This window comes from Mycobacterium sp. E2479, from assembly GCF_001667925.1.
Lineage (GTDB): Bacteria > Actinomycetota > Actinomycetes > Mycobacteriales > Mycobacteriaceae > Mycobacterium.
Map to the genome: position 1 here is coordinate 1 of NZ_LZJR01000072.1, position 57,671 is coordinate 57,671.

Below are 57,671 nucleotides of genomic sequence, written 5' to 3' on the forward strand. Positions count from 1 at the left end.
TGGCCCGCCACCTCGTTGACCGTTACCGAGTGGCCCACGTGGTGCTGGTCAGCCGAACCGGCCATACCGGTGCCACCGGTGATCACCACGCTGCCCCCCGCCAGCCCGCCACCGCAGCCACTGAGCACCTCACCGGGACCCGACCCGACCGTCAGCGCGACCTTGCCGATGTGGCGAGCCTGACTGACATACCGATAGGCAGCCGAGGCGCAGCGAACGTCAAAGGTCTTCAGCGGCAACGGTTTCAAGGCGCCATCGGCCAACAGTGCCACGATCTCTGCCAGCATGGCCGCGGTGCGATCCGGACCGGCCTCCATCAGGTCGAACGCTTGATACGCCGCGCCCCGATATCGGTCGGCGACGACCCGCGGATCGCGCACATCGGTCTTGCCCATTTCGATGAATCGCCCGCCCGGTGCCAATAAACGCAACGACGCGTCGGTGAACTCGCCGGCCAGGGAATTGAGCACGACGTCGAACCCGGGTCGGTCGGTGGCCGCCATGAACTTCGCGAATTTAGCCTCGAATTCCGTCGTGCGCGAGTCGCCGATGTGATCGTCATCGAAACCCATGGCGCGCAGGGTGTCCCACTTACCACGGCTGGCGGTGACGAACACCTCGGCGCCCCAGTGCCGCGCGAGCTGCACCGCGGCCATGCCCACCCCCCCGGTGGCGGTGTGCACCAAAACCCGCTCGCCGGCGCGCAACCCGCCCAGCACGGACAGCCCGTACAGCGCGGTCAGGAAGACCACCGGCACGCCGGCGGCCGAGATCAGCGACAGTCCCGACGGCACCGGTGTCAGGACGCGCTGATCCACCACTGCCTCGGAACCGACGACGCCCAGCAAGCCCATCACGGCATCACCGACGGCCAGACCGGTTACGCCGGGCCCCACCTCGACGACCACGCCGGAGCCCTCGGCGCCCAGCCGGCCACCGCCCGGATACATCCCGAGGGCCACCAAGACGTCGCGGAAGTTCACCCCGACGGCGGCCACCGCCACCCGGACCTGGCCACCGGTCAATTCGGTCCGCGGACAGGGGCTTACGACAATGTCTTCCAGTGTTCCCTCGCCGCCGGCATCCAGGCGCCAGCCCGCCGAAGGCAGTCCGATCGCAGGGCGCACGGGCCGTAACCGCGCCGCATACGCCACACCCTGACGGACCACCACCTGCGGCTCGCCACAATCGATCACCGCGCCGGCGTCCACGGAGCCGTCCGAGTCGATCAGCACCATCCTGCCCGGGTGCTCGGCTTGCGCCGACCGCACCAGGCCCCACACCGCGGCGCCGGCCAGGTCCGAAACGTCTTCCCCGGCAAGGGCGACCGCACCCCGGGTCTGCACGGCCAGCAGCGCGCTGCTTTCGTCGCCCAGGCGAGATTGCAGCGTCGCCAATATCTCGGTGGCCGCGGCGTGCACCGCCTTGACCACGTCACCGCCATGATCGCCCAGCTCCCACACCGTCACCTCGGCGCCACCCGCGCCGCCGCCGCCCAACGCGATCGGCGACCACGTCACGTCGAGCAATCCCCCGGTGCGCTGTGCGGGAGCAGCGGCCGTCAACTGCTCGGCCGAGACTGGGCGCATGGCCAACGATCGCACCGTGAGCACCGGAAGTCCCGTCCCGTCGGCCAGTTCCACGGAGACCGAGCCGGCGCCGGCCGGCGCAATCCGGACCCGCGCCCGCGTCGCACCCGACGCGTGCAACGACACGCCCTGCCACGAGAACGGCAACACGGTCTGGGCTTGCTCGGCGGCGACAACGATCGCCTGCAACGCGGCATCCAGGAGCACAGGGTGTACTCCGAAGCCGCCGTCCTGGGCGCCGGCCTCGGGCACGCCGACCTCGGCGAAGATCTCGTCCCCGCGCTGCCACACGGCCCGCAGACCCTGGAAGGCGCCGCCGTATTGGTAGCCCCGCTGCGCCAGCCGCGCGTAGGCGCCGGTGATGTCCACCGCGGTCGCGCCGGCGGGCGGCCAGACCGACAAGTCGGCGGCCGCCGTGACGGTGCCGGGCCGCAACGCGCCCTCGGCATGCAGCATCCAATCCGAATCCGGCTGGGCGTCGGCGGAATACACCGACACCCGCCGCATGCCCGACTCGTCGGGTGCGCCGACCACCAGCTGTACACGTACGCCCTCGGCCCGGGACAACAGCAGCGGAGCCGACAAGGTCAACTCGTCGAGCACCCCACAACCGACCTCATCGCCCGCGCGGATGGCCAGTTCGACGAATCCGGCCCCTGGAAACAACACGGTCTCGCCCACCGCGTGATCGGCCAGCCACTGGTGGTCCGCCGTCGACAACCGGCCCGTCAGCACCACACCACCGGAATCGGGCCGTGGTACCACGGCACCGAGCAACCCGTGCCCGGCGGCGACCAGGCCCAGGGTGCCGACATCTTGCGACCCCGCCGACCCACCGGGAAGCCAAAAGTGTTGCCGGACAAACCCGTATGTCGGCAAGTCAACGGTCCGGCCACCCAGGCCGGCCATCGCGGCGCGCCAGTCTACGGTCACGCCCGCAACGTGGGCCTGCGCGACCGAGAGCCAGAAGCGGTCCAGGCCGCCGTCGTCGCGGCCGAGCGACGGGATGGCGCAGGCCCGCTCGCTGTCTGGCATGGTTTCTTCGATGGCCGCCATCAGTACGGGATGTGGGCTGGATTCGATGAACACCTGATAGCCCGCTTCGCACGCGCTGCGCACCGCCCGCTCGAATTGCACGGTGCGCCGGATGCTTTGGAACCAGTAGTCGGCGTTCAGTCCCGCAGTGTCCATCGGCTCGCCGGTGACCGTCGAGAAGAAGGCGACCGCGGAGGACCGCGGCTCGAGGCCGCGCAGCGCGTCGGCGAGCGGCTCGCGGATCGCGTCGACCTGTGCGGAATGCGATGCGTAGTCGACGTCGATCCGGCGGGCGCGGACGTTGTCGGCCTCGCTACGTTGTATCAGTTCGGCCAGCGCATCCACCTCGCCGGACACCACCACCGCCGCAACACCGTTGACGGTTGCAATGTTCAGTCGCTCGCCCCAGCCGGCGATCAGCCGCTCGACGCGCGGCAGACTGCACGCCAACGAGACCATGCCGCCCCGGCCCGACAGCCGCACGAGCAGCCGACTGCGCTGCGCGACGACCCGGGCGGCGTCTTCCAATGACAACGCCCCCGCCACGTAGGCCGCCGCGATTTCGCCCTGCGAATGGCCGATCACCGCATCGGGAACCACGCCGACCGAGCGCCACAGTTCGGCCAGCGACACCATCACCGCCCACAACGCCGGTTGCACCACGTCCACCCGGTCCAATCCCGGGGCGTCCGGTGCGCCGCGGATCACGTCGATCAGCGACCAGTCGACGTATTCGGCGAGCGCGTCAGCGCAGCGCTGTAGGTGCTCGGCGAACACCGTTGAACTGTCCAGTAATTGGGCGCCCATGCCGGCCCATTGCGAACCTTGGCCGGGGAACACCAACACGGTCTTGCCCACCGGCTGCGCCCGGCCCGTCACCAGGCCCGCACCCTGCTCACCGGCAGCCAATGCCGTCAGTCCACGCAGCAATTGCGCCCCGTCTGCGCCTACGACGACCGCCCGATGCTCGAAGCTCGACCGCGTCGCGACGAGCGACCAGCCCACGTCCAACACCCGCACCCCGGGATCGGCTTTCACGCGGGCCAGCAGCCGTGCCGCCTGGTTGGCCAGCGCCTCACTCGAGCGGGCCGAGAGCACCCACGGGACCACCACGTCATCGCCTGCCCGCGTGACGCTTTCGGGCTCCGGGACATACTGCTCCACGATGACGTGCGCATTGGTGCCGCTGATGCCGAAGGAGGAGACGCCCGCGCGACGCGGCCGGTCGACCGCCGGCCAGGGCCGCTGCTCGGTCAGCAGCGACACCGCCCCGGCCGTCCAATCCACGTGCGGCGTAGGCTCATTCACGTGCAGCGTCTTGGGCATCACCCCGTGCCGGATCGCCTGTACCATCTTGATCACCCCGCCGGCACCGGCGGCCGCCGAGGTATGGCCCATGTTCGATTTGATCGAGCCCAGCCACAGCGGCTGATCGGCCGGACGGTCCTGCCCGTAGGTCGCCAGAACCGCTTGGGCTTCAATGGGATCCCCGAGGGTGGTGCCGGTGCCGTGACCCTCGACCAGATCGACATCGGCCGCGCCCAGCCGCGCATTGGCCAGCGCCGCCCGGATCACCCGTTGCTGCGACGGCCCGTTGGGCGTCGCAAGGCCATTGGACGCGCCGTCCTGATTCACTGCGGACCCGCGCACCAGGGCCAGCACCGGATGCCCGTGTCGCCGGGCATCCGCTAGGCGCTCCAGCGCCAGCACACCGACACCTTCGGAAAACCCGGTGCCGTCGGCGGCACCCGCGTATGCCTTGCATCGACCGTCTGCGGCCAGGGCGCGTTGCCGGCTGAACTCGATGAACATGGCGGGTGTGGCCATCACCGTCACTCCACCGGCCAATGCCAGGTCGCACTCGCCGGAACGCAACGACTGCGCCGCCAGGTGCAGGGCCACCAACGACGACGAACAGGCCGTGTCCACCGAGACCGCCGGGCCCTCCAGCCCCAGCGAATAGGCCACCCGGCCCGAGGCCACGCTGAGCGTGGATCCGCGCAGACCATATCGCTCCAGGTGCCCGGGGACCCGACCCTGACCCCCGTAGGAGCCGTGGAATATCCCGGCGAACACACCGGTCGCCGAGCCGCGCAGGGTGACGGGGTCAATCCCGGCCCGCTCCAACGCCTCCCAGGACACCTCGAGCAACAGGCGCTGTTGCGGGTCCATGGCGAGCGCCTCGCTGGGGGCGATCCCGAAGAATGCGGCATCGAAATCGGCCATATCCGAGAGGAAACCACCGCAGCGCGCGTAGGACTTGCCTACGGCGTCGGGATCCGCGTCGAACAGACCGGCCAAGTTCCAACCTCGGTCGGTGGGAAACTCCGAGACCACATCCCGGCCGTCAACCACCATCTGCCACAACGCCTCTGGAGAATTCACCCCGCCGGGGTACCGGCAGCCCATGCCGACCACCGCTACCGGTTCGGTCGCTTTTTCCGCTAACAGGGCCAGGTACTGGCGGTTCTCGCGCTTGAGCCGTTCGGTTTCTTTCAGCGATTGGCGAAGAGCCTTGATCAGCTCTTCGTTGTTGCCGTTCATCGAAGGCGGCCTCTCGTGTCACTCACAGCGATACTTCGCGACGGGTCTGTCCCACAACAACAACGGTCCCATCGCCACAAACTCTCAAAGTCCAAAAAGCGACGCCTTGCGGTGGAAGTGCACGGGCGAAAAATCAATGCCAACGCAACAACACCAATTCGGAACAGAATCCCGGGCCCATCGCGAGCATCAGACCGGGGCTTTCGCTCGGCGGCGGCTTGGCCATGGTGTCGCGCAGCACGTGCAACACCGACGCCGACGAGAGGTTGCCGATCTCCCCGAGTGAACGCCAGGTGAGTTCGAGTGCCTCCGGCGGCAGGCCGAGCGCCGCGTTGATCGCCTCGATGACCTTGGGCCCGCCGGGGTGGCTCACGAAGGCCCCGATGTCGGCCGTGGTCAGGCCGTGTGCCCCCAGGAACTCGGTGACATCGGCTTCGATGTATTGCTCGACGACGGCCGCGACGTCCTTGGACAGCACCAGCTCGAAGCCGGTGGCGCCCACGTCGAAGCCCATGGTGCGCAGCGAATCGGGATACAGGTGGCTGCGCGAGTCAAGGATGGTTGGCCCGCTGGGGTCCAGTCGTTGGGCGCGCCGCTCGCCGACGGCCACCGCCGCCGCGGCCCCGTCGGCGAACAGCGCACTGCCGACCAGGCCGGCCAGCGACGGCGTGTATCCGGGATAGGTCAGCGAGCAGAGTTCGACGGAGATCAGGGCGGCCACGGCGTCCGGCGCACCGCGCAGGTAGTCGTTCACGCGGGCCACACCCGCGGCGCCGGCGACGCAGCCCAGGCCGAACAGCGGCACCCGGCGCACATCGTCGCGCAGGCCTAGCTGCGCGGCGATCCGGGCGTCCACGGAGGGCACGCTGAGGCCGGTGACGGTGGTGGTGATGAGCACGTCGACGTCCCGCGGCCGCAGTCCCGCCTCGTCGAGGGCCCCGGACAGCGCTTCGCAGCCCAGCTTCACCGCGTGCTCGGTGAAGATCCGGTTCGCCATGCCGAAGTCGGTCAGCGCGGGATACTGCTCCAGCGGCAGCACCAGGTGGCGGCCGCCGACCTTGGCGCTGGCGTGCAGCTGCCGGACGATGTCCTCGTAACCCTCGAACTCCGGGATGCTGACGAAAAAATCGGTGAGTTCACGCTGCGAGTAGCGGTGCGGTGGTAACGCACCGAAGACACCCGCGATGACGCTCATTGTTCTCCCACGCTTTTGGCAACGAGGACCCGCCCCGAAACGTTCAACCGGATCGCTCTGAGCCCGAAGTCTATTCTGCATGTCGCGGTTAGTCAGGGAAACCAAAGCCATCTCAAGCGTCGTCGCGCAGCTGGTTTTTGAGCCTATCAGCACTGGCCAGGACGGTTTCGATCTGCTCGGCGACGCGAACCGGCGCGGTGCCACCCCGCGCGTCGCGTGAGGCCACCGAGCCTTCGATCGTCAAAACCTCCCGTACCTGTGGCGTGAGATCGGGGCTGATGGCGGCCAATTCGTCGTCGGTCAGCTCGTCGAGTCCGACGGCCCGTTGCTCGGCGGCGCGCACCGCGGCGCCGGCGGCCTCGTGCGCGGACCGGAACGGCACCCCCTGGCGCACCAGCCATTCGGCGATATCGGTGGCCAGCGTGTAGCCGGCCGGGGCCAGGGCGGCCATCCGCTCGACATCGAAGGTCAGGCTGCGCAGGAGCCCGGCCATCGCCGGGAGCACCAACTCCAGCTGGGCAACCGAATCGAACACCGGTTCCTTGTCTTCCTGCAGGTCACGGTTGTAGGCGAGCGGCTGGGCCTTCAGCGTGGCCAGCAGGCCGGTCAGGTTGCCGATCAGCCGGCCGGACTTGCCCCTGGCCAGCTCGGCGATGTCGGGGTTCTTCTTCTGCGGCATGATCGAGCTGCCGGTCGACCACGAATCGTGCAGGGTGACGTAGCCGAATTCCGTCGAGCTCCACAGGATGATGTCCTCGGCCAGCCGGGACAAATCGACACCGATCATGGCGAAAACGAAGGCCGCCTCCGCGGCGAAATCCCGGGCGGCTGTCGCGTCGATGGAGTTGTCGGCCGCAGTGGTGAAACCGAGCTCCGCGGCAATCGCGTCGGGGTCCAGGCCCAGCGAGGAACCGGCCAGGGCGCCCGAGCCGTACGGGGACACCCCGGCCCGCCGGTCGAAGTCGACGATCCGGTCGACGTCGCGCAGCAACGGGTGGGCGTGCGCCAGCAGGTGGTGGGCGAGCAGCACCGGCTGTGCGGACTGCATATGCGTCTTGCCCGGCATGATTGCGCCGGGGTGGGCCCCGGCCTGTGCGGCCAGCGCGCCGACGACCTCCAGCGCCGCGGTGGCGACCCGGCGCACCGCGTCGCGCAGCCACATCCGGAACAGGGTGGCCACCTGGTCGTTGCGCGACCGGCCGGCCCGCAGCCGCCCGCCCAGGTCGGGTCCTACCCGGTCGATCAGCCCGCGCTCCAGCGCCCCGTGCACGTCCTCATCGGTGACCAGAGGCGCGAAGCTGCCGTCGGCGACGTCCTCGGCGAGCTGGTCGAGGCCCGCCAGCAGTCCGTCGCGCTGCTCTTCGTTCAGCAGCCCGGCCCGGAACAGGATCACGGTGTGGGCCCGCGAGGCGATGATGTCGTAGGGGGCCAGCACCCAGTCGAAGTGGGTGGACTTGCTCAGCGCGGCCAGCGCATCCGACGGGCCGTCGGCGAACCGCCCGCCCCACAGTGACCCCTCGCGCGTGCTCACGCTTCGGCCGGGCCCTTTGACGTCTGGTCCCGGCGGGACGCGATCTTCGAGGACAGCCCGTGTACGTAGACGAAACCCTTGGCCGCCGACTGATCGAAGCTGTCGCCTTCGTCGTAGGTGGCCAGATTGAAGTCGTAGAGTGACTCCGCGCTGCGCCGGCCGTTGACCGCAATGTGGCCCCCGTGCAACACCATTCGCACTTCACCCGACACGTGCTCCTGGGTCCTGGCGACGAAGCTCTCCAGAGCGTCCTTGAGCGGTGAATACCACAGCCCGTCGTAAACCAGCTCGGCCCAACGCTGATCGGTGTGCCGCTTGAACCGGCCCAGTTCCCGTTCCAGGGTGACGTGTTCGAGCTCGGTGTGCGCGGTGATGAGCACCATGGCGCCGGGCGCCTCGTAGATCTCGCGGCTCTTGATGCCCACCAGCCGGTCCTCGACCACGTCGAGCCGGCCCACGCCCTGGGCGCCCGCACGGGTGTTGAGTTCCTCGATGGCACCCAGCACCGACACGGGCTTGCCGTCGATCGCCACCGGCACGCCGCGTTCGAACCCGACGATCACCTCGTCCGGCGTGCTCCAGTTCAGCGTGGGGTCCTCGGTGTAGGCGTACACGTCCTTGGTGGGCGCGTTCCAAAGATGTTCCAGGAAACCCGTTTCCACCGCGCGGCCCCACACGTTCTGATCGATGGAGAACGGCGAGCGCTTGGTCACGTTGATCGGGATGGCGTTCTCTTCGGCGAACGCGATCGCCTTCTCCCGCGTCCACGCGTAATCACGAACCGGCGCCAGCACCTCGAGATCGGGTGCCAGCGAACCGAATCCGACCTCGAATCGGACCTGGTCGTTACCCTTGCCGGTGCAGCCGTGTGCGACGATGTTGCCGCCGTGCTCGCGCGCCGCCGCCACCAGGTGCTTGACGATCAGCGGCCGGCTGATCGCCGACACCAGCGGGTAGCGGTCCATGTAGAGCGCATTGGACAGGATCGTGGGCAGGCAGTAGTCGTCGGCGAATTCGTCTCGGGCATCGACGACGACGGCTTCCACCGCGCCGCAGTCCAGAGCCCGCTGGCGAATGACCTCCATGTCTTCGCCGCCCTGGCCGAGGTCGATCGCCACCGCTACGACCTCACGGCCGGTCTCCTTGCCGATCCAGCTGATGGCCACCGAGGTGTCCAGACCGCCGGAATACGCCAGGATGACGCGTTCTGACATGAACCAATCTCCTTAGGTTGAAACGCTCAAGTGAGTTTTTCCAGGGTGGTGGCCAGCTCGGCGCCGGTCATCGGCTCTCGAGCGGCCACGAAGACGGTGTCATCACCGGCGATGGTGCCGACGACGTACGGTAGCGCCGCGCGGTCGATCGCGCTGGCCAGATAGTCGGCGGCGCCGGGCGGCGTGCGCAGCACCGCGAGGTTGGCGCTGGAATCGGCCGACACCAGCAGTTCGCTCAGCAGCCGCGACAGCCTGGCGGTGCCGCCCGATACCCCCCGCACCGGGTTGCCGTCCTCGGGAACCATGTAGACCCCGACGCCGCCGTCGGCCCCGCGCAGCTTCACCGCACCCAGCTCTTCCAGGTCTCGCGACAGGGTCGCCTGGGTGACATCGATGCCGTCGTCTGCCAGCAGCGCGGCCAGTTCGCTCTGGCTGCGCACCTCGGCCGACGACAGGATGGCCACGATGCGCGCCTGCCGGCCGGCCCGGGTGGTTTCGGGTGTGGTCTTCGACCTAGTCATGAGCGCCGCTCCAGCAGCCACGCCAGTAGCGCTTTTTGCGCGTGCAACCGGTTTTCGGCCTCGTCCCAGACCACGCTGGCCGACCCGTCCATCACCTCGTCGGTGATCTCGTCGCCGCGGTGAGCCGGAAGGCAGTGCAACACAATGGCTTCCGGGTCGGCCAGGGACAGCAGGCGGGCGTTGATCTGATAGGGCCGAAACGGTGTGAGGCGGTCCAGCCCGTCGTCCTCCTGCCCCATCGAGGTCCAGGTGTCGGTGACCAGGACGTCGGCGCCGCGCGCGGCCGCCTGGGCGTCGGTGGTGACAATGACCGTGGCGCCGGTGGCTTCGGCGCGTCGTTGGGCCGCGGTCACGAACACCGGGTCGGGGGCGAAGCCGTCCGGGGCCGCGACGGTGACGTGAATGCCGGCCGTGACGCCACCGAGCATCAGCGAGTGGGCCATGTTGTTGGCCCCATCACCGAAATAGGTCATCCGCAAACCGGTTAGCGCACCCTTGTGCTCGGCGATGGTCTGCAGATCGGCAAGCACCTGGCAGGGATGGAATTCATCGGAGAGCGCGTTGACCACCGGCACCGTCGCGGTCGCGGCCATGGCCTCCAGGCGCTCCTGGCCGAACGTCCGCCAGACGATGGCCTCGACGTACCGCGACAGCACCCGTGCGGTGTCCGCCAGGGTTTCATCGCGGCCCAGCTGGGTGCTGCGGGCATCGACGACGACGGCGTGCCCGCCGAGTTGGGCGATGCCCATCTCGAACGAGAATCGGGTGCGGGTGGAATTCTTGTCGAACAGGACCGCGACCCCGCGCGGGCCGTCCAGCGGTCGGCTACCGAACGGATCCTTCTTCAGTTCGGCGGCAAGCTGCAGCACCTCGGCCTGCTCAGTGGGCGACAGGTCGTCGTCGCGGAGGAAGTGTCGAATCATGCTGCGGCTCCGGCAGATTCATCGAGGATTCCCGGCAGCGCGGCGATGAAGCCGTCGATTTGCGCATCGGTGATGATCAGCGGCGGCGCCAGCCGCAGGACGTCCGGCGCGGCGGCGTTGACGAGGAATCCGGCCCGTCGTGCGGCGTTTTCGGCGTCCTTGGCGCGCGGCGCGGTCAGCACCATGCCCTGCAGCAACCCGCGGCCGCGCACGTGATCGATCAGAGGATGGCACAAAGCCTCGATGTTGTGGCGCAACGACTTGCCCAGCACCTCGGCGTGCCGGACCAGGTTCTCGTCGGCCAGCACCCGCAGCACCGCGAGCGCCGCCGCCGCGCAGATCGGGTTGCCGCCGAAGGTGCTTCCGTGCAGGCCGGGGGTCATCAGGTCGGCCGCCGGGCCGATGGCCAGGCAGGCGCCGATGGGCAGGCCGCCGCCGAGCCCCTTGGCCAGCGTCACCACGTCCGGAGTGATGCCGTCATGCTGGTGGGCGAAAAACGTTCCGGTGCGGCCCATCCCGGTTTGCACCTCGTCGAGCACCAGCAGCGCACCGTGCCGCGCCGTGATGTCACGCGCTTCCACGAGGTAGCCCTCGGGCGGCACGACGACGCCGCTCTCCCCCATGATCGGCTCCAAAAACACGGCGGCGGTGGCGTCGTCGACCGCGGCGGCGAGGGCGTCCACGTCACCGTAGGGCACATGGGTGACGTCGCCGGGCAGCGGCGCGAACGGCGCCTGCTTGCTCGGCTGACCGGTCAGCGCCAGCGAACCCATGGTTCGCCCATGAAAGGCGTCTTGTGCGGCAACCAGTTTGGTGCGTCCGGTGAGCCGAGACAGCTTGAACGCCACCTCGTTGGCCTCGGTTCCGGAGTTGCAGAAGAACACCCGCGCCGGGGCCCCGGTGTCGTTGCCCGCACCCAGCAGGGCGACGAGCTCTTCGGCCAGGGCGAGACTCGGTTCGGTCGCGTACAGATTGGAGGTGTGGCCCAGCGTCGACATCTGCCGGGTGACCGCCTCGATGATCGCCGGGTGGCGGTGGCCCAGCACGTTGACCGCGATGCCGCCGAGCAGGTCGAGATAGGTATTCCCGTCCACATCGGTGACCAGGGCGCCCTCGCCGCTCGCCAAAGCCATCGGCGGGGTGCCGTAATTGTTCATCATCACGGCTTCCCACCGCTGCTTGATGGCGTCAGTGCGGGTCTCAGCCAATGGTGACGCTCCTCTTCATCGCTGCGCTCTGCATCGTCGCCGTCACGCGCTCACCACCTTGGTGCCGGTGCCGTCGTTGGTGAAAAGTTCCACCAGCACACAGTGTTCGACCCGCCCGTCGATGACGTGCGCGCTCGGCACACCCCCGGTCACCGCCCGCAGGCAGGCCTCGACTTTGGGAATCATGCCCGCCTCTAGCGTGGGTAGTAGTTGCGACAATGTGGCAGTGTCGATTTCGCTGACCAGCGATCCGCGGTCCGGCCAGCTCGTGTACAGGCCTTCGACATCGGTGAGCATCAACAGCTTCTCGGCGTGCAGCGCTTCGGCCAGGGCCGCCGCGGCGGTGTCGGCGTTGATGTTGTGCACCACGCCCTCGGCATCCGGGGCCAGCGTGGACACCACCGGAATACGCCGTGCGGCAATCAGATCCAGCACCGCTGCGGTGTTCACCCGTTCGACGTCTCCGACCAGGCCGATGTCGGTGGCCACGCCGTCCACGGTGACGCTGCGCCGCACGGCCGTGAACAGCTGGGCGTCTTCACCGGTGATGCCGACGGCATACGGTCCATGGGCGTTGATCAGGTTGACCAGTTCGCGGCCGACTTGGCCGAACAACACCATCCGCGCCACGTCGAGCACTTCCGGTGTGGTGACCCGGAATCCGCCCTTGAAGTCCCCGGGGATGCCGAGCCGGCGCAGCATCGTGCTGATCTGGGGGCCGCCGCCGTGCACCACCACGGGATGAATGCCGCAGTTGCGCAGGAAGGCCATGTCGGCGGCGAAGGCGTGCCGCAGTGTGTCGTCGGTCATGGCGTTGCCGCCGTACTTGATGACGACGATCTTTCCGTGTAGCTGCTTGAGCCAGGGCAGGGCTTCGGCCAGCACCTGCGCCTTGACCGCGGTGGTCAACGCTTCGGTGGCGGAGCTCATGAGCGCCGCTCCTTCTCATCACGTCGTCCTGCATCGTCACCGGCGCGGCTCATGAGCTGTAGGCCGAATTCTCTTCGACGTAGCCGTGCGACAGGTCGGTGGTCCGGATGGTGACCCGACCGTCACCGAGGCCCAGATCGACCGCGATGTCGATGTCGGCTCCCGACAGGTCCACCGCACGCGCACCCGGCGCCCCGGCACCGTCGGCGAAGACGGCAAAGCCATTGAATGACACCGTGATCCGTTCGGGGTCCAATGCGATGGGCGCCATGCCGACGGCGGCGAGCACCCGGCCCCAGTTGGGGTCCGAACCGAACACCGCCGTCTTGACCAGGGAGTCGCGGGCGATCGTCCGCGCGGCAACCAGAGCGTCGTCCTCGGAGGCTGCGCCCTGCACGGTGACGTTGACCCGCTTGGTGACGCCCTCAGCGTCGGCCTGCAACTGGGCGCACAGGTCGTCGCAGACCTGCTCCACGGCCTGGTCGAGGTCGGCTTGGCTGGGCGCGATTCCGCTGGCCCCCGAAGTGAGCAGCAGCACCGTGTCGTTGGTCGAGCAGGCGCCGTCGATGTCGAGCCGGTCGAAAGTGCGGGCGCTGGCGTGGCGCAGTGCGGAGTCCAGCGCCGCGGCGCCGACGGCGGCGTCGGTGGTGAGGACGCAGAGCATCGTTGCCAACGACGGCGCGAGCATGCCGGCGCCCTTGGCCATTGCGCCGACGGTCCAGTTGTCCGGATGGTGCAGCGCAACCTGTTTGGGCACGGTGTCGGTGGTCATGATCGCCTGCGCCGCCTCGACGCCCCCGGACAGGCCCCCGGCCATCTCCTGCACGATCGTGCGCACCCCGGCGAGCACCTTGTCCATCGGCAGCCGGTCACCGATCAACCCGGTCGAGCACACCGCGACCTCGATGGCGCCGGTCTCGGTTCCCCAGTCCGACAACGCGGCCGCGACGGCTTCCGCGGTGGCGTGCGTGTCCTGGAACCCGCCCGGTCCGGTGCAGGCGTTGGCGCCGCCGGAGTTGAGGATCACCGCGCGCAATGCGCCGGTGGTCAGCACCTGCTGGCTCCACAGCACCGGCGCGGCTTTGATCTTGTTGCGGGTGAACACCCCGGCCGCCGCGTAGTCGGGTCCTTCGTTGAAGATCAGGGCAAGGTCGCGATTGCCAGAGGCCTTGATCCCGGCGGCGATGCCGGCGGCCCGAAACCCGGCCGGCGCGGTGACGCCTTGTTCGCGCAGCAACCGCGTTTCGGCGGCGGCGTGTGTCATGGCGCCACTCCTTCGATCCCGGCTACGCCGGCACCATCGTCACCGGCGCGCGTCATGGCGCCACTCCTTCGATCCCGGCTACGCCGGCACCATCGTCACCGGCGCGCGTCATGGCGCCACCCCTTCGATCCCGGCTACGCCGGCACCATCGTCACCGGCGCGCGTCATGGCGCCACCCCGATCACCGAAAGGCCTTCCGTCTCCGGCCAACCCAGCGCCACGTTCATCGACTGCACGGCGGCACCGGCCGTTCCCTTGACCAGATTGTCGATTGCGGCGATCGCCACGAACGTGCTCGCCGCCTCGTCGACCGCGACGGCGATGTGCGCCGCGTTGCTGCCGATCACGGCCCCGGTTCGGGGCAGTTGTCCTTCTGGCATCAGGTATACGAAAGGTTCTGTGTGATAGACCTTTTCGTAGGCTTCACGCAGCTGGGACAGCGGCGCGCGCGTGCGCGCGGTGCACGTCGCCAGGATGCCACGCGATGTTGGGATGAGCACCGGCGTGAATGACACGGTCACGTCGCGGCCGGTGACGGCGCCCAGGCCCTGGGCGATCTCGGGGGTGTGCCGATGCGCCCCGGCGATGTTGTAGGCCCGTGCCGAGCCGATAACCTCCGCGCCCAGCAGGTCGGTCTTGGCGGCGCGGCCGGCCCCGGAGGTGCCGCTGACGGCGACCACGGTGATGGCGGGCTCGATGAGGTCCTCGGCTACCGCGGGCAGCAGCGCCAGCAGCGCCGCGGTCGGGTAGCAGCCCGGAACCGCGATGCGGCGGGCGCCGCGCAGCCGCTCGCGCGCGCCGGGCAGCTCCGGCAGCCCGTACGGCCAGCTGCCGGCGTGAGGCGATCCGTAGAACCGTTCCCACGCGCAGCGGTCGGTGAGCCGGAAGTCGGCCCCGCAGTCGATGATCAGGGTGTCGTTGCCGAGCTGTTCGGCCAGCGCGGCCGAATGGCCGTGCGGCAAGGCCAGGAATACGACGTCGTGACCGGCAAGCACGTCGAGCTCGGTCGGTTCGACCACGCGCTCGGCCAGCGGTGTCAGGTGCGGATGGTGCTCACCGAGCGTGCTGCCGGCGCTGGTGGCCGCGGTCACCGCGCCTATCGTCAGGCGCCCGTGCGCGTAGCCCGGGTGCCCGAGCAGCAGGCGTAGGATTTCACCGCCCGCGTAGCCGCTGGCACCGGCAACCGCCACCTTCATCCCGTCGGCCATTCCGCCGATTCTGCATGGTTATGCAGTGGTTTGCAAATCCATTCCATCAGGCGCGCAGCTCCGCGCCGACCGCCTCGGCGGCGCGGCGGACCGCGGCGTCGCGGGCCGCAGTGGCTTCGTCCTCGGTGAGCGTGCGGTCGGGTGCACGGAACCGCAGCGCGAAGGTCAGCGATTTGCGGTCCTCGCCGATCTGCGGCCCGGTGAACACGTCGAACAACTGAAGGTCTTCAAGCAGCTCCCCCGCACCCTCACGTACCGCGTCGGACACCGCCTGAGCAGGTACGTGGGCGGGCACCACCAGGCTGACGTCCTGGAAGACGGCCGGGAACGGCGACACCCGGGGCGCGGGCAGCAGCAGCGGGATGGGCATCGCGTCCAGGTTCAGCTCCAGGGCGCAGGTACCGTTGGGCAGCCCGGAGCGCTCGATCACCGCGGGATGCAGCTGGCCCGCATAACCGACCGGGGTGTCAGCGACGAGCACTTGGGCGCACCGCCCCGGATGCCACGGCAAGTACTGCGCCGCCCGCAACCGCACATCGATTCCGCTGGCGCGGGCGATGACGCGCACCGCCTCGAACGCGTCGGCGGCTTCGGCCCGGCGGCCGGGCCCCCAGGGTCCGCGTTGTTCACGCAGGCCGGTCAGCACCGCGGCGACGTGCTGGGGCTGCCGCGGCAACGACGCGTCGAGGTCGGCGATCTCGGCCTCGGTGGGCCGGCGCTCGACGGGGATGAGCTCCACCCCGCGGGTGTCCGCCGTTGGCCGGACCACCTGCGCCACGGCGTAGAGCGAGACGTCGACCAGCCCGCGAGAGACGTTGCGCAGCAAGGCTTCCAACAAGGCGGGCAGCAGCGTGGTGGCGAGGTGCGGACGGTCGGCCTCCAGCGGGTTGAGCACCTTGGTGGTCGCGCGCCGTGGATCGTCGGCCGGCAACCCCCACAGGTCGAACACGCCCGCGGGCAAGAACGGGGTCGGCAGGATCTCCACATAACCGGAGAGGGCCAGCGACTTGCCGATGGCGCGGCGGCGCTTTTGCACGGCGGACAGACCGCGCCCGGCCGGGGCCGACGGCAGCACCGACGGTATGACCTCCAGCCCCTCGAGCCGCAACACCTCCTCGACGAGGTCGGCGGGTTGCAGCAGGTCGGGGCGCCAGCTGGGCGGCGTCACCGTCAGCGCATCGCCGCGCTCGGCCACCTCTGCGCCGATCTGGGTGAGCCGCTTGGCCACCGTGCCAGGGGCGTAGCCCACCCCCGCGATGCGATCCGGCAGGTCGACGGCGATCTCGATCGGCGGCAGCGACCATTCGTCGCGCGGCGGGTCACCACGCCAGTCGGTCAGGCCGTCGGAGACCACGCCACCGGCGATGTCGGCGAGCAGCGTGGCGCACCGGTCCAGCGCGACCACCGAGATTGCCGGATCCACGCCCCGCTCGTAGCGCCGGGCGGCTTCGCTGGGCAGATGGAGTCTGCGCTGGGTGCGCGAGACGGCGGCGGGGTCCCAGACGGCGGCCTCGAGCAGCACGTCGGTCGAATCGGCGCGCACCTCGGTGCTCGCCGCGCCCATCACGCCGCCGATCGCAGTGGTCGCCGTGTCGTCGACGATGAGGACGTCGGCCGGCTCGAGTTTGCGCTCGATGTCGTCGAGGGTCACCACCGTCTCGCCGGGCCGCGCGAACCGCACGCCGAAGCTCCCGGTGATCCGTTTGCGGTCGTGGGCGTGCATGGGGTGGCCGAGCTCCAGCATCACGTAGTTGGTCACGTCGACCGCCGGAGAGGTCGCGCGGATGCCGGACAACAGCAGCCGGCGCTGCAGCCACCACGGCGACACGGCTGCGGGGTCGATGCCGATGACCGGGCGCAGCGCGAATCGCCGAACGCCGGTGGCCGGCTGCACGGTCAGCGGCCAGGCCTCGCCGTTGGCCGGCAGCGGCTCGACCACCTGGCTGCTGGCGGGATCGACGTAGTTCAGGTCGTAGGCGCCGGCGATCTCGCGGGCCAGGCCGCGCAGCGACATGCAGTAACCGCGGTCGGGCGTGATCGCCAGGTGGAAGACGACGTCGTCGAGCCCCAACACGGCTGCGCCGTCGGCTCCAGGTTCGGCGGTACCCGGCGGCAGCACCAGGATCCCGGAATGATCGGCGCCCAAACCGAGTTCGGCTGCCGAACAGATCATTCCATCGGAGTTGCGGCCGTATGTCTTTCGGGCGGTGATTGTGAAGTCACCGGGCAGTGTGGTGCCGGGCAGCGCTGCGACGATAAGATCTCCGACAGCGAAGTTGGTTGCGCCACAGACTATTTCTCGGTCTTTGCCCTCGCCGACGTCGACGCGACAGAACCGGATCGGCTTCTTGAAACCAGTGAGATCTTCGATGGCGGTGACCCTGCCCACGGTCAGCGGGCCCTCGACCGGCCCGAGGGTGAGGACCTCTTCAACCTCGTGGCCGATGCGCACCAGCGTCTGCTCGAGCTCGGCGGCGGCGACGTCCCAATCCGGCGCGCCGGCCGCCACGATCTCACGCAGCCAGCTGTACGGAACGCGCATCAGGCACCAACCCCGAACGGTAGGGAGAAGCGGACGTCGCCCTCGACCATGTCGCGCATGTCCGGAATCCCGTTGCGGAACTGCAGCGTCCGTTCCAGCCCCATGCCGAATGCAAAGCCGGAGTAGACTTCCGGGTCAATTCCGGCGGCACGCAACACGTTTGGATGCACCATCCCACAGCCGCCCCACTCCACCCAGCCGGCGCCGCCCTTCTTGCCGACGAACCACACGTCGACCTCGGCGGACGGTTCGGTGAACGGGAAGAAGTGCGGCCGGATCCGGGTGCGCGCCTCGGGGCCGAACTCGGCGCGTGCGAACGCATCCAGCGTTCCCCGCAGGTGTGCCATGGTCAGGCCGCGGTCCACCGCCAGGCCCTCGACCTGGTGGAAAACGGGAGTGTGGGTGGCGTCGAGTTCGTCGGTGCGAAATGTGCGACCGATCGAGACGATGTAGACGGGTAACTCCCGGGCGAGCAGGGCACGCACCTGCACCGGCGAGGTGTGGGTGCGCAGCAGTTGCCGGGAACCGTCGGGCGCGATGTAGAAGGTGTCCTGTTCGCTGCGGGCGGGGTGGTCGGCCGGGAAGTTGAGCGCGTCGAAGTTGAACTGCTCGGCCTCGACCTCGGGCCCCTCCGCCAGCTCCCAACCCATGGCGATGAAGGTGTCCGCGACGTGTTCGGCCAGGATGGTGATCGGGTGCCGGGCGCCGGGCGGCTGCCGCGTCGAGGGCAGCGTGACGTCGATGCCTTCGGCGACCAGCACCGCGGCGTCGCGTTCGGCGCGCAAAACCGCGAGCCGCTCGTCGTAACCTCGCTGAGCCTCGGTTCGGGCGGCGTTGACCCGCTTGCCGGCGTCGGCACGTTCGTCCTTGGGCACCCCACCCAGCGCCTGGCGCGCCACCGCCAGCGGTGAGCGGTCGCCGAGGTGCTCGGTCTTGGCGCGAGCCAGTGTGTCCAGGTCGCCGGCGCGCGCGAAGGCCTCCCGGGCCGCGCTGACCGCTTGGGCCAGGGCTTCGGGCGACAGGTCGACGGGTTGATCACCCACGCGGCGACACTCTCCTTGGCTGTTGGTTGGCGGCAAGTTGCCCAGCGGCAAGTGCTGATCATAGTGATTCGACGCGTGGCGCCCGGCCGGTTGTTCAGCGGCCGGGCACAGAAAGGCTCAGCCGACGACGGCCGGCTGCGGACCGCCCAGCGTGTCGTCAACGTCGAGCGCCGTGGCCGCAAGGCGCCGGCCACCGGCCAATTTCGCCAGCTGGTAGGCGACGAAGGCGCCGACGAGGCCGAACACCGGTGTGGCCGCCAGGGTGCCCCAGTGGTGGGCCAGCATCAAGAAGCCGAACCCCGACGACGCCGCCAGCATCAGGTAACGCGCCGGCGTCCAGTGGATCGGCTGCTGGAACCGGGCGGAGACCAGTACGCCGAGGATCACGGCGACGGTGTGACCGGCATCGGTGAAATCACCGCCGACGATCGCGGAAACGATGCCCGCCGATACCCACCAACCGACCCAGGCGGCCCGCCAACGGGACGGAATCACGGCCGTCATCGCGCCGAGGACGGCCAGCGCGCCGTAGCTCATTCCGACGTCGCTGGCCCGGGTGATCGACAAGGGCAACCAGCCGAACTCGACCGATGCGGCCAGCGCGGCGGCCACCAGCAGCGTCGCCCCGATATGGCCGACGAGGAAGGCCACCACCAGCCGGATGGTGCGCAGGTGGAGCTCGGCCAGCGCCAGCAGGCAGGTCAGGAAGGGCAGCCAGAAATAGAGCGGTCCGGCATCGACCACCAGCGCGCTGCCCAGCAGCGTGCCGAGGTGGCCGTGGGCCAGGTTGTGCACGTTGGTGCTGGCGCGCGCAACGATGACATCATGCGCGTGCGGGCCGAGGGCCAAGATGGCGCAACTGATACCGAGCAGCAGGGCCGCGTACCCCAGCGTGAATTGGACCCGGGCGAGCCGGGACACGATGCCCCCTAACATTGGCATCCATTATGCCTGCGGTTCTGCTTCGGCTGTGTCATCAGGGCCTGACAACTCCTTAAGAGTCTTGAGGCGATAAATCGCCAAACCATCGGGAATACCGGCGGGCTTCGGCGCGAAGACCGGCTTCCTCGTGCGTTTGGCCTCGACGCCCAACGCGTCCAACTCGCTTTGCGGTATCAGATCCAACGTTGAACTCGACACCATGATTCCACCCTTGGTGGCTCTTTCCATAACTCGTGCGGCGATGTTCACATCGACGCCAAGCCAGTCCGCCGCCAACCGCTGCGGTCGCCCGGTGTGGATCCCGACCCGCATCCGGGGCGTGTGACCTGCCACTTCGACCGATTTCAGCGCCTCCTTGGCGGCCAGCACCGCCCGTACGGCGACCGTCGGATCGCCGAATACCGCCATGAGGCCGTCACCCATTCGTTTGACGATGTGCCCGCCCGCGTCGAGCAAGGGTGGCTCGAGGGCCCGCGCCACCTGCCGGAGCAGGGCCAGCGCCGCGTCGTCGCCGGCCTGCAGCGACCATGTCGAGAAGCCGACCAAGTCGGTGAAGACCAACGTCACCTCTGGATTGGCCGGACGCCGCGACACCCCCTCGGTCAGCGCCTGCCACAACTGCAGCACCCCAAGGCTGACCTCGCGGGACACGGCGTTGCCTTCCCCCAATAGCCGATCGGCCGCGCGGGCCGCGGCGCGCGGACCGCCGTCGCCCGCCGTGGACAGCGGATCGCCGAACTCGGGGTCGCCGGGCAGCAGTCGGCGCGCACGCCGGATGAACGCAACCGCACCCGGGTTGCGGTTGCGGCTGTGCAGCCATTGAGTCGCGCTGTGTACCAGAGAGCGTTGCGGAGCGGATTGCGCCTGGGTCTCGTCGGGCTCGCCCTGGTCTAGATCGCGACGCGCGAGTTCCACCTGGCCAGATTATTTGGTTTTGTTCCAGGCAGGCAACGACGGTCCTGGGCGGCATCGCCGTATGTGCGCCATCTCGCGTCAAACCGGCTGATCACGGCGGCGCCACACCGGGGTGGAAGCTCGATAACACCCCGGCGAACACATCCCCGAAATCGTAGACAACACGCGTTGTCAAAGTTATCGTGAGCCCAGTTGGAGCAGGAGGCCGCGATGACTGGCACCGTGAACGCTTGCGGTTCGGAATCCGCCGACCCACTCGGTCCAGATTCCCTCACCTGGAAGTATTTTGGCGATCTGCGCACCGGAATGATGGGCGTCTGGATCGGGGCGATCCAGAACATGTATCCCGAACTCGGCGCGGCCGTCGAGGAGCACTCGATTCTGCTGCGGGAGCCGTTGCAGCGTGTGGCCCGGTCGGTCTACCCGATCATGGGCGTGGTCTACGACGGCGACCGCGCATCGCAGACCGGTCGCCAGGTCACCAACTACCACCACACCATCAAGGGGACCGACGCCGCAGGGCGGCGCTACCACGCGCTCAATCCGGAGACCTTCTACTGGGCGCACGCAACCTTCTTCATGCTGATCGTCAAGGTGGCCGAGTACTTCTGCGGCGGACTGACCGAGGCCGAGAAGCGGCAGCTGTTCGCCGAGCACGTGCAGTGGTACCGGATGTACGGAATGAGCATGCGGCCGGTACCCGGATCGTGGGAGGAATTTCAGGAGTACTGGGAGCGCACCGGCCGCGAGGTCCTCGAGATCAATCGGGCGACACTGGACATCTTCCAGATGCGAATCCCGAAACCGAAATTCGTGTTGCTGCCGACACCGATCTGGGACCAGATTTTCAAGCCGCTGGTCGCCGGCCAGCGCTGGATCGCGGCCGGGCTCTTCGAGCCCGCGGTGCGCGAGAAGGCCGGCTTGCATTGGACCCCGGGCGACGAGGTGCTGCTGCGGCTGTTCGGCAAGGTCGTCGAGTTGGCGTTCCTGGCGGTACCCGACGAGATCCGGCTGCACCCGCGGGCGCTGGCCGCCTATCGCCGGGCCGAGGGACGGCTGCCGAGCGACGCTCCGCTGGTCGAGGCCCCGCCGTTCATGGCGCCGCCGCGCGACCGCCGCGGGCTTCCTATGCATTACTTTCCGCCACCACCCAAGTCGCCGCTCGACCCCGCGCTGCAACCCGCCCGGGCTCTGATGGAACGCGCCGGATCCCTGGTGCATACGACGTTGTCGCTGGCCGGCCTGCGCGCCGGGCGGGGCCGGCCGAAACGGTCGGTTAAGGCCGCGTAGGCAGGCCCAGCGCCCGCGCGCTCTGATACAGACAGATGGCCGCGGCCGACCCCACATTCAGGCTCTCCGCGCCGCCGGCCATGGGAATTCGCATCCGGTGGTGGGCCGCCGCCGCGATTTCACTTGGCAGGCCGCGTGATTCGGGGCCGAACAGCCACGCCGTCGGTGCACCGAGCAGGTCGGTGGCCTCGTCGAGCCGCGTCTCACCGTCCACGGTTGTGGCGAGCAGCTGCAGGCCCGCCGCCCGCAACGCTTCGAGGGCGCCGAGCGTGTCGGGCGCGACGACGACCGGGAGCGAGAAGATGCTGCCGGCCGACGCACGCAGGCACTTGCCGTTGTACGGGTCGACGCTGTGGCCGGCGAGGATCACGCCGGCCGCGCCCATCGCGTCGGCGAGGCGAATGAGGGTGCCCGCGTTGCCCGGCTCGCTGATCTCGACGGCGACCGCGACCAGCCGGGGCGCGCCGGCCAGCACGTCCTGAAGCCGGGTCGCGGGTGTTTCGCACACGGCGACCAGTCCGGCCGGGGTGACGGTGTCGGACAGCGCTTTCGCCGCGCGCTCGGTGACCGGGTGCACCGGGTACCGCGCGGAATCCAACGTCGCCAGCAGCAACGCATGACGCTGCCGGGCGGCTTCGGTGACGAAGACGTCGCGAACCAAGCCGCGCCGGGCGGCGGCCTCCACGAGGTTGGGACCTTCGGCGAGGAATCGGCCGGCCCGCCGGCGGCCGACGTGGCGGTGCAATTTGACCGCCGCGGCGACCCTGGCCGAACGTTCGGTCAGCACCTGGCCGGTCCGCGGTCTGGCGTTAAGCCGCTTCTCCGGAATCCGAGGGGGCGTTGACATCTTCGGGCAGCGCGGCCCGCGCGACGTCGACCAGCGCGGTGAAGGCCGCCGGGTCGGCGATCGCGATGTCGGACAAGTTCTTACGGTCCACTTCCACACCGGCGGCCTTGAGGCCCTGGATCAGCCGGTTGTAGGTGATGTCGTTGGCGCGCGCTGCCGCGTTGATCCGCGAAATCCACAGTTTGCGGAACTCGCCCTTGCGCGCACGACGGTCACGGTAGGCGTAGTTGAGCGAATGAAGTTGCTGCTCTTTGGCCTTGCGATAGAGCCGGGATCGCTGGCCGCGATAGCCCTTCGAGGCTTTCAGGATGCTGCGCCTCTTCTTGTGGGCGTTGACCGCCCGCTTCACGCGTGCCATTGGATGTTCCTACTCTCGTTCAAAATTAGTTGGTCGGGTCGCCGTGCCTGCTCGCAATGCGGATCTGGCCGGCGCGGGTGATCAGCCGTTCAGTAGGCCGTTAACGCGCTTGGTGTCGTTGGCCGACACCGTCGTTCGGCCATCGAGGCGGCGGGTCCGCTTGGTCGGCTTGTGCTCGAGCAGATGCCGGCGGTTGGCCTGCTGGCGAACGATCTTGCCGGTTCCGGTGCGCCGGAACCGCTTTGACGCCCCGCTGTGGGTCTTGGCTTTGGGCATGCTTCCTCTGTTCTGTGGAGCTCTCGGGGGTCTCGCGTGGGTCAGTTCGACGAAGGTTCGGCTTCGGCGGCCGCACCCTCGTGCGATGCCGGGCCAACCCCGGGTCCTTCCGGATGACGCGCCTTGGCGCGAGTCTTCGCGCCGCGATGCGGTGCCAGCACCATCGTCATGTTGCGGCCGTCCTGTTTGGCGGACGTTTCGACGAAGCCGTACTCGGCCACGTCCGCACCCAGGCGCTGAAGCAACCGATAGCCCAGCTCGGGCCGCGACTGCTCACGTCCGCGGAACATGATGGTGACCTTCACCTTCGATCCCGCTTCCAAAAAGCGGATGACGTGACCCTTTTTGGTCTCATAGTCGTGATCGTCGATTTTCGGTCGCAACTTTTGTTCTTTGACGACGGTCTGCTGCTGGTTCCGGCGGGATTCGCGCGCCTTCTGCGCCGCTTCGTATTTGAACTTGCCGTAATCCATGATCTTGCAGACAGGTGGTCTGGCATTAGGGGCAACTTCGACGAGGTCGAGATCGGCGTCCGCAGCGACGCGCAGTGCGTCTTCGATGCGCACTATGCCTACCTGCTCTCCCCCTGGGCCGATCAATCGGACTTCAGGTACGCGAATGCGCTCGTTGACGCGGGTCTCAGTGCTGATGGGGCCTCCCTTGTTGGGCTTCTATATGTCTTGCAATACGACTTCCTGGGTCGGTCCGGGAATCAGTGGCAAAGACACCGCCCACTAGCAAAAAAGCCCTGCACAAGCAGGGCCCAATGCCGACCGATCACGGCTGGAGACTACTCCGAGCCGCCCGCTTTTCTCGCGGAACAGGCATCCGCGATGCCTGTGACCGGACCGCCAAACCTCGGAAGATCCGCATCGGGATTTCATCGGCTCGCGGTGGGAGTGGGACTCCACTTAACTGTTCCTGGCATTCGCCGGGATGGTCGCAGGAGCAAGTTTAGCAGCCTTGAGGTGGCTTTTAGCACTTCGGCCGGGCGACCGGCCGCAACGCGTCGTAGCCCGGCCCGAAAGACAGGTCCCACTACTGCCCGCCACGCTTAGCGCTTCAACAAGCTTTTCACGGATTGAGCGCATATCCTCGCGGTCTGTGACTCTCGCATCTCCTCGTTCGGGGCCGCGGGTGGGACCAGGCGGTCGGTCGAATTCGCGGTATCGCTGGGTGCCCGCGGCGGCTGGGTGGACCGTCGGCGTCATCGCCACCGTGTCACTGCTCGGGAGCGTCTCCCCCCTGATCAGGTATCTGATCAAAGTCCCGCGTGAATTCATCAACGACTATCTGTTCAACTTCCCCGACACCAGCATCGCGTGGTCGTTTATCCTGGCCCTGCTGGCCGCGGCCCTGACCGCGCGCAAGCGCATCGCCTGGCTGCTGCTGCTGGCCAACATGATTCTGGCCGCGGCGCTGAACGTGGCCGACATCGCTGCGGGCAACAACACCGCCGCGGAGGTCTTCGGCGAAAACCTCGGGTTCGCCGTACATATCGTGGCAATCGTGCTGCTGGTGCTGGCCTACCGGGAGTTCTGGGCCAAGGTCCGCAAGGGCGCACTGGTCAAGGCGGCCGCGGTGCTGGTCGCCGGCGACGTGGTGGGGATCCTGGTGTCCTGGGGGCTGGTCGAGTTGTTCCCGGGGACCCTCGCCCGGCCGGACCGCCTGCCGTATGTCGCGAATCGGGTGGTCGGGTTCGCGCTAGCCGATCCGGATCTGTTCAGCGGACGGCCGCACGTGTTTCTCAACGCGATCTTCGGCCTGTTCGGTGCGCTCGCGCTGATCTTGGCGACCATCGTGCTCTTCCAGTCCCAACGCGCGGAAAACGCGCTGACCGGGGAGGACGAATCGGCAATCCGCGGGCTGCTCGAGCTGTACGGCAAGAACGACTCGCTGGGCTACTTCGCGACCCGCCGCGACAAGTCGGTGGTCTTCGCCCCCAGCGGGCGCGCCGCCATCACCTACCGGGTCGAGATCGGCGTCTGCCTGGCCAGCGGCGACCCGATCGGTGACCCCAGGGCCTGGCCGCAGGCCGTCGACGCCTGGTTGGGTCTGTGCCAGACGTATGGCTGGGCGCCCGGCGTGATGGGCGCCAGCACCCAAGGGGCGCGGGCGTATCGCGAAGGCGGTCTGAACGCGCTCGAGCTCGGCGACGAAGCCATCCTGCGCACTTCCGATTTCAAGCTGTCCGGCCCCGACATGCGCGGGGTCCGTCAGGCCGTGACCCGGGCCCGCCGGGCGGGGCTGACCGTGCGGATCCGGCGACACCGCGACATCCCGGCCGACGCGATGGCCGACACCATCGCCCGCGCCGACGCCTGGCGCGATACCCAGACCGAGCGTGGCTTCTCCATGGCGCTGGGCCGGCTCGGCGACCCCGCCGACGGGGACTGCCTGCTGGTCGAAGCGCTGGACCGGGACGGCAACGTGGTGGCGATGCTGTCGCTGGTTCCGTGGGGCACCACCGGCGTTTCGCTGGACCTGATGCGCCGTTCGCCGCAGTCCCCCAACGGCACCATCGAGCTGATGGTCAGTGACCTGGCGCTCAACGGCGAAGCCCTTGGCATTACCCGTATTTCACTGAACTTTGCGATGTTCCGCTCGGCGTTCGAACAGGGCGCTCAGCTCGGCGCCGGCCCCGTCGCCCGGCTCTGGCGGGGCCTGTTGCTGTTCTTCTCACGGTGGTGGCAGCTGGAGACCCTGTACCGCTCGAACATGAAATACCAACCGGATTGGGTGCCGCGCTACGCCTGCTACGAGGACGCCCGCCTGATCCCCCGGGTCGGCGTCGCCTCGGCCCTGGCCGAGGGTTTTTTGGTGTTGCCGTTCGGCCGCCGCAAGACGCATACCGGCCACCACCCCGCCGTCCCGCAGCGATTGGCGGAATCCGGACTCCTACATCACGACGGCAGCGCCCCGGACGTCAGCGGGCTGCGGGAGCGCCGGGACTCCGCGGACGAGGAGGAATCCAGATCTCGCCTGCCCGAGCAGGTTCGAGTGCGGCTGGCCAAGCTGAAGACACTGCAGCGCGACGGCGTCGACGCGTATCCGGTGGGCGCTCCGCCCAGCCATACCGTCGCGAAGGCGCTCGACGCAGACGACCACGACGACATCACCGTCTCGGGCAGGATTTTGCGGATCCGCGACTACGGCGGGGTGCTGTTCGCCCACCTGCGTGACTGGTCGGGGGAAATGCAAGTGCTGCTGGACAATTCGCAGTTGCACCGAGGACGGACTGCCGACTTCACCGCGGCCATCGACCTGGGCGATCTCGTCGAGGTGTCCGGGCACATGGGCTTTTCCAAGAAGGGAACCCGCTCGCTGATCGTCGCGGATTGGCGGATGGTCGGTAAGTGCCTGCGGCCATTGCCCAACAAATGGAAAGGACTGACCGACCCGGAGGCGCGGGTGCGGACCCGCTACGTCGACCTGGCCGTCAATCCCGAGTCGCGTGAGTTGATCAAGGCGCGCAGCGAGGTGTTGCGCTCGGTCAGGCAGACGCTGTTCGCCAAGGATTTCATCGAGGTCGAGACCCCGATCCTGCAGCAGATCCACGGCGGGGCCACCGCCCGGCCGTTCGTCACGCACATCAACACCTACGACCTGGACCTGTTCTTGCGCATCGCGCCGGAGCTCTACCTGAAGCGACTGTGTGTCGGCGGCGTGGAGCGCGTTTTCGAACTGGGCCGAGCCTTCCGCAACGAGGGCGTCGACTTCAGCCACAACCCGGAATTCACCCTGCTGGAGGCGTACCAGGCCCACGCCGACTACAAGGTGTGGATCGACGGATGCCGCGAGCTCATCCAGAACGCCGCCGAGGCCGCGCACGGCGAGCAGATCGTGATGCGGCACGGGAACGACGGACGGCTGGAACCGGTCGACATCTCCGGGGCCTGGGCGGTCAAGACCGTCCATGACGCCGTGTCCGAAGCGCTCGGCGAGCGCGTCGACTCCACGACGTCGCTGCCCACCCTGCGTAAGTTGTCCGATGCCGCGCACGTCCCCTACCGGGCGCACTGGGACGCCGGCGCAGTGGTTCTAGAACTGTACGAGCACCTGGTCGAGGACCGGACAAAGGAACCGACCTTCTATATCGACTTTCCGACCTCGGTGTCCCCGCTGACGCGCCCGCACCGCACCGAACCGGGCGTTGCCGAGCGGTGGGACCTGGTCGCGTGGAGTGTCGAGCTGGCCACCGCTTACAGCGAACTCACCGATCCGGTCGAGCAACGGCGCCGACTGCAAGAGCAATCGCTGCTAGCTGCCGGCGGCGATCCCGAGGCGATGGAGCTCGACGAAGACTTCTTGCAGGCGATGGAATACGCGATGCCGCCCACCGGCGGGTTGGGAATGGGCATCGATCGGCTCGTCATGCTCATAACGGGCCGCAGCATCCGGGAGACATTGCCATTTCCGCTGGCCAAACCGCATTAGCGCAGGCCCCAACCGTCCAGAGCTCAAAGCGAACATCAGGCAAACGTGTTCCGGGCAGGTTACCGATAGATCACAATGAATCACGTGACAGCCTCGACGGACAGCGCGCCCGCGCAGCTCCTGGCAAGTACCCACACCTCGCTTATGCACGGCTGGGTGCCGACGACGATCCAGGTGCTCGCCGCGGTGGTGCTGACGTTCGCGGTCGGCTGGCGGTCGCGCCGCTGGCGCACGGTATGGATTCCGGCCTCCGCGCTGGCCGGCGGGGTCGTGGCCTACCTGACGCACTGGTACATCGTCGACCGAGGGCTCTCCGACGATCCGGCCCCGGCGGCGCTGTGGATCTGGATCACGCTGACGGGCATGGCGGCGGCCGTGCTGATCCTTGGCTGGCGCACCGCGCGCCGTTGGCGGCGTGGCGCCGCGGTGCTGGCCGTGCCCCTGTGCCTGCTGAGCACGTCGCTGATGCTCAACCTCTGGGTGGGCTACTTCCCCACCGTGCAATCGGCGTGGAGCCAGCTGACGTCGGGCCCATTGCCGGATCAGACCGATCAGGCCACGGTTACCGCCATGGCGGCCAAGGGAACCCGGCCGCCGCACGGCACGGTGGTACCGGTGGCGATCCCATCGGACGGATCGCACTTCAAACACCGCGGCGAGTTGGTCTACCTGCCGCCCGAGTGGTTCGCCACCACCCCGCCTCCGCCGCTGCCGACCGTGATGATGATCGGCGGACAGTTCAACACGCCGGCGGACTGGACCCGTGCGGGCAACGCGGTCAAGACGATCGACGACTTCGCGGCCGCGCACGACGGTAAGGCGCCCGTGCTGGTGTTCGTCGATTCCGGTGGCGCGTTCAACAACGACACCGAATGCGTCAACGGGGTTCGAGGAAACGCTGCCGACCACCTGACGAAAGATGTTGTGCCCTTTATGGTTTCAACTTTCGGCGTCAGCCCGCGGCGGGCCAACTGGGGTGTCGCCGGGTGGTCGATGGGCGGGACCTGCGCCTTGGACCTGACCGTCATGCATCCCGATCTGTTCAGCGCGTTCGTCGACGTCGCCGGCGATTTCTATCCCAACGCCGGCAATAAAGTCCAGACGATCGCCCGGCTTTTCGGCGGAAACGCCGACGCCTGGGCGGCTTTCGATCCGACCACGGTGATCAACCGGCATGGGCCCTATCGCGACGTGGCGGGCTGGTTCGCGATTTCGTCCGACGGCCCGCCGGCCCCACGGCGTGACCTGCAGCTGACCGACAGCGTCGCCATCCGCCTCGCCGGACGCGACGCGGCCGCCAATCCGGGCAATCAAACCGCCGCGGCCTATTCGCTGTGTGCGCTCGGCCGCTCCAACGGGATTGACTGCGCGGTGGTGCCGCAGCCCGGCAAGCACGACTGGCCATTCGCCGACCGCGTGTTCGCGGCTTCGCTGCCTTGGCTCGCCGGGGAGCTGGGCACTCCGGGAATTCCGCGGACACCGTTGTCCATCGCGTCCGCGCCGGCCGCCAACAACCCGGTGGTCGTCCCCGCCCAACACTCCAACACCGCCAAGCGATAGTGCCGGTGTTGTCCGTCGCGCGCGTCCGGCGCGCGGTCTTCGCGCGGCACTGCCATCCGTGGAGCGCATGGACCCGATGGGCGACCACGCCGCTGATCCTGGTCCCGGTCTGGACGCGGCGGCGGGCACACGCGGTGTGGATTGCGCTGTGGCTGGCCGTGAACCCCTTGATTTTCGGCAAGCCGGCGCAGCACCGCGCATGGTCGACGCGCGCGATGCTCGGCGAAGAGCTGTGGATCAGCCGTCGGCCCCGCGACGCGGCGATGGTGGTCAGCGCCGCGGCCTCGGCGGCCGCGCTGGGAGCGTTATTCGCAGCGCGCCGGCATCGGTTATGGCCGGCGCTGGTCGCTGTCGGGGTCCAGATGGCACTGACGCTGGTGTACTGGCAACAGATGGTTCGGTATTTGGAGCGCCAGTCGCGTTAGGTCGGCCGTCAAGGCGCGTCGACTCGGCGGCCGCGATACCGCGATCCGCCGTCGCAGTACCGTTACGGCATGCCCGACGAAGACTCCGCTTCCAGCTCCACCGGGACCGGCCCCGAATATGACGACGCCGGCGTGCCGACCTTCGAGTCGGTGCGCGACCAGATCGAGGCGCGCTACGCTACCGCGCGAGGCGCCGCCGAACTAGACGCGGAATCACCCGAGGGCCGATCGGTCGATGAACAGTACGACGAACGCCAGCGCGCGGCGGCCGACCGGCTGGCCCAGATCCGGGAGTCGATGCGGTCCAAGGAAGGTTGATCGGGGCTCAGGCGGTGACTTTGCGACGCCGGCTCGATCGTTGCGGCGCACTGGTTGACGCGGGACCGCGGCCGATCACCTCGGCGAGGAATTTCCCGGTGTAGCTCTCCGGCACCGCCGCGACGTCCTCCGGAGTACCTTCCGCCACAACGGTTCCGCCCTCGGCGCCGCCCTCCGGCCCCATGTCGACGATCCAGTCCGAGGTCTTGATCACGTCGAGGTTGTGTTCGATCACGATGACCGTATTGCCTTTGTCGACAAGGCCGTTGATGACCTTCAACAGTTTGCGGATGTCGTCGAAATGCAGGCCGGTGGTGGGCTCGTCGAGGATATACACGGTGCGGCCGGTCGAGCGCTTCTGCAGTTCCGCCGCCAGTTTGACGCGCTGCGCCTCGCCTCCGGACAGCGTGGGCGCGGGCTGGCCGAGCCGCACATAGCCCAGCCCGACGTCGACCAGGGTGCGCAGATACCGGTGAATGCCGGTGATCGGCTCGAAGAACTCCGCCGCTTCCTCGATGGACATGTCCAGCACTTCGGAGATGGTCTTGCCCTTGTAGTGCACCTCCAGGGTTTCCCGGTTGTACCGAGCGCCATGGCAGACCTCACACGGCACGTACACGTCGGGCAGGAAGTTCATCTCGATCTTGATGGTGCCATCGCCGGTGCACGCTTCGCAGCGGCCGCCCTTGACGTTGAACGAGAACCGACCCGGTTGATAGCCACGGACTTTGGCTTCGGTGGTCGCGGCGAACAGGGTCCGGATCTTGTCGAACACCCCGGTGTAGGTGGCCGGGTTGGATCGCGGCGTGCGACCGATCGGTGACTGGTCCACCCGCACCAGCTTGTCCAGGTGATCCAGCCCGGTGACCCGGGTGTGACGCCCGGGGACCTGACGGGCGCCGTTGAGCCGGTTGGCCAGCACCGCGGCCAGGATGTCGTTGACGAGCGTCGATTTGCCGGATCCGGACACACCGGTCACCGATGTGAGCACGCCGAGCGGGAACGAGACGTCGATGCCGCGCAGGTTGTGCTCGCGGGCGCCGACGACAGTCAACTGCCGCTTGCGGTCTACCGCGCGCCGCTTCGCCGGCATCTCGATGCGTTCCTTGCCGGACAGGTACGCACCGGTGATCGAGTCCTCGTTCGCCAGCAGTTCGCTGTAGGTGCCGCTGTGCACGATCTCGCCGCCGTGCTCACCGGCGCGCGGGCCGATGTCGACGATCCAGTCGGCGTGCGCGATGGTGTCCTCGTCATGTTCGACGACTATCAGCGTGTTGCCCAAACCCCTTAGCCGCGTGAGGGTTTCGATGAGCCGACGGTTGTCGCGCTGATGCAGCCCGATGGACGGCTCATCGAGTACGTACAGCACGCCGACCAGACCGGAGCCGATCTGGGTAGCCAACCGAATGCGTTGCGCCTCACCCCCGGACAACGTGGCCGCGGCGCGCGACAGCGACAGATACTCCAGCCCGACGTCGAGCAAAAAGCCCAGCCGCGACTGGATTTCCTTGAGCACCTGCCCCGCGATCGCCTTCTCGCGGTGACCGAGGGTGAGCCGGTTCAAAAACTCCGCGCAGTCCGAGATCGACAATTCGCAGACCTCGGCGATGGACTTCGGGCCCCGGTCCCCCGCGGCCAGCGTGACCGCCAGGATCTCCGGCTTGAGCCGGGTGCCCTCACAAACCGGGCAGGGCACGTCGCGCATGAAGCCCTCGTAGCGCTCCTTCATCTGCTCGGACTCGGTCTGGGCCATCTTGCGCTGCAGAAACGCCAGCACGCCCTCGAAATCGGCGTAGTAGGACCGGGTGCGGCCGTACCGGTTGCGGTATCGAACATGCACCTGGTGGTCGGAGCCCTCGAGGATCGCCTTGCGGGCCTTAGCGGGCAGTTTGCGCCACGGGGTGTCGACGTCGAAGCCCAGCTCGTCACCCAGCCCGGCCATCATCCGGATGAAGTACTCCGCAGTGTGGCCGTTGGACCACGGCGCCACCGCGCCCTCGGCCAGGGTGCGCTCGGGGTCGGGCACCACCAGGTCCGGGTCGACTTCCTTGCGGATGCCCAGGCCGCTGCACTCGGGGCAGGCGCCGTAGGGCGAGTTGAACGAGAACGACCGCGGCTCCAGGTCGTCGACCGCCAGGGCGTGCCCATTGGGACAGGCCAGCTTCTCCGAGAACCGCTGCTCCCGGTTGTGCGCGCCGTGTTCGTGGTCGACGAACTCGAGCACCACGATGCCGTCGGCCAGGTTCAGCGCGGTTTCCACCGAATCGGTGAGCCGTTGCTTGGCGGACGGCTTCACGGTCAGCCGGTCCACCACCACCTCGATGTCGTGCTTTTCCTGCTTTTTCAGCTTCGGCGGATCGGTCAACGGGTGCACGACGCCGTCGACCCGGACCCGGCTGTAGCCCTGCGCGTTGAGCTTCTCGAAGAGGTCGGCGAACTCGCCCTTGCGGGTGCGCACCACCGGGGCGAGCACCAGGAATCGGGTGCCCTCCGGCATCGCGAGCACCTGATCCACGATTTGCTGGGGGGTCTGCCGGGCAATCCGCTCGCCACAGATCGGGCAGTGCGGCGTGCCCGCCCGCGCGTAGAGCAGCCGCAGGTAGTCATAGACCTCGGTGATGGTCCCGACGGTCGAGCGCGGGTTGCGGTTGGTGGACTTCTGGTCGATCGACACCGCCGGGGACAGACCCTCGATGAAGTCGACGTCCGGTTTGTCCATCTGCCCCAGGAACTGGCGGGCGTAGGCGGACAGGGACTCCACGTAACGGCGCTGCCCCTCGGCGAAGATCGTGTCGAAGGCCAGCGACGATTTACCCGAACCCGACAACCCGGTGAACACGATCAGCGCGTCGCGAGGCAGGTCGAGATCGACGCCCCGCAGGTTGTGCTCGCGGGCGCCCTTGACGATCAGACGGTCAGCCAACGCTGCCCCTCTCAGGAACTATCTGGCGACTTCTCGTAGCCGCAATGCGGAATCCGAACCGGAATTGCGCACGGCGCATTCCATGCTATGTGCCCATACCGACAAGCAACGTCCGACCAGTAACGTGGCCGCCAGACCTGGCGCCGACGACCCCGCCCCCGGCTCGGACGGCGCCCATGCGGGATCAAGGAGTGGTGGACATGACTGCAGTGGACGACAACTACACCGGACACGTTCACCCCGGTACCGCGGCCCGCCGGGCCCTACCCGGCGCCACGATCCTAAAGGCCTCGGTGGGCCCCATGGACAACAACGCGTATCTGATCACTTGTTCCGCTACCGGCGAAACACTGCTGATCGACGCCGCCAACGACGCGGACGTGCTGATCGACCTGATCCGGCAAAACGCGCCGAAGGTGTCGCTGATCGTGACCAGCCACCAGCACTTCGATCACTGGCAGGCACTGGAAGCGGTGGCGACCGCCACCGGGGCACCGACCGCCGCCAACGCGATCGACGCGGAACCCCTGCCGGTCAAGCCGGATCGTTTGCTGGCCGGCGGTGACACCGTGCAGATCGGCGAGCTGACGTTCGACGTCATCCACCTGCGCGGGCACACCCCCGGATCGATCGCGCTCGCCCTGGACGGCCCCGCGACCGGCGGCGTCACACAGCTGTTCACCGGCGACTGCCTGTTCCCTGGCGGTGTCGGAAAGACTTGGCAACCCGGCGATTTCACCCAGCTGATCGAGGACGTCAGCACCCGGGTGTTCGACGTGTACGACGACTCCACCGTCATCTACCCCGGACACGGCGACGACACGACCTTGGGCGCCGAGCGCCCCCATTTGAGCGAATGGCGCGAGCGGGGCTGGTAGCCGGCTTCGAGGCGCCGCTGCGGTCCCCGGCGCCATCAGCCAGGGAAGCCAGCACGACCGCTGCTACGTCGTCGTGTGCACGATCAACACGTCGGTCTTCGCCCGACGCGAGACGTTGGCCGGCACCGATCCCAGCAGCCGGCCGGCGATCGTGCTCAGGCCGACGTTGCCGACCACGAGCAGGTCTGCCTGCTCCTCCTCGGCGAGGTGCACCAGCGCGTCGACCGGGGCCCCGACAACGGGCCGCTCGTCGATGTTCTTTGCGCCGGCGGCGTGGGCGCGGTCCTTGGCGTCGCGCAAAATCGCGTAAATCGGCGCGGTGCCAGAAACCTTGTAGCTTTCGTCCCGCAGGACGTCGGCGGCCCGGGCGTCTTCATGTTGGGGCAGATATGCCGACGCCACGATCAGCTTGGCGTCCGCACCGGCGATCTGCGCCGCCCTCTCCACCGCGCGCATCGACGAATCCGAGCCATCGGTTCCCACCACCACAGTCCGATAGGCGCCCATTTACCCTCCCAGTTTCGGTTGGTCAGCCAACCCAAGACAGTAGCGCGTTTGCTCGATGCAGAGGAGGCGGATTAACGACACACCGTGGCGTGCCGCGTCCGCAATTTGCGCGTTCTGGCTGCGGCAACCGAAGATATTGCCAATGACAAAACATTCGAATGCGCGCGGCCAACGTGGAAGGCATTGCATTACGCCGCTTTTCGTGAATGACAACACGAAAAGGGAATGCGCCGGACGCGGTTTGTGACCCTTTGCATGCAGCGCGACTTAAAGTAACAGGCATCATGTCCATGCCCACCCTCGAGCCCACTCTCGAGCCGCGTGCCGGGGATATTGGTGCCGAGCCCGCGACCGGGCGTGCGCGCGGCAGGTTGCTCGATCCGTGGACGATCGCCTTTTTCGCCACCGTTGTCAGCGCCGCCTGGGCCTGCCGGCCTTCGCTCTGGTTCGACGAAGGCGCGACGATATCGGCTGCCGCCAGCCGTACTTTGCCAGAGCTGTGGCGGTTGCTGAGCCACATCGACGCCGTCCACGGCGCGTACTACCTGCTGATGCACGGCTGGTTCGCGCTCTTCCCGCCCACCGAATTCTGGTCGCGTTTCCCCAGCTCCCTGGCGATCGGCGCTGCCGCCGCGGGAACCACCGTGTTCGCCAGGCAGTTCGCGACGCGCCCCACGGCGGTGTGCGCGGGCGCGATTTTCGCGATCCTGCCGCGCACGACGTGGGCGGGCATGGAAGCGCGCCCGTACGCTTTCGTGGCCGCCGCGGCCGTCTGGCTGACCGTGCTGTTCGTTGTCACGGTCCGGCGCGACCGGCCGCGCGGGTGGTTCTGGTACGCGCTCGGACTGATGCTGGCGATACTGCTCAACCTCAACCTGGTGCTGTTGGTACTCGTTTACGGCGCGACGCTGCCGCTGCTCGCACCCAAAGGCGCCCGCAGGTCGCCGGCGCTGTGGTGGGCCGCCAGCTCGGCCGTCGCCGTGGCGGCCATGACGCCGTTCCTCGTGTTCTCGCACAACCAGGTATGGCAGGTCAACTGGATCTACCCCGTGAGCTGGCATTACGCGTTCGACATCGTCCTGCGCCAGTATTTCGACCACAGCGTGGCCTTCGCCATCGCGAGCGCAGTGGTCATCGTCGCGGCGGTCGTGACGCGGCTGGCCGGCGTGGCGGCCCCGGGAGGTGACCTCGTCCGGTTGTCGATCATTGCCACGGCGTGGATGGTGATTCCCACCGCCCTGGTGGTCCTCTACTCGGCCGTCAGCGAGCCGATCTACTACCCGCGCTACTTGATCTTCACCGCCCCGGGGATGGCCGTCGTCCTGGCGGTCTGCCTCGTCACCATCGCCCGCCGACCCTGGCCCATCGCCGGCGGGGTGCTGCTGTTCGCCGTCGCCGCGGTGCCGAACTACCTGTTCGTCCAACGCTGGCCCTACGCCAAAGAGGGGTGGGACTACAGCCAGGTCGCCGATCTGATCAGCACGCACGCCGCCCCCGGCGATTGTTTGATGGTGGACAACACCGTGCCGTGGCGGCCCGGACCGATTCGTGCGTTGCTGGCGACGCGCCCAGCGGCCTTCCGGTCGCTGATCGACGTGGAGCGCGGCGTGTACGGACCGAAGGTCGGATCGCTGTGGGATGGGCACGTGGCGGTATGGCTGTCGACGGCAAAAATCGATAAATGCCCCGCGATCTGGACCATCACCAATAAAGACACCTCGCTGCCCGACCATCAAACCGGGCAGACGCTGCCGGCCGGCGCTTTTGGACGCGCCCCGGCGTACCGATTCCCGAGCTATCTCGGCTTCCACATCGTGGAGCGGTGGCAGTTCCACTACTCGCAGGTTGTCAAGTCCACGCGGTGATGTGCGGCCTTGCCGGCAGTGCGAGGCGCGGGGCCGAGCTCATCCGCCGGCGCTGACCGGCTGGGCTTGCCGGGTGGCACGCGTCGCGGCGTAAGACACCGCCACGCCGGCCGCGCTGAACGCGGTGAACACCGTGAAAAGCATGTGCGCCGCCATCTCCTCCCCACCGGTCGCGGTGTTGACGACGACACCGGCCAATCCGGCGCCGATCGCCGCGGAGGTCAGCTGGACGGTGTTGATCGCCGCGGACGCGGCGCCGCCTTCGGCCGGGTCCGCGACGGACGCCATCGCGCGGGCCGACAGGTGCGGCCAGGCCATCCCGATCCCGATGCCGGCGACCAGGAGGGCCACCGCCCACAGCGCGGCGGTCCACGCCGAGTCGTCGCCGCGCCGCGCCACCGCCCCCAGCGCCAGGCCCGATGCCGCCACCAGCGGCGCCACCATGACCACTCGGCCGATCGTCCTCCGGTTCTCCAGCGATGCGCTGACGATCTCGCTCACCGTCCAGCCCAGTGCGAGCGCCGCTCCCAGGAATCCGGCCGCTATCGGCGTCAGGTGGGCCAGTCGCTGCCCGAACAGCGGCACGTAGGTGTTCACCATCGCCGCGCCCATCAAAACGCCCATGGTGAGGTAGATCCACTTCAGGGGGCCGGGCGAGAACACGCTGGGCGGCAGGATGGCCGCGTGCATGCGCCAGTCGACGATCACGAACACGCCGACCAGGCCGATGCCCGCTGCGAGCAAACCATATGTCGCGGCGGTGTTATGCGGAATCTGCGCCACGCTGACGGCCAGCGCGGCCACCCCGATGATCAGCAGCGACCACACCGGGACTCTCATCCGTGGGACGCCGCTCGGCGGGCCGACGCGCGCCAACGCGACCGGGACCAGCAGGGCCATCAGCACGGTCATCGCGGCCATCGCAACAAAGGCCCATCGCCAGATCCCGAACTGCGCGAACAGGCCGCCCGTGGTGGGTCCGACCACCGTGGCGACCCCCCACATCGCCGACACCAGGGCAGACCCCCGGGTCCACAACCGGTGGGGAAGGGCGGAGTTGATGACGGCGTAGCCCAGGCCGGCCAGCAAGCCTCCGGCCACCCCCTGCATGGCGCGCCCAGCAATCAAAACATGCATGGTGGGTGCGGCAGCGCAAACCAGGCTGGCGATGCCGAAGACCGCCAGACCCATCAGATATGACGACCGCGCCCCGATGCGCAACAGCATCGGATTGACCATCGTCGCCGCGACCACGGAGCCGACCAGATACAGGGTCGTCACCCACGCGTAGAGCCGGCTGCCGCCGATTTCTGCGATGGTGTTGGGCAATAAGCTGGTGGTCAGGAACTCATTGGTGGCGTAGAGCGCTACCCCGCCGGCCAGCAGTATGGAAGTTCTCAGATACCTCGCGCCCAGCAGCTCACGCCAGCCGCCGGTGATAGTCGCCGCGTCGGTCACTCCTCTACCGTATGGGCTCAGGCGGCGAGAAGAACCGGAGATCGGTTGCCAGCAAACTCATTTCAGCCCGGCGGCGTCCATCCCCCGCAGTTCCTTTTTCAGGTCGGCGATCTCGTCGCGGAACCGCGCCGCCAGCTCGAACTGCAAGTCACGAGCCGCGGCCATCATCTGGGCGGTGAGATCCTTGATCAGGTCGGCCAGTTCAGCGCGCGGCATGCTGGCCGTATCGCGGCCCTCGAACACCCCCGCGCTGACCGCGCGACCCGGCTCTCCCTGTGCGCGTCGACCGCGGGACGCGTTACGCCCTGAGCCGCCGATCTCCACCGTCTCGCTGTCGTCCGCCTCCCGGTAGACCTGGTCGAGGATGTCGGCGATCTTCTTGCGCAGCGGCTGCGGGTCGATGCCGTGGGCCTCGTTGTATGCGATCTGCTTCGCCCGACGTCGCTCGGTCTCGTCGATGGCTTCTTTCATCGAATCGGTGATCGTGTCGGCATACATGTGCACCTCGCCGGAGACATTGCGGGCGGCGCGGCCGATGGTTTGAATCAGGCTGCGCGATGAGCGCAAAAAACCCTCTTTGTCTGCGTCCAGGATCGCGACGAGAGACACTTCGGGCAGGTCCAGGCCCTCCCGCAGCAGGTTGATGCCGACGAGCACGTCGTATTCGCCCAGCCGCAGCTGACGCAGTAGCTCCACCCGGCGCAGCGTGTCGACCTCGGAGTGCAGATAGCGCACCCGGATGCCCATCTCGAGCAGGTAGTCAGTGAGGTCCTCAGCCATCTTCTTGGTCAGCGTCGTGACCAGCACCCTTTGGTCCGCCTCGGTGCGCTTCCGGATTTCGCCGATCAGGTCGTCGATCTGTCCCTTGGTCGGCTTGACCACCACCTTCGGGTCCACCAGGCCGGTGGGCCGGATCACCTGCTCGACGAACTCGCCGCCGGACTGGCTGAGTTCGTAGGGGCCGGGGGTGGCCGACAGGTACACGGTCTGCCCGATGCGGTCGGCGAACTCCTCCCAGGTCAGCGGGCGGTTATCGCATGCCGACGGCAACCGGAATCCGTATTCGACCAGGTTGCGTTTGCGCGACATGTCGCCCTCGTACATGCCGCCGATCTGCGGGACGGTCACGTGGGATTCGTCGATGACCAGCAGGAAGTCTTCCGGGAAGTAGTCCAGCAGGGTGGCCGGCGGCGAGCCCGGACCCCGACCGTCGATATGCCGGGAGTAGTTCTCGATGCCCGAGCAGAAGCCGACCTGGCGCATCATCTCGATGTCGTAGTTGGTGCGCATCCGCAACCGCTGCGCCTCGAGCAGCTTGCCCTGGCCCTCCAACTCGGCGAGCCGCTCGGCCAGCTCCGCTTCGATGGTCGAGATCGCCATCGCCATCCGCTCCGGGCCGGCGACGTAGTGGGTGGCCGGGAAGATCCGCAGCGAATCGACCTGGCGGATCACGTCACCCGTCAGCGGGTGCAGATAGTACAGCGCCTCGATCTCGTCGCCGAAGAACTCGATCCGCACCGCCAGCTCTTCGTAGGACGGGATGATCTCCACCGTGTCGCCGCGCACCCGGAACGAGCCGCGAGTGAACGACAGGTCGTTACGCGTGTACTGGACGTCGACCAGCAGCCGCAGCAGAGCGTCCCGGGGCACCTCGGTGCCGACCCGCAGTTCTACCGAACGGTCCAGGTATGACTGCGGTGTGCCAAGGCCGTAGATGCACGACACCGACGCCACCACGACCACGTCGCGGCGCGACAGCAGCGAGGACGTCGCGGAGTGCCGCAGCCGCTCCACGTCGTCGTTGATCGAGCTGTCCTTCTCGATGTAGGTGTCGGTCTGCGCGATGTACGCCTCAGGCTGGTAGTAGTCGTAGTACGAAACGAAGTATTCAACCGCGTTGTGCGGCAACATTTCTCGCAGCTCGTTGGCGAGCTGGGCGGCCAGCGTCTTGTTGGGTGCCATCACCAGGGTGGGTCGCTGCAACCGCTCGATGAGCCAGGCCGTGGTGGCCGACTTCCCGGTACCGGTGGCGCCGAGCAGCACGACATCGCGCTCCCCCGCCTTGATCCGTCGTTCCAGCTCGTCGATGGCGGCGGGCTGGTCGCCGGCCGGATCGTGCGGACTGACCACCTCGAAGTCGCCGCCGACGCGCACCACTTCGTCGACAGCGCGATACTCCGAGTGCGCTACTACGGGATGTTCCGTGGCGAATGCCATGCCACCAGGGTAGAACCGATCACCGACAAGTGTCGTCGAGCCGGCCCTGCGAGGTCAGCACCCGGCGCCGCCACGAGAACACCTGGAGAAGGACTGGAAGGACGAGGCGATTCTCGAACGTGCCAACGGCTGCGGTAGCGCATTCGAGGCTCACCTATTGGTACCCGGAGACTGTCCTTCCAGAGAAACTATCCCGTCGGCCGCGTCCACGCCCGGGTGATCGGATCGCATTGCAGCAGGTAGCCGTCACTGGACGTGCTTATGGCGAACACCGGCGTGTTCGGCCGGTCGCATGAACTGCCGGCGGCGTGCACGCCCATCGTGATCGGCGCCTTGGCCCAGCTGCTGGCTTCGCAGACGATCTGCTCGTTGTTGGTCGGGTCGTAGGCGACCTTGCCGACGTCGCTGCACAGTCCGCCGAGCACCGGTGGCGCCGGGGCCGACGCGGTGGTCGAGGTGTCGATCACCTGGATGGGGTCGCCCAACGTCACCTGGGCAGGCACAGCGCCGGTCCGGGTGGCCAGCACAGGCACGCGCACGACCGCCCCCTGCGCGCCGCACTCGTTGCTCAGTGCGGTCTCGGTCAGCGTGCCGCGCAGCGTGCCGTCGGCCTGCGGCGCGAGCGACCAGGCAATGGTCTCCCGCTGGGTGGCCCTGACCTGTCCGTTCGGCTGAGTACAGCCGACCCGCTGCTGCGCCGGACTGCCCTGCCAGTAGCCACCGACGAAGCGCAGGGTGTCGGTCTGTCCGCCATCGGTGGTCTCTGCCACGTGATGGGTGGCGTCTTCCAGCCGGGCGCCGGTGGCCGCGCAGCCGTTGGTGGTGCATACCGAGCGAAATGCCCACCAGCCGGTAGCGGGCCCCGCATGCCGGATCGAGATGCCATTGGTGGCGCGCTTGGCCTGGTCGTAGTCGAGCTTGTACGTCCCTTGAAGCACCGGTCCGCCCGCCGTGGGTGCGGCACTCGCGGCCGGAACGGACGGCTTCGACGCGAGCGCGGGGCTGGTCGGCGGCGCATCGGGCTGAACGGAGTAGAGGATCGACCAGGTCGCCGCTACGGCGATGAGGACCGCACACACCAGCGCGGTCGCCCACCGGGCCTTCGACGAAAACCGGTGACTCAGGCCAACGATGCCGCCGCCGGGCCCGCGCCGGCGATGCGGCGTCGATGTGGCGGCGCGCGGCGCGACGCCACCTTCTTCGGAGACATGGCCTAGCGACTCGCTGACCGCGGTGGCGAACGCGCGGCAGCGCTCGAACCTCTCCTCCGGCTGTTTGGCGAGGGCCCGGAAGAATACCTCGTCGAGCTTTTCCAGCTCGGGTCGGAAATCGCTGAGCCGAGGCGGATCCTCGTGCAGGTGTTGACTGATCACTGCGATCGGGTTGGAGTGCTGAAACGGAGGCGCGCCGGTGAGAAGATGGAAAGCCGTTGCGGCCAAAGCATATTGGTCGGCTCGACCGTCGATGGGCGAACCCGTCAGCTGCTCGGGCGCGGCATAGGCCACCGTTCCGACCGCGACGTTGGTTTCGGTGATTCCGCTGATATCGCCCAGGTGGCGTGCGACACCGAAGTCCGCCAGCAGGATTCGACGCTCGTCCGCTTCGGCATGGGTGAGCAGAATGTTGGCCGGCTTGACGTCGCGGTGCAGCAGGCCGCGATCGTGGGCGTAGTCCAGCGCGCCCGCGACCGCTCCCACGATGGCGCACACCTCGCGGACCGGCATCCCCTCGGCGTAGTTCTGCTTGACCATCCGCGCGGCGTCGGTGCCCTCGACGTAGTCCATCGAAATCCACAGATGCCCGTTGAATTCGCCACGGTCGTGCACGCCGACGATGTGCGGGTGCCACAGCGTCGCCGCCAGATCGGCTTCCCGGTTGAATCTTTCGCGAAACTCGGGGTCGGCGGTCACCGCCTCGGCGAGCACCTTGATCACGTCACGGCGGGGCAGCCTCGGATGCAGCGCGAGATACACCTCGGCCATGCCCCCGGCGCCCAGCGGCCGCAGAATCGTGTAGCCGGCGAACGAGGCGCCGTTACTTACCGCAAGGCGCGCCTCAGAGGACTCCTTTTGCTGTTGCCCCACCACGGGTTCGGCATTCGGCGCCGAATCGACCGGAGGTATCCGGCGGAACAACTGACCGATGGGCATCCCGGGCAGCGAGTGAAATCCCGCGCGTAACGCCTCACGGGCCTGTCGCGGATTGCTCAGTAGCGCTCGCCCGGCGCCGATGCGCCGCGTCGTTCCCCTGTGCTCGTTCGTCAAGTCTCGCCCCTCGTGTCTTGGCACCGCCCGGCGTCGCCGCAATGTGATGCGGATCGCACACCACCGGTATGCGCATCGCGATTGGGCCCTCCACTCCGTCTTGCTGATTGCCAGCGCAACACTGGGCTCGGCACGCACGGACACAATCGAAGATTGCAACCCCTCCCGATCGAATAATGCCGCACCGCAGTAGGTGATTCGTCGCAGCAAGCTATGAAAGCGCTATGAGTCGTCGAGATTAGACAAAGGGAAGTCACAGCCGGGTCCAATAGAGCGCACTGCCAAGGCGGGCCGATACTTGAGTGGTGACTCGACCCGCCCCGCCCATCCTGACAATTCGGCATGACGGGTCCCAACGTTCCTTCGCGGCCGGCCACGAGGTGGTGGTGGGACGCGATGAACAGGCCGACGTGCACATCGCCGATCCGAGGATTTCCCGCGCGCATCTGCTGCTGCGGTTCGATCAAGGCCGATGGTTGGCAATCGACAACGGCTCGTTGAACGGGACCTATCTCAACGGCTACCGGATGCCCGTGGTGGATATCCACGACGGTCAGAGCATTCACGTCGGAAACCCGCAAGGCCCGCGTCTGACCTTCGCGATCGGGCCGCAGACGGGTCATGCCAGCCGGCCCCCCCGGGCCCGGCCGAGCCACGACTCCGGACCCCCGACCCTGGCCTGGGCGGCGCTTACTGAGCAAACGAATCCGACACATTCGCCGCGGCGCCCACAGGCCCGGCCCGACAGCCCGGCCCGGGGCCCGGCGCGCGGCGGTCCGCACGGTGCGCCGTCGCGTCCGGTGCCTCCCCGGCAGCCGGCGAGACCGCAGAGTGCACCACCGCGACAGCCGGCGGCGCCGCCGCGACAGGCGCCACCGCCCCCGATGCCGGCGTCACGTGGCACTCCCCCCGAGGAGCTGACCGTCATCGACCCCGGCTCACCGGCAAGATTGCAGGTCACCCCGTCCGCAGCCGACCAAGCCAAGGCAGCGCCCACGCCGTCGAACCCGCCCGCGGCGGAATTCACGGTGATCAATGCCAAAACGGCCGACGTGTCCAACCTCGCGACGCGCTTTGTGAAATTGCTCTCGCCGCGCGCGTCGTCGGCCGCGGGCACGGCCGGCGCCATGACGATCGGCCGCGCCCCCGAGAACGACATCGTCGTCTCCGATGTCCTGGCGTCGCGTCAGCATGCCAGCTTGGTACCCACCCACCTGGGCACCGAGATTCGGGACAACAGCGTCAACGGAACGTTCGTCAACGGCACCCGGGTCGGGTCGGCCATCTTGTCCGAGGACGACATCGTCACGATCGGCAACGTCGACCTGGTGTTCCGCGACGGCACCTTGACCGAACACGGCGACGCCGCCACACGCACCGGGGGTCTCGAGGTGCGCGACGTCAAGTACGTCGTCGACAACGGCAAACAATTGCTGGATGACATCTCGCTGACCGCTCGCCCCGGCACGTTGACCGCAGTGATCGGCGGTTCGGGCGCCGGCAAGAGCACCCTGGCCCGGCTCATCGCCGGTTACACCACCCCGACCTCCGGTTCAGTGACCTTCGAGGGCCACAACATTCACGCCGAATACGCATCGCTGCGCAGCAGGATCGGCATGGTCCCCCAGGACGACGTGGTGCATCGCCAGCTCACCATCAACCAGGCGCTGGGCTATGCCGCAGAGCTGCGGCTGCCGCCCGACACCAGCAAAGCCGACCGCGCCAAGGTCGTCGCCCAGGTGCTCGAGGAACTCGATCTGACCAAGCACGCCGACACCCGCGTCGAGAAGTTGTCCGGCGGACAGCGCAAACGCGCCTCGGTGGCGCTCGAGCTGCTGACCGGCCCGTCATTGCTGATCCTCGACGAGCCGACCTCGGGTTTGGATCCCGCGCTGGATCTGCAGGTCATGACGATGCTGCGCCAGCTGGCCGACGCGGGTCGGGTCGTGCTCGTGGTGACGCACTCGCTGTCCTACCTGGACGTGTGCGACCAGGTGCTGCTCATGGCTCCGGGCGGCAAGACAGCCTATTGCGGCGCACCCGACCAGATCGGTGCCGCGATGGGCACCACCAACTGGGCGAAGATCTTCACCCAGGTCGGCGCCGACCCCGACGAGGCCAATCGCCGCTTCCTGGAACAGAACGAGGCCGAGAAGCGGCCCCAGAAGTACCTCCCGGACAAGACCGACGAGCCGGGCAGCCTCGGCGAACCCGTTCACACCAGCGTGCGGCGCCAGATCTCGACCATCGCCCGCAGACAGGTCCGCCTGGTGATCGCCGACCGCGCCTACTTCGTCTTCCTCGCGCTGCTGCCGTTCATCCTCGGCTCGCTGTCTCTGACGGTCCCGGGCAACAACGGCTTTCATGTTCCCGCGCCCAATGCCGGCACACCCGACGAAGCCGCACAGATACTGGCGCTGCTGATGCCGGCGGCGGCATTCATGGGTACCGCCTTGACAATTCGAGATCTGGTCGGCGAACGCCCCATCTTTCAGCGCGAGCAGGCGGTCGGGTTGTCGACCGCCGCCTACCTGCTCGCCAAGAGCGCGGTGTTCTGCGGCTTCGCGATAGTGCAGTCGGCGATCGTCACGGCGATCGTGGTGATCGGAAAGAGCGCCCCCGCGCGAGGCGCGGTGCTGTTCGGCCACTCGACCATTGGGGCCACCTTCGAACTGTTCACGACCGTCGCGGCGACGTGTGTCGCCTCGGCCATTCTCGGCCTGGCGATTTCGTCGCTGGTCCGCTCGAGCGAGCAGATCATGCCGCTGTTCGTGGTGACGGTGATGGCGCAGCTGGTGCTGTGCGGTGGGATGGTGCCGGTGACCGGCCGGCTCGGTTTGAACCAGCTGTCGTGGGCGACGCCGGCGCGCTGGGGCTATGCGGCCGCATCGTCGACAGTGGATCTGCGCCACCTGGTGCCCGATTCGCTGCTATCCCAGGATCGGTTCTGGCAGCACACGTCGAAGATCTGGCTGCTCGACATGGGCATGCTGGCCGCATTGTCACTCTTCTACGCGGGCTTCGTGCGGTGGAAGATCCGGTTGCGCCGATAGCGAATCGCCCAGCAGCGGTAGGGTGACACCATTCACCCGCCGAAGCACGAGACGTTCGACCTCCTGGCCCGCACCAACACCGATCCCAAGGGCATCGTGCGGACCGTCGACGAGTACGCGGTGCAGCCGTGGGGTCTGTACGTCGCGCGCCCCACTCCCGGTCGCGTCCAGTTCCATTACCTCGAGTCGTGGCTGCTGCCGTCGTTGGGCTTGCGCGCCACGGTGTTTCACTTCAATCGGGGTCATGAACGCGACCATGACTACTACCTGGATGTGGGCGAATACCGGCCCGGCCCCACCGTGTGGCATGCCGAAGACCACTACCTGGACATCGAGGTCCGCACCGGCGCCGGCGCCGAACTCACCGATATCGACGAACTGCTCGACGCCGTCCGCCACGGGTTGCTGAGTCCGGAGGCCGCCGAGCGGGCGGTGCGACGCGCGGTGGCCGCCGTCGACGGGTTGGCCGGCAACGGTTATGACCTGTCGCGGTGGCTGGCACACCACGGCATGCCACTGAGCTGGCGCCGGCGGTAGCCGTTTTCTCTGCCGGACGGCGGGTATGCCTTCGACATGGCGTTCGTCGGTCAGCGCAGCGATCCCTATGACTTGGCGTGCCGCGCCGCAGACTTTGTACGGGAGACACGCTGATGCCACGCATCGACGTCGAGATCACCCACCCGGACCGGGTCATGTTCCCGGAGAACGGAATCACCAAGTCAGACCTTGCCGAGTACTACGGCGAGGTGGCCGAGACCATGCTGCCGCACCTGAAGGGCCGCCCGCTGACCGTGCAACGCTTCCCGCGAGGCATCGGTGAAAACGGTTTTGTGCAACAGGATTTCGCCGATACGTTGCCCCACTGGATGAGCGGGGTCCAGGTCGACAAAGCGGGCGGCACCCTGGTCCATCCGCTGGCCGAACGCCCGGAAGCGCTGCGCTGGTTGGCCAACCAGAACTGCATAACCCTGCACGTGTGGCAATCGCGCCGGGGCAAACTGAACCAGCCTGACCGCTTGGTCTTCGATCTTGATCCCTCCGACGCCGATTTCGCGGTGGTGCGCGCGACCGCCCGCACGGTGGCCGACGTGCTCGATGACCTGGGGCTGGCGCGCTACGTGCAGACCACCGGATCGCGGGGGCTTCATGTCGTGGTGCCGCTACGCGCCGAAGCCGACTTCGACACCGTGCGGCAATTCGCCCGCGACGTCGCGGAAGTCGTCGCCGCCGACGATGCCGCACACCGCACCGTGGAAGCCCGCAAAGACAAACGCGATGGCCGCATCTACCTGGACGTCATGCGTAATGCCTACGCGCAGACCGCGGTGGCGCCGTACTCTGTGCGGGCCCGCGCAGGTGCGTCGGTGGCCACCCCGTTGGAGTGGGACGAACTGGACACCCGGGGTCTGCGGGCCGATCGGTTCAGCATTCGCGATGTCCCCGACCGGCTCGCTGGGCAACGCGATCCGTGGGCAGACATGTTCCGGCACGCCCGCTCGCTGACCCGGCCACTCGAACGATTAGCGAAACTTCGTGCCTGAACTGCCGGATGTCGAAGGATTCCGGCGCGAGCTGGCTAAAGCCCTGCCCCGCCGCCGAATTCAATGCGTAGACGTCCGCGACGCCGGGATCCTGCGCAACGCCTCCGCCGCCACCCTCGCCCGGCGCCTGGTCGGCCACCGGTTCGGAGCCCCGCGCCGGCACGGCAAATGGCTGATACTGCCGACCGATGGTCCGGCGCTGCTGATCCACAGCGGTATGACCGGACACCCGTACTACGCCAAAGCCGGCGCCGATCCGGAAAAGTATGAGCGACTGGTGGTGTCGCTCGACCGAGGCGAACTGCGGTATGCCGACCTGCGCAAGCTTCGCGGGGTCTGGCTCGCCGCCGACGACGACGAGCTCGCCGACGTGTTGGGCGCGCAGGGGCCCGACGCGCTGGGCATGGGCCTACGAGAGTTTCGTGACGTGGTCGCCGCGCGACGCACGAGGGGTGGGCCGCTGAAGCCGACGCTGATGGACCAGTCGGTGATCGCGGGCCTGGGCAATCTGCTCGTCGACGAAATCTGCTGGCGGGCCAGAATTCGGCCCACGGTTTCGGTTGCGGAGCTGGGCGACGACGACGTCAAAAATTTGCATCGTGCCATGGCGCAAGTGCTGCATACCGCGGTACGCCATGGCCGGGTTCCCGGCCTGCCGCGTTGGCTCACCGGGGCACGCGACGATGCCGACCCGCACTGCCCGCGCTGCGGCAGCCTCCTTCGCCGCGGCCGGATCGGTGGCCGGATGTCGTTCTGGTGTCCCCGTTGCCAGCCCTAGCCGTCCGCCGAACAGCCTGGTCGACCGGGCGACGGTGAGCGTAATCTCAGCTGCAATGAGCTCCCATGGTCGCAGGCTGCTGCCGATCGCCGCGGCGACGATCATCGCCGTCGGCGCCCAGCTGAATCCGGCAACGGCACGAGCGGATCTACACAACATCACCTATCGGGCCAGGATCGACGGCGTGACGACCGGTAGCCAGGCCATCTTCGTGATCAGCGGCGGTCAGACGAACACGGCCGGACTGAGTGCGATGCCCGGCAACGCATTCGAAGCCGACACGGTGTTGCCCGACCCGCAGCAGGCCGGCATGCGCGTCGTGGTGCACTTCCCGTACTCGGCGAACGTGCACTGCGAGATCGACGTGGACGACAATGTTTTCGTCCAGACCGACCAGTTGGTCAGACCGGTCGCCGGCAACGCCGATCCCATGAACGGGGCGCTGCAGTGCGGCGCACCCATCCCCTAGGCGCGCCACCATCGGGCTAGGGCTTCCAGCCCGTCGAGTCGGCCCACTCCCACGCGCGGCGGTAGGCGTCGAGGAACCACGGCTCCTTGGCCTCGGCATAGGCCGCGGTGTCTCCGTCGGCGGCCTTTTCGGCGGCGCGCTTGGCGTTCAAATAATCGGCGCGGGCATCGGGGTTGGCCGTCAACCAGTCCACGAACAGCAGGGCGAATTGCTGATTGGGCCAGCCGTCCACCCGAATGTGCACATTGGTGGGTCGACCGGGATCCGCTGAGGCGTGAATTCGCTTGCACCACAGCGCCGGATCGTCCCCGTGGTCGTAGCTCTCCACCGTACTGCGGGCATCATTCTTGGCCACGTCCTCAGCGATGTGCTCGATGCGCGGATACCCAACGGAAAGCAACGGCTCGGCGAGTTCGTCTGCGACGGCAAGGGATTCAACGGTGATTTGGACATCGATGACGTCCTTGGCGGCGAGGTCCGGCACGGCGGTCGAGCCGATGTGATCGACACGCAGCGCCCGGTGCCCGCAGCTGGTCCGCAGGCGGTTCACGATCCGTCGCGCCTGGTCCGACCAAGCCGGGTCGCACGGCACCAACCGGGCGGGAACCTCGGCGATCTGGTGCGCGCTCAGGTTACGCGCGAACGGGACGATGCGGTTGTTCCACACGGCATGGGCCCGCTGGACCAACTCCTCGGTGCTGCCCGAGTTGTCCAGCCAAATGTCGGCGACCGCGCGGCGCTGCTCGTCGGTTGCCTGCGCGGCGATCCTCGCGCGGGCGTCATCCTCCGACATGCCGCGCTGGTCGACCAGGCGCCGCAGCCGCACCTCGACATCGGCGTACACGATGACGACGAGCGGGAACAGCGGCGCCATCCCGGATTCCACCAGCAGCGGAATGTCCTCGACCACAACGGAATCGTCGGGCACCGAAGCGATGATTTCCGAACGGCGATTGGCCACCAACGGATGGACGATGCCGTTCAGCGTCTTGCGCGCCTCGTCGTCGCGAAAAGCCTTGGCAGCCAGGGCGGGCCGGTCCAGCGATCCGTCCGGAAGCAGGATGTCGCTCCCGAACGCCTCGACCAGCGAGGCCAGGCCCTCGGTTCCGGGCTGAACCACCTCACGCGCGATGACGTCCCCGTCGACGATGACTGCACCGCATTGTTCGAAAGTGGATGACAGCGCCGACTTGCCGGCGCCGATGCCACCGGTCAGCCCGATGCGCAGCATGGCGTGGTCAGGGAGACGTCACGCGTTGCCGGCGAGCTTCTCCCGCAGAGCGGCCAATTGCGCATCGCTGGCCAGCGATCCGCCCGCCTTCTCCGGAGGAGCGCCATTGCCAGGCGCCTGCTCGGGGTGCCCGGCTGCCTCGGCGGCGGCGAACTTCTCCATCTGCGTCGTGTGCATCTTGTGCCGACGCTCGGCCTCCGCGTAGCGGGCCTCCCACTCGTTGCGCTGCTTCTCGAATCCCTCTAGCCATTCGTTGGTCTCGGAGTCGAAGCCTTCGGGGAAGATGTAGTTGCCCTGCTCGTCGTAGCTGTCGGCCATGCCGTATTTCGCCGGGTCGAATTCCTCGGTGTAGTCCTCGTTGGCCTGCTTGAGCGACAACGAGATCCGGCGGCGCTCCAGGTCGATGTCGATGACCTTGACCATCGCGTCGTCGCCGACGGCGACCACCTGGTCGGGAACCTCGACGTGGCGCTCGGCCAACTCGGAGATGTGCACCAGACCCTCGATGCCCTCCTCGACACGCACGAAAGCGCCGAACGGGACCAGCTTGGTGACCTTCCCGGGCACGATCTGGCCGATGGCGTGGGTGCGGGCGAAGTGCCGCCACGGGTCTTCCTGAGTCGCCTTCAGCGACAACGAAACCCGCTCGCGGTCCATGTCGACGTCGAGCACCTCGACGGTGACCTCGTCACCGACCTGCACAACCTCGGACGGGTGGTCGATGTGCTTCCAGGACAGCTCGGAAACGTGCACCAGACCGTCCACACCGCCGAGGTCGACGAATGCACCGAAGTTGACGATGGAGGAGACGACACCCTTGCGGATGGCGCCCTTCTGCAGCTGGTTGAGGAACTCGCTGCGCACCTCGGACTGGGTCTGCTCCAGCCACGCGCGTCGCGACAGGACCACGTTGTTGCGGTTCTTGTCCAGCTCGATGATCTTGGCCTCGATCTCCTTGCCGATGTACGGCTGCAGATCACGCACCCGGCGCATCTCCACCAGCGAGGCGGGCAGGAAGCCGCGCAACCCGATGTCGAGGATCAGGCCTCCCTTGACCACCTCGATGACGGTGCCCTTGACGGCCTCGTCCTTCTCCTTGAGCGCCTCGATGGTGCCCCAGGCGCGCTCGTACTGCGCGCGCTTCTTGGAGAGAATCAGCCGACCCTCTTTGTCCTCCTTGGTGAGGACCAGGGCTTCGATCTCATCACCGACGGAAACGACCTCATTCGGGTCGACATCGTGCTTGATCGAGAGTTCGCGGGCGGGGATGACCCCTTCGGTTTTGTAGCCGATATCGAGGAGCACCTCGTCCCGGTCCACTTTGACGATCGTGCCTTCGACGATGTCGCCATCGTTGAAATACTTGATCGTTTTGTCTATTGCGGCGAGAAAGTCCTCGCTCGAGCCAATGTCGTTGACGGCTACTTGCGGCGAGGTGACAGCGGGACTCGGCATGTTGTTGGGTTGCTCCGGACAGGTTTGGTCGTAGGGACAATTGGGATTTACCTGTCGAGGCTACTCGACTGGGCACATGCTGGCCAAACTCAGCGCCGTCGGCTCGCGTCGATCGGTTGCCCAGAATTTGACATCACGGCAAATTCTCGCCGCGACGTGCTCCCTCCAAGCGGGCGGTACCGCAGCTCGGGGACGGTTTGTGCAGTTCATAACCGCTCGGCGGCCCCAGTGCGTGGCAGCGCCCGGATCGCCGCGCTAATGCGCGGCGGAGTCCCAACTGCGCCCGTAACCCACCGAGACCTCCAGCGGGACGTCCAGCGGATACGCCCCGCCCATCTTGTCGCGTACCAGCGCCTCGAGCTGTGCCCGCTCGCCGGGCGCGACCTCGAACAGCAGCTCGTCGTGCACTTGGAGCAGGATCCGCGACGAAAGCCCTGCATCGCGGATCGCCTTGTCGACCTCGAGCATCGCCACCTTGATGATGTCGGCCGCGCTGCCCTGGATAGGCGCGTTGAGCGCCGCGCGTTCGGCGGCTTCGCGCACCTGACGGTTGCTGCTGTCGAGTTCGGGGAGGTAGCGCCGGCGGCCGAAGACCGTTGACGTGTAACCGTCTTTGCGGGCCTGCTCCACGACGTCCATCAGGTAGTCGCGCACCCCGCCGAACCGCGCGAAGTATTGCTCCATCTGGTCTTTGGCTTCTTCGGTGGAGATCTTCAACTGGGCGGAAAGTCCGTAGGCGCTCAATCCGTAGGCCAGACCGTAGGACATCGCCTTGACCCGGCGGCGCAACTCGGCGGTGACCTCTTCGATCGGCACGCCGAATGCCCGGGAGGCGACGAACGAGTGCAGGTCCTCCCCGGTGTTGAACGCCTCAATAAGGCCTGCGTCCTTGGACAGATGAGCCATGATGCGCATCTCGATCTGGCTGTAGTCCGCCGTCATCAGCTCGCTATAGCCCTCACCGACGACGAACGCATCGCGGATCCGCCGCCCCGCCTCGGTGCGGATCGGGATGTTCTGCAGATTCGGCTCGGTCGAGGACAATCTGCCCGTCGCGGCGATGGTCTGGTTGAACGTGGTGTGGATGCGCCCGTCCGAGGCCACCGAGTTGAGCAATCCGTCGACGGTGACTTTGAGCCGGGTGGCATCGCGGTGGGCCAGCAGATGCTGCAGGAACGGGTGGCCGGTCTTGTCGAAAAGCGACTGCAGGGCATCGGCGTCGGTGGTGTAGCCGGTCTTGGTGCGCTTGGTCTTTGGCATCTCCAGCTCGTCGAAAAGCACGGTCTGCAACTGCTTCGGCGAGCCCAGGTTGATCTGCTTGCCGATCACCGCGTACGCCGCCTCGGCCGCGTCGCGGATCTGGTGGGCGAAATCGCTTTGCAGCTCGTTGAGCAGATCCAAATCGACTGCGATGCCGGCGTTTTCCATGCGCGCCAGCACTGCCTGCACCGGCAGCTCCATACCGCTCAGCAACGAGGTGGAGTTGATGCGGGCCAACTCCTCGTCGAGCGCGTCGGCCAGATCCAGTACGGCCACGGCGCGCAGGATCAGCGTCTGTACCGCCTGCTCGTCGGTGCCCTCGGTATCATCGAGCAACGAAAGTTGTTGCTGTTGGGGGTTTTCGGCGCGAAGTTCGCGGCGCAGGTAGCGCAGCGAAAGGTCATCGAGGGAGAAGCTGCGCTGCCCGGGGCGCACCAGGTAGGCCGCCAGCGCCGTGTCGGAGGTGACGCCCGCCAGCGTCCAGCCTCGCCCGGCCAGGTCGTGCATCGCCAGCTTGGCCTCGTGCAGCGCCTTGGGCGGACCGGGGTCGGCCAGCCAAGATGCCAGCGCCGCTTCGTCTTCGGGATCAAGCGTCGCGGTGTCGATGTAGCGGCCCTCGCCGTCGGCGGAGACGATGGCCAGCGCGGTGGCGTCGGCGTCGTAGGCCAGGTGGGTGCCGACGACGGCCAGGCCGAACCGCTTTCCCGAACTGTGCTCGGCCAGCCACACGGCCAACTCGCCGGGTTCCAGCGCCCCGCCGCGCACGTCGAAGCCCTCGTCGACCTCGGGCTCCACCGCGGCGAGCGTTTCGAACAACCGGTCCCGCAACACCCGGAACTCCAGGTCGTCGAAGAGCCGGTGAATCTGGTCGCGATCCCACGGCTGCAGGCGCAGCGTGTCCGGGGTCTGGGCCAGCGGCACGTCTTTGACGAGATCGGTCAGCTCACGGTTGCGGATGACGCTGGCCAGGTGTTCGCGCAGCGCGTCGCCCACCTTGCCGCGTACGGAGTCGACGTTGTCGACCAGCCCCTGCAGCGACCCGTACTCGCCGATCCATTTGGAGGCGGTCTTCTCGCCCACGCCGGGGATGCCGGGCAGGTTGTCGCTGGGATCGCCGCGCAGGGCGGCGAAGTCGGGATACTGCGCGGGCGTCAGCCCATACTTTTCGACGACGGCATCCGGGGTGAAACGGGTCAATTCGCTGACCCCCTTGCGGGGATAGAGCACCGTCACGTTGTCGCTGACCAACTGCAACGAGTCGCGGTCGCCGGTGACCACCAGCACCCGATAGCCCTCCTTTTCGGCCTGCGTGGCCAGGGTCGCGATCAGGTCGTCTGCCTCGAATCCCTCCTCGGCGAGCACGGTGATGCCCAATGCCGCGAGGACTTCCTTGGTGATGTCGATCTGGCCGCGAAACTCGTCGGGCGTCGCCGACCGGTTGGCCTTGTACTCCGGGTAGCGCTCGGAGCGGAAGGTCTGCCGGGACACGTCGAACGCCGCGGCAATGTGGGTCGGGGCCTCGTCGCGCAGCAGGTTGATCAGCATGGCGGTGAAGCCGTAGACCGCGTTGGTGGTCAGCCCGCCGCGGGTTTTGAAGTTCTCGGCGGGCAGCGCATAGAACGCCCGAAACGCCAGCGAGTTGCCATCCAGCAACATCAGCGTCGGCGCGGTCTGTTCCTCGCTGGCCTTCGTAGTGGTTTTCGTGGCGGGCACGGGTCTCACTCTAGGCACCCGGTGTGACGAGCTGGGCGCCCCGACGGTGCCACCGGCCGAACTGCAACACGTTTCAGTTTTGGCCGCGGCCTCGGTAGTCTGACCCAGTGCCAGAGGTCACCAGCCAAGAACCCGCGATCGACGGGTGGTTCGCCACCGACGACGCCGGAAATCCCCATCTGATCGGCAGCAAGTGCCCCCAGTGCGGCACCTACGTCTTCCCGCCGCGGGAGAACAACTGCCCCAACCCGGCCTGCGCCGGCGACGCCCTAGAGCCCGTCGCTTTGTCGACCCGGGGGACGCTGTGGAGCTACACCGAGAACCGGTACCCGCCGCCCGCGCCCTACCCGGCGGCGGACCTCTTTGAGCCGTTCGCCATTGCTACCGTGGAGCTGGCCGACGAGGGGATCATCGTGCTCGGCAAGGTGGTGGACGGCACGCTGGCCGCGGACCTGAAGGTCGGCATGGAGATGGAGCTGGCCACCATGACCCTGTTCACCGACGACAACGGTGTCGAACGCCTCGTGCACGCGTGGAGGATCGCATCGTGAGTAATCCCGAACCCCTCTACATCCTTGGCGCGGGAATGCACCCCTGGGGCAAATGGGGCCGCGACTTCACCGAATACGGCGTGGTCGCCGCCCGCGCGGCGCTGGCCGAGGCCGGGCTGGACTGGCGGCAAATCCAGATGGTCGCCGGCGCAGACACCATCCGCAACGGCTACCCCGGCTTCATCGCGGGGTCGACGTTCGCCCAGAAACTCGGCTGGAACGGTGTGCCGGTCAGCTCGAGCTACGCCGCCTGCGCCAGCGGTTCGCAGGCGCTGCAGAGCGCCCGCGCCCACATCCTGGCCGGGTTCTGTGACGTCGCTCTGGTCGTCGGCGCCGACACCACGCCGAAGGGCGCGTTCGCGCCGGTCGGCGGCGAGCGCAAGAACGACCCCGACTGGCAGCGCTTCCACCTCATCGGTGCGATGAACCCGGTGTACTTCGCGCTGCTCGCGCGGCGCCGGATGGATCTCTACGGTGCGACCTCCGAGGACTTCGCTCGGGTGAAGGTCAAGAACTCCCAGCACGGCCTGCAGAACCCGAATGCGCGCTACCGCAAGGAATCGTCCGTCGACGACGTGCTGGCCAGTCCCGTAGTCTCCGATCCGCTACGGCAGCTGGACATCTGCGCCACCTCGGACGGCGCCGCGGCGCTGATCGTCGCCAGCGCCGAGTTCGCTCGCAAGCACCTGGGCTCGCTTGACGGCGTGCCGTCGGTGCGTGCGGTCAGCACGGTCACTCCCCGCTACCCGCAGCATCTGCCCGAATTGCCGGATATCGCAACGGATTCCACCGCCGTCGTGGCCGCGCCCGAGCGGGTGTTCAAGGACCAGATCCTCGACGCGGCGTACGCCGAGGCGGGCATCGGGCCCGAGGACGTGAGCCTGGCCGAGGTCTACGACCTGTCCACCGCGCTGGAACTCGACTGGTACGAGCACCTGGGGTTGTGCCCCAAGGGTGAAGCCGAGGAGCTGCTGCGCACTGGCGCCACCACGATCGGCGGCAGGGTTCCGGTCAACCCGTCGGGCGGGCTGGCGTGCTTCGGCGAGGCCATTCCCGCCCAGGCGATCGCACAGGTCTGCGAGCTGACCTGGCAGCTGCGGGGCCAGGCCACCGGCCGGCAGGTGGAGAACGCCAAGGTCGGCGTCACGGCCAACCAAGGCCTCTTCGGGCACGGGTCTTCGGTGATCGTCGCCCGCTAGGGTCTACGGCCGCCGGCGATCAGGCCACGGCTTTCAGTGTGCAAGCACGGCTTTCAGTGTGCGAGCACGGCGGCCGGCGTCGGCGTGTCGTCGCCACCAGCGCACACTGAACGCCGTGGGTTCACACTCAAGCGTCTTTGGACGGATCCAAGGTCTCCAGGACGACTTCGGCCACCCGCTTCATCGTGGTCCTGCGGTCCATCGCGGCCCGTTGAATCCACTTGAAGGCCTCGGGCTCGGTCATGCCCTGCTCGCTCTGCAGTAACCCTTTCGCGCGCTCGACGAGCTTGCGGGTCTCCAGCCGGTCGGACAACGTGGCAACCTCGCGTTCCAGCTCGGTGATCTCGCTGAAGCGGCTGACAGCCAATTCGATGGCCGGGATGAGGTCGCTGATGGTGAACGGCTTCACCAGGTAGGCCATGGCGCCGGCGTCCCGCGCCCGCTCCACCAAGTCACGCTGGCTGAACGCGGTCAACACCACAATCGGCGCGATGCGCTTACTGGCTATCTCCGAGGCCGCGTCGATGCCGTCGCGACGCGGCATCTTCACATCCATGATCACCAGATCCGGCTGATGGCGCTCGGCCAGTTCGACGGCTTCCTGTCCGTCGCCGGCCTCACCGACGATCTCGTAACCCTCTTCCCGGAGCATCTCGGCGAGGTCCATTCGGATGAGCGCTTCGTCTTCAGCGATCAGGACCCGGCGCGGCACAGCGGCGTCGGTGTCGGTCGTGGGGCCTGTCATGACGGATATTGTGTCGTGAACGCCTCAGACCAGCGACCTCGGGGGCGGTGAGGCAGGTGGGCACTCATGATCCTCTATGGTGGGAGGCTGCCTCTAAGGTAAGAGGCCGCATGCCCTCGTATCCCAACTGGCAGAGGAAACGGATTCAAAACCCGTACAGTGTGAGTTCGAATCTCACCGAGGGCACTCATGCTGTGGACGCGGTTGGTACTTGCTAATCGTTGACAAGGCCCCTGATCCCCTTTGCCATTGCCCCCTCAGCTTCCGACCAGTCGATTACCAGATTGGAATCTCGCAAAAACTCCGTACGTCTATGGAATTTCGGTGCTAGAGAGCGCCAACTGCCGGCACCCGGCCCCAGATGGTCTCTGCGTCCCATTTACGCCCACGCGGCAGGAGGGACTGGCATCGGTCGGCCGGCACCGGGACCTCGAGCGCCATATTCTGGCGCGCAGTTTTTGACGGCAGCGGCCTCACGGGCGACATGCTCACCGTCCCTGAAAACGTCGCCGCCGAACGTTGCGGATACGTCGTACCGCGTCACCGACCGTGAGCGGATGGAGTTCTGATGTGTCCCAGCAGCTCCCGCTCTAGGGTTGCGGTGGTGGCACGACGGGTCGGCACGTATTGGCCCCCGGGTCCCACCAGTTACCGGGACCGCAATCCTGCGGCGGCGGTGCCCCCAACGGCTGGCAAGCATTGGCCCCCGGGTTCCACCAATTGCCCGGACCACAATCTGGCGGTTGAGCCGAGCTCATCCCCGGAGACACCGCTGCCACGTACGCCATGGGCGCTATTGCCATCATGACGACGCCCGCCATGCGGCGAATAAGCATGCTCATCAAAGGACCTCCCATCAGGAACCTGTAGATCTAAATATTGACCTTGACCCTGAGTTTTAAACTGCCGACTCGGTTTGCGCCGCGCCCGCCGAAAAGGGGGTATGGAAATCTCAGCAAATGACCATCCAGCCGAGCCAGAGGCTGCAGCAGTATTTCGCCAGAAAAAATCAGCTTCACATGTGACATTGAAAACTCGTTTGCGAGAAGCGTCAGGAGCCCTCGGCTCCGCGAGCCCCTTCCCTCGAGATGCAACCGCCCCCATCGTATTTGAGAGTAACGATGACACTCGCCCAATGGACGCACCCGATACACCCGCGCGGGTAAGGCAGTAAAGCGCAAAGCCGCCGAAAGCGATTACCAACGAACCAGATATCGTGGTCCCGGCCTTCCCGTTGCCGCTCTGCCGTCTGCAGCGCTCAGTGCCGCTGCTGCACCGCCTGATTCGTCATACGGCGGATATGGCTGTGCGCACTGAGCACGACGCTGCGCCAGCCGCGGCCGAACGTCCCGGTCTGACAGCGGTAGCGCTCTCGTCGGGCCATCCTCGACGACCCTCAACCGTGCCGGTCCAGCCGGCAGTCGCGTCAACTCGTGGCGACTCTGAACA

General features: G+C 67.5%; 40 protein-coding genes, 1 tRNA gene and 1 pseudogene. 15 read left to right on the forward strand and 27 right to left on the reverse strand.

The features are described 5' to 3' along the window. The 14 genes and pseudogenes from A5686_RS09450 to A5686_RS09515 form a co-directional block, all read right to left on the reverse strand. Positions 1-5,168, reverse strand: a 5,168-nt coding sequence (locus tag A5686_RS09450; RefSeq protein ID WP_067933440.1) for a type I polyketide synthase, incomplete at its 3' end; no start/stop codon positions are given. Positions 5,169-5,301: 133 nt separating this feature from the next. Then, the gene (locus A5686_RS09455) at positions 5,302-6,363 is read right to left on the reverse strand and encodes a type III polyketide synthase (RefSeq protein WP_067933441.1); all 1,062 of its coding nucleotides are present in this window, start codon (positions 6,361-6,363) and stop codon (positions 5,302-5,304) included. Between the two features lie 112 nt (positions 6,364-6,475). Further along, positions 6,476-7,894, reverse strand: a complete 1,419-nt coding sequence (gene argH, locus A5686_RS09460) for an argininosuccinate lyase (protein WP_067933443.1) — start codon at positions 7,892-7,894, stop codon at positions 6,476-6,478. After that, positions 7,891-9,108 carry an argininosuccinate synthase gene (locus A5686_RS09465; RefSeq protein WP_067933445.1) on the reverse strand — a complete coding sequence of 406 codons (1,218 nt, stop codon included), beginning with the start codon at positions 9,106-9,108 and terminating at the stop codon, positions 7,891-7,893. Before A5686_RS09465 ends, argH begins: the two co-directional genes overlap by 4 nt. 26 nt (positions 9,109-9,134) lie before the next feature. Then, positions 9,135-9,629, reverse strand: coding sequence for an arginine repressor (locus A5686_RS09470; protein WP_067933447.1), 495 nt, complete (start codon positions 9,627-9,629; stop codon positions 9,135-9,137). Continuing rightward, a complete protein-coding gene (gene argF / locus A5686_RS09475; protein ID WP_067933449.1) occupies positions 9,626-10,552 on the reverse strand; it encodes an ornithine carbamoyltransferase in 927 nt (308 codons plus the stop codon). Before argF ends, A5686_RS09470 begins: the two co-directional genes overlap by 4 nt. Beyond that, complete coding sequence (locus A5686_RS09480; RefSeq protein ID WP_067933531.1) at positions 10,549-11,712, reverse strand: acetylornithine transaminase; 1,164 nt, start codon at positions 11,710-11,712, stop codon at positions 10,549-10,551. The genes argF and A5686_RS09480 overlap by 4 nt, the downstream gene beginning before the upstream one ends. Positions 11,713-11,802: 90 nt before the next feature. Continuing rightward, a complete protein-coding gene (argB, locus tag A5686_RS09485) occupies positions 11,803-12,690 on the reverse strand; it encodes an acetylglutamate kinase (RefSeq protein ID WP_067933451.1) in 888 nt (295 codons plus the stop codon). Between the two features lie 49 nt (positions 12,691-12,739). Beyond that, on the reverse strand, positions 12,740-13,954 hold the full coding sequence (gene argJ, locus A5686_RS09490; RefSeq protein WP_067933453.1) for a bifunctional glutamate N-acetyltransferase/amino-acid acetyltransferase ArgJ: 1,215 nt from the start codon (positions 13,952-13,954) through the stop codon (positions 12,740-12,742). A 164-nt stretch (positions 13,955-14,118) separates the two neighbouring features. Then, positions 14,119-15,178: pseudogene (gene argC, locus A5686_RS09495) on the reverse strand (N-acetyl-gamma-glutamyl-phosphate reductase). A 30-nt stretch (positions 15,179-15,208) separates the two neighbouring features. Further along, a complete protein-coding gene (gene pheT / locus A5686_RS09500; RefSeq protein WP_067933457.1) occupies positions 15,209-17,704 on the reverse strand; it encodes a phenylalanine--tRNA ligase subunit beta in 2,496 nt (831 codons plus the stop codon). Beyond that, a complete protein-coding gene (gene pheS / locus A5686_RS09505; protein WP_067933459.1) occupies positions 17,704-18,747 on the reverse strand; it encodes a phenylalanine--tRNA ligase subunit alpha in 1,044 nt (347 codons plus the stop codon). The genes pheT and pheS overlap by 1 nt, the downstream gene beginning before the upstream one ends. A gap of 117 nt (positions 18,748-18,864) precedes the next feature. Then, positions 18,865-19,683, reverse strand: coding sequence for a rhomboid-like protein (locus A5686_RS09510; RefSeq protein ID WP_067933461.1), 819 nt, complete (start codon positions 19,681-19,683; stop codon positions 18,865-18,867). Between the two features lie 9 nt (positions 19,684-19,692). Further along, the gene (locus tag A5686_RS09515) at positions 19,693-20,604 is read right to left on the reverse strand and encodes an adenylate/guanylate cyclase domain-containing protein (RefSeq protein WP_067933463.1); all 912 of its coding nucleotides are present in this window, start codon (positions 20,602-20,604) and stop codon (positions 19,693-19,695) included. Positions 20,605-20,814: 210 nt separating this feature from the next. Here A5686_RS09515 and A5686_RS09520 point away from each other — a divergent pair, with 210 nt between their 5' ends. Continuing rightward, complete coding sequence (locus A5686_RS09520; protein WP_067933533.1) at positions 20,815-21,894, forward strand: oxygenase MpaB family protein; 1,080 nt, start codon at positions 20,815-20,817, stop codon at positions 21,892-21,894. Here the strand turns inward: A5686_RS09520 and A5686_RS09525 are convergent. From A5686_RS09525 to infC, 4 genes are all read right to left on the reverse strand, one after another. Next, complete coding sequence (locus A5686_RS09525) at positions 21,881-22,681, reverse strand: RNA methyltransferase (protein WP_067933465.1); 801 nt, start codon at positions 22,679-22,681, stop codon at positions 21,881-21,883. The genes A5686_RS09520 and A5686_RS09525 overlap by 14 nt on opposite strands. 22 nt (positions 22,682-22,703) lie before the next feature. Continuing rightward, positions 22,704-23,099, reverse strand: a complete 396-nt coding sequence (rplT, locus tag A5686_RS09530) for a 50S ribosomal protein L20 (protein WP_067933467.1) — start codon at positions 23,097-23,099, stop codon at positions 22,704-22,706. Between the two features lie 81 nt (positions 23,100-23,180). Next, on the reverse strand, positions 23,181-23,375 hold the full coding sequence (gene rpmI / locus A5686_RS09535) for a 50S ribosomal protein L35 (RefSeq protein WP_067933469.1): 195 nt from the start codon (positions 23,373-23,375) through the stop codon (positions 23,181-23,183). 41 nt (positions 23,376-23,416) lie between these two features. Next, positions 23,417-24,025 carry a translation initiation factor IF-3 gene (infC, locus tag A5686_RS09540; protein WP_082947562.1) on the reverse strand — a complete coding sequence of 203 codons (609 nt, stop codon included), beginning with the start codon at positions 24,023-24,025 and terminating at the stop codon, positions 23,417-23,419. Positions 24,026-24,479: 454 nt separating this feature from the next. On the opposite strand from infC, the gene lysX reads away from it, so the two are divergent. The 4 genes from lysX (at position 24,480) to A5686_RS09560 (ending at position 30,115) form a co-directional block, all read left to right on the forward strand. Then, positions 24,480-27,812, forward strand: coding sequence for a bifunctional lysylphosphatidylglycerol synthetase/lysine--tRNA ligase LysX (lysX, locus tag A5686_RS09545; RefSeq protein ID WP_369829691.1), 3,333 nt, complete (start codon positions 24,480-24,482; stop codon positions 27,810-27,812). Positions 27,813-27,887: 75 nt separating this feature from the next. Then, positions 27,888-29,372: an alpha/beta hydrolase family protein gene (locus A5686_RS09550; protein ID WP_197520531.1), complete on the forward strand. Its 1,485-nt coding sequence runs from the start codon at positions 27,888-27,890 to the stop codon at positions 29,370-29,372. A 5-nt stretch (positions 29,373-29,377) separates the two neighbouring features. Next, positions 29,378-29,797: a DUF6653 family protein gene (locus A5686_RS09555; RefSeq protein ID WP_197520532.1), complete on the forward strand. Its 420-nt coding sequence runs from the start codon at positions 29,378-29,380 to the stop codon at positions 29,795-29,797. 69 nt (positions 29,798-29,866) lie between these two features. Continuing rightward, positions 29,867-30,115: a hypothetical protein gene (locus A5686_RS09560; RefSeq protein WP_067933475.1), complete on the forward strand. Its 249-nt coding sequence runs from the start codon at positions 29,867-29,869 to the stop codon at positions 30,113-30,115. A 7-nt stretch (positions 30,116-30,122) separates the two neighbouring features. Here the strand turns inward: A5686_RS09560 and uvrA are convergent, their stop codons facing one another. Next, positions 30,123-33,038: an excinuclease ABC subunit UvrA gene (uvrA, locus tag A5686_RS09565; RefSeq protein WP_067933476.1), complete on the reverse strand. Its 2,916-nt coding sequence runs from the start codon at positions 33,036-33,038 to the stop codon at positions 30,123-30,125. 200 nt (positions 33,039-33,238) lie between these two features. Between uvrA and A5686_RS09570 the strand changes: the two genes are divergently transcribed. Continuing rightward, the gene (locus A5686_RS09570; protein WP_067933537.1) at positions 33,239-33,916 is read left to right on the forward strand and encodes an MBL fold metallo-hydrolase; all 678 of its coding nucleotides are present in this window, start codon (positions 33,239-33,241) and stop codon (positions 33,914-33,916) included. 63 nt (positions 33,917-33,979) lie between these two features. Here the strand turns inward: A5686_RS09570 and A5686_RS09575 are convergent, their stop codons facing one another. Continuing rightward, positions 33,980-34,423, reverse strand: a complete 444-nt coding sequence (locus A5686_RS09575; protein WP_067933477.1) for a universal stress protein — start codon at positions 34,421-34,423, stop codon at positions 33,980-33,982. A gap of 284 nt (positions 34,424-34,707) precedes the next feature. Here A5686_RS09575 and A5686_RS09580 point away from each other — a divergent pair, with 284 nt between their 5' ends. Next, on the forward strand, positions 34,708-36,288 hold the full coding sequence (locus A5686_RS09580) for a hypothetical protein (protein ID WP_067933483.1): 1,581 nt from the start codon (positions 34,708-34,710) through the stop codon (positions 36,286-36,288). A 39-nt stretch (positions 36,289-36,327) separates the two neighbouring features. On the opposite strand, the gene A5686_RS09585 is transcribed toward A5686_RS09580, so the two are convergent. The 3 genes from A5686_RS09585 to A5686_RS09595 form a co-directional block, all read right to left on the reverse strand. Further along, the gene (locus A5686_RS09585) at positions 36,328-37,746 is read right to left on the reverse strand and encodes an MFS transporter (RefSeq protein WP_067933485.1); all 1,419 of its coding nucleotides are present in this window, start codon (positions 37,744-37,746) and stop codon (positions 36,328-36,330) included. Between the two features lie 57 nt (positions 37,747-37,803). Further along, a complete protein-coding gene (gene uvrB, locus A5686_RS09590; protein ID WP_067933487.1) occupies positions 37,804-39,963 on the reverse strand; it encodes an excinuclease ABC subunit UvrB in 2,160 nt (719 codons plus the stop codon). Between the two features lie 188 nt (positions 39,964-40,151). After that, the gene (locus tag A5686_RS09595; RefSeq protein ID WP_231986333.1) at positions 40,152-42,113 is read right to left on the reverse strand and encodes a serine/threonine-protein kinase; all 1,962 of its coding nucleotides are present in this window, start codon (positions 42,111-42,113) and stop codon (positions 40,152-40,154) included. Positions 42,114-42,529: 416 nt separating this feature from the next. Between A5686_RS09595 and A5686_RS09600 the strand changes: the two genes are divergently transcribed. From A5686_RS09600 to A5686_RS09620, 5 genes are all read left to right on the forward strand, one after another. Further along, positions 42,530-45,280 carry an ATP-binding cassette domain-containing protein gene (locus A5686_RS09600; RefSeq protein WP_197520533.1) on the forward strand — a complete coding sequence of 917 codons (2,751 nt, stop codon included), beginning with the start codon at positions 42,530-42,532 and terminating at the stop codon, positions 45,278-45,280. Between the two features lie 96 nt (positions 45,281-45,376). Continuing rightward, positions 45,377-45,817, forward strand: a complete 441-nt coding sequence (locus A5686_RS09605) for a DUF402 domain-containing protein (protein WP_067933491.1) — start codon at positions 45,377-45,379, stop codon at positions 45,815-45,817. A 113-nt stretch (positions 45,818-45,930) separates the two neighbouring features. Next, a complete protein-coding gene (gene ligD, locus A5686_RS09610; RefSeq protein ID WP_067933493.1) occupies positions 45,931-46,821 on the forward strand; it encodes a non-homologous end-joining DNA ligase in 891 nt (296 codons plus the stop codon). Further along, positions 46,814-47,599, forward strand: coding sequence for an Fpg/Nei family DNA glycosylase (locus A5686_RS09615; protein ID WP_067933498.1), 786 nt, complete (start codon positions 46,814-46,816; stop codon positions 47,597-47,599). The genes ligD and A5686_RS09615 overlap by 8 nt, the downstream gene beginning before the upstream one ends. A gap of 55 nt (positions 47,600-47,654) precedes the next feature. Beyond that, entirely contained in the window at positions 47,655-48,068 is a 414-nt protein-coding gene (locus tag A5686_RS09620; protein WP_067933500.1) for a hypothetical protein, read from the forward strand. A 16-nt stretch (positions 48,069-48,084) separates the two neighbouring features. Here A5686_RS09620 and coaE read toward each other — a convergent pair whose 3' ends face one another. The 3 genes from coaE to polA all read right to left on the reverse strand — a co-directional run bounded on the left by coaE (position 48,085) and on the right by polA (position 53,670). Beyond that, the gene (gene coaE, locus A5686_RS09625) at positions 48,085-49,299 is read right to left on the reverse strand and encodes a dephospho-CoA kinase (RefSeq protein ID WP_067933521.1); all 1,215 of its coding nucleotides are present in this window, start codon (positions 49,297-49,299) and stop codon (positions 48,085-48,087) included. 18 nt (positions 49,300-49,317) lie between these two features. Further along, a complete protein-coding gene (rpsA, locus tag A5686_RS09630) occupies positions 49,318-50,754 on the reverse strand; it encodes a 30S ribosomal protein S1 (protein ID WP_067933522.1) in 1,437 nt (478 codons plus the stop codon). A 255-nt stretch (positions 50,755-51,009) separates the two neighbouring features. Next, complete coding sequence (polA, locus tag A5686_RS09635; RefSeq protein ID WP_197520536.1) at positions 51,010-53,670, reverse strand: DNA polymerase I; 2,661 nt, start codon at positions 53,668-53,670, stop codon at positions 51,010-51,012. Positions 53,671-53,834: 164 nt separating this feature from the next. On the opposite strand from polA, the gene A5686_RS09640 reads away from it, so the two are divergent. Further along, on the forward strand, positions 53,835-54,278 hold the full coding sequence (locus A5686_RS09640) for a Zn-ribbon domain-containing OB-fold protein (protein ID WP_067933527.1): 444 nt from the start codon (positions 53,835-53,837) through the stop codon (positions 54,276-54,278). Continuing rightward, a complete protein-coding gene (locus tag A5686_RS09645) occupies positions 54,275-55,477 on the forward strand; it encodes a lipid-transfer protein (RefSeq protein WP_082947566.1) in 1,203 nt (400 codons plus the stop codon). The genes A5686_RS09640 and A5686_RS09645 overlap by 4 nt, the downstream gene beginning before the upstream one ends. A 127-nt stretch (positions 55,478-55,604) precedes the next feature. On the opposite strand, the gene A5686_RS09650 is transcribed toward A5686_RS09645, so the two are convergent. Continuing rightward, on the reverse strand, positions 55,605-56,222 hold the full coding sequence (locus A5686_RS09650; RefSeq protein WP_067933529.1) for an ANTAR domain-containing response regulator: 618 nt from the start codon (positions 56,220-56,222) through the stop codon (positions 55,605-55,607). A gap of 112 nt (positions 56,223-56,334) precedes the next feature. Here A5686_RS09650 and A5686_RS09655 point away from each other — a divergent pair. After that, a tRNA-Leu gene (locus A5686_RS09655) sits at positions 56,335-56,408 on the forward strand. The last annotated feature ends 1,263 nt before the right edge of the window (positions 56,409-57,671 follow it).

Excerpts from the sequence above, each read along its gene's own strand:
- A5686_RS09455 (WP_067933441.1), bottom strand. The coding sequence starts at position 6,363 with ATGAGCGTCATCGCGGGTGTCTTCGGTGCGTTACCACCGCACCGCTAC.
- A5686_RS09465 (WP_067933445.1), bottom strand. The coding sequence starts at position 9,108 with ATGTCAGAACGCGTCATCCTGGCGTATTCCGGCGGTCTGGACACCTCG.
- A5686_RS09470 (WP_067933447.1), bottom strand. The coding sequence starts at position 9,629 with ATGACTAGGTCGAAGACCACACCCGAAACCACCCGGGCCGGCCGGCAG.
- argF (WP_067933449.1), bottom strand. The coding sequence starts at position 10,552 with ATGATTCGACACTTCCTCCGCGACGACGACCTGTCGCCCACTGAGCAG.
- A5686_RS09480 (WP_067933531.1), bottom strand. The coding sequence starts at position 11,712 with ATGATGAACAATTACGGCACCCCGCCGATGGCTTTGGCGAGCGGCGAG.
- argB (WP_067933451.1), bottom strand. The coding sequence starts at position 12,690 with ATGAGCTCCGCCACCGAAGCGTTGACCACCGCGGTCAAGGCGCAGGTG.
- argJ (WP_067933453.1), bottom strand. The coding sequence starts at position 13,954 with ATGACACACGCCGCCGCCGAAACGCGGTTGCTGCGCGAACAAGGCGTC.
- pheT (WP_067933457.1), bottom strand. The coding sequence starts at position 17,704 with ATGCGCGTTCCGTACAGCTGGCTGCGTGAGATCGTGGCGGCCGGCGCG.
- A5686_RS09510 (WP_067933461.1), bottom strand. The coding sequence starts at position 19,683 with ATGTTAGGGGGCATCGTGTCCCGGCTCGCCCGGGTCCAATTCACGCTG.
- A5686_RS09520 (WP_067933533.1), top strand. The coding sequence starts at position 20,815 with ATGACTGGCACCGTGAACGCTTGCGGTTCGGAATCCGCCGACCCACTC.
- rplT (WP_067933467.1), bottom strand. The coding sequence starts at position 23,099 with ATGGCACGCGTGAAGCGGGCGGTCAACGCCCACAAGAAGAGGCGCAGC.
- rpmI (WP_067933469.1), bottom strand. The coding sequence starts at position 23,375 with ATGCCCAAAGCCAAGACCCACAGCGGGGCGTCAAAGCGGTTCCGGCGC.
- A5686_RS09550 (WP_197520531.1), top strand. The coding sequence starts at position 27,888 with ATGAATCACGTGACAGCCTCGACGGACAGCGCGCCCGCGCAGCTCCTG.
- A5686_RS09560 (WP_067933475.1), top strand. The coding sequence starts at position 29,867 with ATGCCCGACGAAGACTCCGCTTCCAGCTCCACCGGGACCGGCCCCGAA.
- A5686_RS09570 (WP_067933537.1), top strand. The coding sequence starts at position 33,239 with ATGACTGCAGTGGACGACAACTACACCGGACACGTTCACCCCGGTACC.
- A5686_RS09575 (WP_067933477.1), bottom strand. The coding sequence starts at position 34,423 with ATGGGCGCCTATCGGACTGTGGTGGTGGGAACCGATGGCTCGGATTCG.
- A5686_RS09580 (WP_067933483.1), top strand. The coding sequence starts at position 34,708 with ATGTCCATGCCCACCCTCGAGCCCACTCTCGAGCCGCGTGCCGGGGAT.
- uvrB (WP_067933487.1), bottom strand. The coding sequence starts at position 39,963 with ATGGCATTCGCCACGGAACATCCCGTAGTAGCGCACTCGGAGTATCGC.
- A5686_RS09595 (WP_231986333.1), bottom strand. The coding sequence starts at position 42,113 with ATGCCCATCGGTCAGTTGTTCCGCCGGATACCTCCGGTCGATTCGGCG.
- ligD (WP_067933493.1), top strand. The coding sequence starts at position 45,931 with ATGCCACGCATCGACGTCGAGATCACCCACCCGGACCGGGTCATGTTC.
- A5686_RS09620 (WP_067933500.1), top strand. The coding sequence starts at position 47,655 with ATGAGCTCCCATGGTCGCAGGCTGCTGCCGATCGCCGCGGCGACGATC.
- coaE (WP_067933521.1), bottom strand. The coding sequence starts at position 49,299 with ATGCTGCGCATCGGGCTGACCGGTGGCATCGGCGCCGGCAAGTCGGCG.
- rpsA (WP_067933522.1), bottom strand. The coding sequence starts at position 50,754 with ATGCCGAGTCCCGCTGTCACCTCGCCGCAAGTAGCCGTCAACGACATT.
- polA (WP_197520536.1), bottom strand. The coding sequence starts at position 53,670 with ATGTTGCTGGATGGCAACTCGCTGGCGTTTCGGGCGTTCTATGCGCTG.
- A5686_RS09650 (WP_067933529.1), bottom strand. The coding sequence starts at position 56,222 with ATGACAGGCCCCACGACCGACACCGACGCCGCTGTGCCGCGCCGGGTC.